Source organism: Corynebacterium sp. HMSC14B06 (assembly GCF_001807075.1).
In the GTDB taxonomy this organism is placed as follows: domain Bacteria; phylum Actinomycetota; class Actinomycetes; order Mycobacteriales; family Mycobacteriaceae; genus Corynebacterium; species Corynebacterium jeikeium_D.
The window spans coordinates 58,656-101,044 of sequence record NZ_KV787371.1; the positions used below are offsets into that span (position 1 = coordinate 58,656).

At 60.6% G+C, this 42,389-nt stretch carries 34 protein-coding genes and 3 tRNA genes (1 of these 37 only partly in view); 9 read left to right on the top strand and 28 right to left on the bottom strand.

Annotated elements, in window-relative coordinates; all coding sequences use genetic code 11:
- The 11 genes from HMPREF3130_RS05510 to HMPREF3130_RS05560 form a co-directional block, all read right to left on the bottom strand.
- On the bottom strand, positions 1–134 hold the beginning of the coding sequence (locus HMPREF3130_RS05510) for a class E sortase (RefSeq protein ID WP_016422315.1). Its footprint begins 580 nt before the window's first position; the window shows 134 of its 714 coding nt (coding positions 1–134); its start codon is at positions 132–134; the stop codon falls past the left edge of the window.
- A gap of 175 nt (positions 135–309) precedes the next feature.
- On the bottom strand, positions 310–1,659 hold the full coding sequence (proB, locus tag HMPREF3130_RS05515; protein WP_049190854.1) for a glutamate 5-kinase: 1,350 nt from the start codon (positions 1,657–1,659) through the stop codon (positions 310–312).
- A 98-nt stretch (positions 1,660–1,757) separates the two neighbouring features.
- Entirely contained in the window at positions 1,758–3,272 is a 1,515-nt protein-coding gene (obgE, locus tag HMPREF3130_RS05520) for a GTPase ObgE (protein ID WP_070429496.1), read from the bottom strand.
- Between the two features lie 257 nt (positions 3,273–3,529).
- Entirely contained in the window at positions 3,530–3,787 is a 258-nt protein-coding gene (gene rpmA, locus HMPREF3130_RS05525; protein WP_016422312.1) for a 50S ribosomal protein L27, read from the bottom strand.
- 40 nt (positions 3,788–3,827) lie between these two features.
- Complete coding sequence (rplU, locus tag HMPREF3130_RS05530; protein WP_005511541.1) at positions 3,828–4,136, bottom strand: 50S ribosomal protein L21; 309 nt, start codon at positions 4,134–4,136, stop codon at positions 3,828–3,830.
- Positions 4,137–4,519: 383 nt separating this feature from the next.
- On the bottom strand, positions 4,520–8,581 hold the full coding sequence (locus HMPREF3130_RS05535) for a translation initiation factor IF-2 N-terminal domain-containing protein (RefSeq protein WP_070429497.1): 4,062 nt from the start codon (positions 8,579–8,581) through the stop codon (positions 4,520–4,522).
- A gap of 571 nt (positions 8,582–9,152) precedes the next feature.
- The gene (gene ndk / locus HMPREF3130_RS05540) at positions 9,153–9,563 is read right to left on the bottom strand and encodes a nucleoside-diphosphate kinase (RefSeq protein WP_038629458.1); all 411 of its coding nucleotides are present in this window, start codon (positions 9,561–9,563) and stop codon (positions 9,153–9,155) included.
- 84 nt (positions 9,564–9,647) lie between these two features.
- Complete coding sequence (locus tag HMPREF3130_RS05545; RefSeq protein ID WP_049190860.1) at positions 9,648–10,163, bottom strand: DUF4233 domain-containing protein; 516 nt, start codon at positions 10,161–10,163, stop codon at positions 9,648–9,650.
- Entirely contained in the window at positions 10,160–11,680 is a 1,521-nt protein-coding gene (locus tag HMPREF3130_RS05550; RefSeq protein WP_224783795.1) for a bifunctional tetrahydrofolate synthase/dihydrofolate synthase, read from the bottom strand. Before HMPREF3130_RS05550 ends, HMPREF3130_RS05545 begins: the two co-directional genes overlap by 4 nt.
- Positions 11,681–11,889: 209 nt before the next feature.
- Positions 11,890–14,625, bottom strand: coding sequence for a valine--tRNA ligase (locus tag HMPREF3130_RS05555; protein WP_049170997.1), 2,736 nt, complete (start codon positions 14,623–14,625; stop codon positions 11,890–11,892).
- A gap of 213 nt (positions 14,626–14,838) precedes the next feature.
- Positions 14,839–15,822: a malate dehydrogenase gene (locus tag HMPREF3130_RS05560; RefSeq protein WP_016422306.1), complete on the bottom strand. Its 984-nt coding sequence runs from the start codon at positions 15,820–15,822 to the stop codon at positions 14,839–14,841.
- A 230-nt stretch (positions 15,823–16,052) separates the two neighbouring features.
- Between HMPREF3130_RS05560 and HMPREF3130_RS05565 the strand changes: the two genes are divergently transcribed.
- Positions 16,053–16,838, top strand: coding sequence for a TetR/AcrR family transcriptional regulator (locus tag HMPREF3130_RS05565; protein ID WP_049190863.1), 786 nt, complete (start codon positions 16,053–16,055; stop codon positions 16,836–16,838).
- A gap of 62 nt (positions 16,839–16,900) precedes the next feature.
- Here HMPREF3130_RS05565 and clpX read toward each other — a convergent pair whose 3' ends face one another.
- The 5 genes from clpX to HMPREF3130_RS05590 form a co-directional block, all read right to left on the bottom strand.
- Positions 16,901–18,163, bottom strand: coding sequence for an ATP-dependent Clp protease ATP-binding subunit ClpX (clpX, locus tag HMPREF3130_RS05570; RefSeq protein ID WP_049190865.1), 1,263 nt, complete (start codon positions 18,161–18,163; stop codon positions 16,901–16,903).
- A gap of 172 nt (positions 18,164–18,335) precedes the next feature.
- On the bottom strand, positions 18,336–18,965 hold the full coding sequence (locus tag HMPREF3130_RS05575; protein WP_005511517.1) for an ATP-dependent Clp protease proteolytic subunit: 630 nt from the start codon (positions 18,963–18,965) through the stop codon (positions 18,336–18,338).
- 40 nt (positions 18,966–19,005) lie between these two features.
- Positions 19,006–19,578, bottom strand: a complete 573-nt coding sequence (locus tag HMPREF3130_RS05580) for an ATP-dependent Clp protease proteolytic subunit (protein ID WP_016422302.1) — start codon at positions 19,576–19,578, stop codon at positions 19,006–19,008.
- Between the two features lie 141 nt (positions 19,579–19,719).
- Positions 19,720–21,183, bottom strand: a complete 1,464-nt coding sequence (tig, locus tag HMPREF3130_RS05585; protein ID WP_141737782.1) for a trigger factor — start codon at positions 21,181–21,183, stop codon at positions 19,720–19,722.
- Positions 21,156–21,232, bottom strand: a tRNA-Pro gene (locus HMPREF3130_RS05590). Before HMPREF3130_RS05590 ends, tig begins: the two co-directional genes overlap by 28 nt.
- A gap of 563 nt (positions 21,233–21,795) precedes the next feature.
- On the opposite strand from HMPREF3130_RS05590, the gene HMPREF3130_RS05595 reads away from it, so the two are divergent.
- Together HMPREF3130_RS05595 and HMPREF3130_RS05600 are read left to right on the top strand one after the other, a co-directional pair.
- Positions 21,796–21,870, top strand: a tRNA-Gly gene (locus HMPREF3130_RS05595).
- A gap of 186 nt (positions 21,871–22,056) precedes the next feature.
- Positions 22,057–22,269: a hypothetical protein gene (locus HMPREF3130_RS05600; RefSeq protein ID WP_048735147.1), complete on the top strand. Its 213-nt coding sequence runs from the start codon at positions 22,057–22,059 to the stop codon at positions 22,267–22,269.
- A gap of 38 nt (positions 22,270–22,307) precedes the next feature.
- Here the strand turns inward: HMPREF3130_RS05600 and HMPREF3130_RS05605 are convergent, their stop codons facing one another.
- The 3 genes from HMPREF3130_RS05605 to HMPREF3130_RS05615 form a co-directional block, all read right to left on the bottom strand.
- The gene (locus tag HMPREF3130_RS05605; protein ID WP_126107929.1) at positions 22,308–23,828 is read right to left on the bottom strand and encodes an alpha/beta fold hydrolase; all 1,521 of its coding nucleotides are present in this window, start codon (positions 23,826–23,828) and stop codon (positions 22,308–22,310) included.
- 260 nt (positions 23,829–24,088) lie between these two features.
- Positions 24,089–25,396, bottom strand: a complete 1,308-nt coding sequence (locus tag HMPREF3130_RS05610) for an MFS transporter (RefSeq protein WP_016422298.1) — start codon at positions 25,394–25,396, stop codon at positions 24,089–24,091.
- A complete protein-coding gene (locus HMPREF3130_RS05615; protein ID WP_049170990.1) occupies positions 25,393–26,916 on the bottom strand; it encodes a glycoside hydrolase family 1 protein in 1,524 nt (507 codons plus the stop codon). The genes HMPREF3130_RS05610 and HMPREF3130_RS05615 overlap by 4 nt, the downstream gene beginning before the upstream one ends.
- A gap of 375 nt (positions 26,917–27,291) precedes the next feature.
- Between HMPREF3130_RS05615 and HMPREF3130_RS05620 the strand changes: the two genes are divergently transcribed.
- Both HMPREF3130_RS05620 and HMPREF3130_RS05625 read left to right on the top strand, forming a co-directional pair.
- Complete coding sequence (locus HMPREF3130_RS05620) at positions 27,292–27,525, top strand: hypothetical protein (protein WP_048734899.1); 234 nt, start codon at positions 27,292–27,294, stop codon at positions 27,523–27,525.
- Between the two features lie 146 nt (positions 27,526–27,671).
- Positions 27,672–28,541 (top strand): hypothetical protein, encoded by an 870-nt coding sequence (locus HMPREF3130_RS05625; RefSeq protein ID WP_070429499.1) that lies wholly within the window; start codon positions 27,672–27,674, stop codon positions 28,539–28,541.
- A gap of 16 nt (positions 28,542–28,557) precedes the next feature.
- On the opposite strand, the gene HMPREF3130_RS05630 is transcribed toward HMPREF3130_RS05625, so the two are convergent.
- Both HMPREF3130_RS05630 and HMPREF3130_RS05635 read right to left on the bottom strand, forming a co-directional pair.
- Complete coding sequence (locus tag HMPREF3130_RS05630) at positions 28,558–29,175, bottom strand: DJ-1/PfpI family protein (RefSeq protein WP_016422294.1); 618 nt, start codon at positions 29,173–29,175, stop codon at positions 28,558–28,560.
- 107 nt (positions 29,176–29,282) lie between these two features.
- Positions 29,283–29,756, bottom strand: coding sequence for a ribose-5-phosphate isomerase (locus HMPREF3130_RS05635; RefSeq protein ID WP_005511109.1), 474 nt, complete (start codon positions 29,754–29,756; stop codon positions 29,283–29,285).
- Positions 29,757–29,984: 228 nt separating this feature from the next.
- Here HMPREF3130_RS05635 and HMPREF3130_RS05640 point away from each other — a divergent pair, with 228 nt between their 5' ends.
- Positions 29,985–31,181: a TIGR04053 family radical SAM/SPASM domain-containing protein gene (locus tag HMPREF3130_RS05640; RefSeq protein WP_070429500.1), complete on the top strand. Its 1,197-nt coding sequence runs from the start codon at positions 29,985–29,987 to the stop codon at positions 31,179–31,181.
- A 36-nt stretch (positions 31,182–31,217) separates the two neighbouring features.
- Here HMPREF3130_RS05640 and HMPREF3130_RS05645 read toward each other — a convergent pair whose 3' ends face one another.
- Positions 31,218–31,862 carry a mycothiol-dependent nitroreductase Rv2466c family protein gene (locus HMPREF3130_RS05645; protein ID WP_049193750.1) on the bottom strand — a complete coding sequence of 215 codons (645 nt, stop codon included), beginning with the start codon at positions 31,860–31,862 and terminating at the stop codon, positions 31,218–31,220.
- Positions 31,863–32,010: 148 nt separating this feature from the next.
- On the bottom strand, positions 32,011–32,541 hold the full coding sequence (locus HMPREF3130_RS05650) for an SMI1/KNR4 family protein (RefSeq protein ID WP_224783792.1): 531 nt from the start codon (positions 32,539–32,541) through the stop codon (positions 32,011–32,013).
- Positions 32,542–32,717: 176 nt separating this feature from the next.
- Between HMPREF3130_RS05650 and pepN the strand changes: the two genes are divergently transcribed.
- Positions 32,718–35,420, top strand: coding sequence for an aminopeptidase N (gene pepN / locus HMPREF3130_RS05655; RefSeq protein ID WP_049193748.1), 2,703 nt, complete (start codon positions 32,718–32,720; stop codon positions 35,418–35,420).
- 67 nt (positions 35,421–35,487) lie between these two features.
- Entirely contained in the window at positions 35,488–35,886 is a 399-nt protein-coding gene (locus HMPREF3130_RS05660; RefSeq protein ID WP_049189869.1) for a globin, read from the top strand.
- Between the two features lie 18 nt (positions 35,887–35,904).
- Here the strand turns inward: HMPREF3130_RS05660 and HMPREF3130_RS05665 are convergent, their stop codons facing one another.
- The 5 genes from HMPREF3130_RS05665 to HMPREF3130_RS05685 all read right to left on the bottom strand — a co-directional run bounded on the left by HMPREF3130_RS05665 (position 35,905) and on the right by HMPREF3130_RS05685 (position 42,190).
- On the bottom strand, positions 35,905–36,708 hold the full coding sequence (locus tag HMPREF3130_RS05665; RefSeq protein ID WP_049189871.1) for a DUF8185 domain-containing protein: 804 nt from the start codon (positions 36,706–36,708) through the stop codon (positions 35,905–35,907).
- A gap of 6 nt (positions 36,709–36,714) precedes the next feature.
- A complete protein-coding gene (locus HMPREF3130_RS05670; protein ID WP_016422286.1) occupies positions 36,715–37,158 on the bottom strand; it encodes an acyl-CoA thioesterase in 444 nt (147 codons plus the stop codon).
- 135 nt (positions 37,159–37,293) lie between these two features.
- Positions 37,294–38,964 carry an energy-dependent translational throttle protein EttA gene (ettA, locus tag HMPREF3130_RS05675; RefSeq protein ID WP_016422285.1) on the bottom strand — a complete coding sequence of 557 codons (1,671 nt, stop codon included), beginning with the start codon at positions 38,962–38,964 and terminating at the stop codon, positions 37,294–37,296.
- A 285-nt stretch (positions 38,965–39,249) separates the two neighbouring features.
- The gene (locus HMPREF3130_RS05680; RefSeq protein ID WP_049170979.1) at positions 39,250–39,810 is read right to left on the bottom strand and encodes a single-stranded DNA-binding protein; all 561 of its coding nucleotides are present in this window, start codon (positions 39,808–39,810) and stop codon (positions 39,250–39,252) included.
- 232 nt (positions 39,811–40,042) lie between these two features.
- Complete coding sequence (locus tag HMPREF3130_RS05685; RefSeq protein WP_049170976.1) at positions 40,043–42,190, bottom strand: bifunctional copper resistance protein CopD/cytochrome c oxidase assembly protein; 2,148 nt, start codon at positions 42,188–42,190, stop codon at positions 40,043–40,045.
- Positions 42,191–42,276: 86 nt separating this feature from the next.
- On the opposite strand from HMPREF3130_RS05685, the gene HMPREF3130_RS05690 reads away from it, so the two are divergent.
- Positions 42,277–42,349 (top strand) — tRNA-Arg (locus HMPREF3130_RS05690).
- The last annotated feature ends 40 nt before the right edge of the window (positions 42,350–42,389 follow it).

A 42,389-nucleotide genomic window follows, 5' to 3' on the forward strand; every position in this document is an offset into this window, starting at 1 on the left:
TCATCACGAGCCTGCTGCTGAGCTTTCCCGGTTTCAAGACCAGACCAGTACAGCAGATAAAAGGCGAAGAGCGCCACCATCACTCCAGCGGTCAAGAGCAACTCGCCGATGACGCCAATAATTTTCGATAACACACTTAGGATTATGCCCGAAAGTTCCTCATCCAGGCAGTCCGCGCTCAGGCGCTCCTCCCCCCAGCCAGTCCGCACTCAGCTAGTCCCCACTCAGCCGGTCTTTGCCGAGGCACCTCTGTCCGGGCGCGCCCAGGTGCGCGTCTTTAAGCGCTGCAGCTCTCAGCGCAACGCTCTCCTAAGCGCGGGAGGCGAAATCCGACAGGTAGTCGGCATGGACGACAGGCTTCTGCATGTCATTCGGCAATTCCTCGGTGTGGTAGCCGATCATGCCCAGCAGTTCTTCAGAGTCATAGTTGACCTCGCCGCGTCCGATGACCTCACCGCTCGGGCCAATCAGGTCGACGATGTCACCAGCGGAGAACTCACCGTCAACCGAGGTGATACCGACCGGGAGCAGCGACTTGCGCATGCGGGTCACAGCGTCGACCGCGCCGGCATCCAGGCGAAGCAGGCCCGAGCTATCCGCTGCGTAGAGCATCCAGAACTTCCAGGCGCTCAGGCGGTTGTCCTTCGCGGCGAAAGCGGTTCCCACGTCTGCCTGGTCAAGTGCTCGCTCAATGTTGGACGCAGAAGTCAGCAGCACCGGCACCCCAGCACGCGAAGCCAGGCGTGCGGCAGACACCTTCGAGGCCATTCCACCGGTGCCCAGTGCCCCACCGTCACCGGCGATAACACCACGTAGGTCGTTACCGCTGCGCACCTCTGGCACAAAGGTCGCACCTGGATCGGCCGGGTTGCGGTCGTAGAGGCCGTCGACGTCGGAAAGCAGAATCAGTGCATCGCAGTACGCCAGGTGACTGACCAGGGCGGCCAGGCGGTCGTTGTCGCCGAAGCGGAACTCCGAGGTCGCGACCGTGTCATTTTCGTTGACAATTGGCACCGCGCCCAGCTGGCGCAGGCGGTCGATAGTGCGCTGGGCGTTGCGGGCACGCGAACGCACACCTGCATCGTCCGAGGTCAAAAGCACCTGCGCAGAAGTGCGACCATAGCGCAGGAAGGAGCGTCCCCACTCCTGTGCCAGGCGCACCTGCCCTACAGCTGCAGCCGCCTGCTTGGTCGCCAAATCAGTGGGACGCGAAGTCAGCCCCAGTGGCCCCATTCCGGATGCCACCGCGCCGGAGGACACGACAATGACATCGCTAAAGCCCATACGCTTTTCCAGGGCATCGGCAATGAAGTCGATGCGTTCGGGATCGGTACGACCGTCAGATCCGGTCAGCGAGGAAGAACCAATCTTCACCACGACGCGCTTCGCGGTCCGAATTGCCTCACGAGTCTCGGAATCGAAACCGCCTTTGGTTCCCGGAGATAAATTCTCAGTCGCCTTTTCAATCTCAGCGACGGTGGACTCAGGATTGTCGTGAAGTAGCTCGTCGACCTCCTCACGGGAAATCGGCGCGTCCGATCCAGACTTCGGCGCGGTAGCTACCGGGGCATCTAATGCATCTGCTCCAGTGACGTCAACATCGTTGGCAACGGTGTCGGAAGGGATAACTGACTCACTCATTTCACTAATGGAAAACATGACGGTCTAATGTAATTCTGACTATATAATTGTTTAAACAATCAATGGCAAAATGCAAGTTTGAAGTCTTCGCTTGCCGACGACGCTGTCGCCCGCGACTATGAGTACCGGTCGCGAATAGCCTCTTCGCCATCCCCGAAATCGTACTCGTCAATCAGACCACGGCGGGCCTGCGATGCACGCTTACGCTGCTCAGCGCTAGTGCGCTCGTTGACGTAGAGACGATCGTCGGTACCACGGCCACTCGGCACGAAGTCATCGGTGCCCGCGACCTGCTGCGGGTACCACTCGAAGGTGAGATAGGAAATCGTCACCGGGCAGCCAACCGTTGCCCCAGCCTTTGCCAGGGCATCTTCTACACCAAGCTTGGCCAGGCGGTCAGCCAAGTAGCCGACTGCCTCGTCGTTTTCGAAGTCCGTCTGGTTAATCCAGCGTTCCGGCTTACGGCCACGCACAATGAACCCATCTGGGGTATTCGGATCGCGCTCGATGGTGAAGTCCGCGCCTTCGCGCTTCTTGCCGCGCACACCTTCCGGACGGATGACCGCACGGGGCTCCTGCTCTGTTGGCAACGGATGCGCCTTGCGGTAGGCGGCAATCTGATCCTTCAGGCCGTAGGTCAGCTCCTTGAGTCCCTCGTGCGTCACCGTAGAGATCTCATAAATCGGCCAGCCGAACTTCTCCAACTCCTCGCGCTGCATGTCAATCATCTCGCGAGCATCGGGCAGGTCAATCTTGTTCAGCACGATGACGCGCGGACGCTCTGCGAGATCCCCAAGCCCCACGTCGGCCTTCAGCACCGACTGGTAGTTGGCGAGTTCCGTCTCCAACGCCTTGATGTCAGAGACCGGATCGCGGTCGCCCTCCAGAGCAGCAGCGTCAACCACATGCACGAGCACAGCGCAGCGCTCAATGTGACGCAGGAAATCCAACCCAAGACCACGGCCTTCAGAAGCCCCCGGGATAAGACCCGGCACATCTGCGATGGTGAAGGACTCGTAGCCAACGTTGACTACACCCAGGTTCGGCTGCAGCGTGGTAAATGGATAGTCACCAATCTTCGGCTTAGCAGCGCTCAAGGTGCTAACCAGTGAGGACTTTCCGGCTGACGGGAAGCCCACCAGTCCAACGTCTGCCATGGATTTGAGCTCCAAGACAAGATCCTTGGCCTCACCCGGCTCACCGAGAAGAGCAAAGCCCGGCGCACGGCGGTTCTTGTTCGCCAGCGCTGCGTTACCCAAGCCACCGTAACCGCCTTCAGCAGCGATGAAGCGGGCCCCCTTACCGGTCATGTCCGCCAGCACTTCCCCATCCTCGGTCATCACAACCGTGCCCTCCGGCACTCCGAGAACCAAATCCTCACCACGAGCACCGTTGCGGTGGTCACCCGCGCCGGGCTTACCGTTGGCAGCCTTGATGTGGGGATGGAAGTGGAAGTCCATCAGAGTGTGAATCTGCGGGTCGACGACCAGCACAATGTCTCCACCGTGGCCGCCGTTGCCGCCATCGGGACCGCCGAGTGGCTTGAACTTTTCACGCAGCACCGAGTTACAGCCGTGACCACCGTCGCCGGCCTGCAAATGCAGTACGACACGATCTACAAAACGAGACATAAAATCACACACACTTCCGAGCGGAGAGCCATCATCTAGTGCCTGGAGTAATGCCCTAATTTAAGCGAGCCGGTGGGCAGAAGTCTAGGCGGTAACAAAACGCTGCCTCGCAACCTAACAGCGCGAAACAGTACATAAACAACAAAAGAGCCGATTACCTTTCGCAGTGGGAAAGGAATCGGCTCTTCAGCAAGGCAGTTAAACCTGCCTCAAATTCAACGTTGCAGTAATCCTATGTGGACAACCGAGGGTTGTTCCTAGGAGTTATTCTCAACGATGCTGACAATGCGGCGGTTACGGCGGGTACCGAACTCGACTGCGCCTGCCTTCAGAGCGAAGAGAGTGTCGTCGCCGCCACGGCCAACGTTCTCACCCGGGTGGAACGAGGTACCGCGCTGACGAACGAGAATCTCGCCTGCCTTAACCTGCTGGCCGCCGAAGCGCTTCACGCCGAGGCGCTTAGCTTCGGAGTCGCGGCCGTTGCTGGTGCTGGATGCACCCTTCTTAGTAGCCATGATTTTCTCCTAGGGAAAAGCTAAATGGAATTTCGGCGGTTTACTTGGAGACGCCGGTGATCTTCAGAACAGTGAGCGGCTGACGGTGGCCGTAGCGGCGCTTGTAGCCAGTCTTGTTCTTGTAGTGCATGCCGCGGATCTTCGGGCCCTTAGCGGCCTCAACGATCTCTGCGTTAACGGTAACGTTGGCAAGCTTGTCGGCATCCGCAATGACATCTGCGCCATCGACGAGCAGAACCGGGGTGAGAGCCACGGACGAACCCGGCTCACCCTCGATCTTCTCGACCTTGACGAGGTCACCTTCGGCAACCTTGTACTGCTTGCCGCCGGTCTTGACGATCGCGTACATAGGAGGGCTACCCCTTTATCTGAGAAACTCGACTCAAGGAATCTTTGTAATTCCTTGACTGGACAATGGAATTGCGATTAGTTGCGTGTGCAGAACACTTCAGGGACATACCCGAAAGCCAAATCCGAGTAGATTTCCCCGCTCTGGCCGTTTCCTTACCACCAGCGCCTCAAGCACCAGTGGGCATGACCAGATACGCCTACTAATCAGCGACTGGTCAAGAGTAGCGAAAAATCCCCCTAAATTACAAACTGCCCGAGTAAGACCCTGTCCCCCATCGGTTTTCACGGTCTTCCCGGGCAGTTTCCGAAGCCACTTTCCACTCCCTGCTTTAGGGAACGGAAAATAGTCTCCTATCTGGCCTTATTCCAGATTTCCGCTACCTAGTTCTGGCCACTTCGGCGCACCGCACGACGCACGCGGCGACGACGATTGGCCGGTTTCGTCTCCGGCGCCGCAGCACCGCGATTAGCCTGCTTCTGCTCTGGCTTAGTAGCGCGGTTTGAAGCGCCCTGTCGCTGCTTCGGCGCAGTCGCTTCGGCATCGCTTTGCGACGAGACCCTGCGCACCGCCCGACGGCGATTACGGCGAGCTCCCGTACCCTGGACTGCTACGACCTCAACCCGTGACTTGCCCGAGCGGCGTCCACCGCCACTGCGGTTGGCGCTGCGGTTGCTGTCATCGCGGTTGTCTTTCGCACGATCTCCACCCTTGCTGCCTTCAGCGTCCGCCTTTGGCTTAGTGGACTCGAAGTCCTCGCGACGCGGTGCGCGATCCGAGCGGGAGTTACCGCGCGTCGGACGACGACGGCGTGGAGAACGCTCGAACGCCTCCTTCGCCTCCTCATAGGTCTGGGACTCCTCGGCCACAGCCTTACCGGTCTTGTTAGCGTTGCCGCTCTTGCCATCCTTGGCTGGCTCCCTCACATCTGTGGTGGAAGCTGCCTGAGACTCAGCCTGAGGCGCAGTGGTTTCATCCACAGCAGTACGACGCACAGCGCGACGACGGCGACGTCGAGCGCTAGCGCTGCTGGAGCGTTCAGCCTCGCCACGGCCTCCACCGGAGCCACCGTTATCGGTGCGCTCGGCACGCTCAGCACGGGTCGGGCGCTCCGAACGCTTGCGACGATCACCATATTCTTCGTCGCGGTCATCAGCGTCGCGTGCAGCCGAATCAACGGCAACATGCTCCGCTACCCTGCGACGCGTAGCCCGACGGCGGCGGCGCTGCCCCTCCTGCGGCATGTAACGGTCATCCGACGGCTCCTCTGGGTCCTTCTCACGGGCTTCCGCAACAGCTGCGGCAGCCAGAGCAGCCAGGTCATCGGAGTTCTCCGATTGCTCAGTACGCTCGCGGCGCTCCTGACGGCCACGGCCGTTCTGTCGCTGCTCATCGTTTCGGCCCTGGCTCTTACGAACCCGGCGACGACGCGGCGGCTTCGGCTCATCGTTCTCAGAAGAGACAATGACAGCTTCGACAGCAGCTGCGACACGCTTGTCGGCTGCGTCCTTATCGCGCTGGTTGGTCTCCGCGTCGTCGTCACGCGTTGCCTTGGAAGAGCCTGCCTGGTCGCCCTGATCGCGGTGCATGGCCAGCGCGGCCGGGTGGTTGGCCGGATTGTGCTCCGAGCGCGACTTGTTGCGGCGCTTGGACTTGCCCTGCTCGTCGTTGCGACGGCCATTCTTGTGGCCACGGCCCTGATTGTCCTGCTCGACCGGATCGATGTGGATAATCAGACCGCGGCCATTGCAGCAGCTACACGGCGTGGAGAAGGTCTCCAGCAGGCCTGTGCCCAGACGCTTGCGCGTCATCTGGACGAGGCCGAGCGATGTGACCTCGGAGACCTCGTGACGCGAGCGGTCGCGGCCGAGAGCCTCCTTCAGACGGCGCAGCACCAAATCCTGGTTTTCCGGCAGCACCATGTCGATGAAGTCGACGACAATCATGCCGCCCAGATCCCGCAGACGCATCTGGCGGACGATTTCCTCAGCGGCCTCCAGGTTGTTGCGAGTGACCGTCTCTTCCAGGTTTCCGCCAGCGCCGGTGAACTTACCGGTGTTGACGTCGATGACCGTCATGGCCTCAGTGCGGTCGATGACCAGCGTGCCGCCCGAGGGCAGCCAGACCTTGCGGTCGAGTGCCTTGGCCAGCTGCTCATCGATGCGGAAGTGCTCGAAGACATCGGCGCCACCGTGCTCCTTGGCGAAGTAGCGCTGCAGTCGCGGCTCCAGCTCCGGCGCGAGGTCGCCGATGTAGTCCGTCACTGTGTTCCACGGGCGATCGCCCTCCACCACGAGACGCGAGAAGTCCTCGTTGAAGACGTCGCGGACGACCTTGACCAGCATGTCTGGCTCTTCGTACAGCGCAATCGGCTTTGCTCCACGCTTCGCCTTCGCTGCCTCGGAGGCTTCCCAGATCTCCTGCCACTGCGACTCCAAGCGCTTGATGTCGGCCTCGATGGCCTCCTTGGACACACCCTCGGCTGCGGTACGGATAATCGTGCCCGAGCCCTCCGGCGTAACCTCGCTCAGAATCGACTTCAGGCGCTTGCGCTCCGGCTCCGGCAGCTTGCGGGAAATACCCGCGCTCCGGCCGCCCGGCACGTACACCAGGAATCGACCAGCCATCGAAATGTGGGTGGTCAGACGCGCACCCTTGTGACCAATCGGGTCCTTGGACACCTGGACCAAAATCTGGTCGCCGGCCTTCAGCGCATGTTCAATCTTGCGCGAACGCGACTTCGTGCCCAGCAGCTTCCAGTTCAGGTCACCTACGTAAATGACACCGTTGCGGTCGGTTCCGATATCGATGAACGCCGCTTCCATGCTGGGCAGGACGTTCTGCACGCGACCGAGGTAGATATTGCCGATCTGCGTGGTCTGCGTGTCAGAGGTAACGAAGTGCTCGACCAGCAGGTCATCTTCCAGCACACCCACCTCAGTGACAATGCCCGCGTGGTCATGGCGCTTGCGCTCACGCACCACCATCGTGCGCTCCACCGACTCACGACGAGCCAGGAATTCCGCCTCCGAGATTACATGGCGCTTGCGCGATTCCTCACGACGCTCGATACGGCGACGTCGCTGCGCCTCCAGGCGAGTCGATCCCTTAATCGCCTGCGGTTCCTCGAACTCTTCGCGGGTTTCCTCTTCCTCGCGCTCTGTGTTTTCGGTGGTCTTCTCCGCCTGTTGCGCGTCATCATTACGACGCCCACGTCCACGACGGCGACGACGCGGGCGCGGTTGACGCTCCGTTTCGCTTGACGACGAGCCGTCCTGCCCCTCCCCCGCGTTGTCATCGGTGCCCTGGTTGGAGGCACCGCTGTCAGCTGAAGCTACATCCTCGGTGGCCGAATCCTTGGCCGAGGGCGGAACAGCCTGCGGAGCCAGGAAGATAGGCGCAAACGCGGTCTGCTCTTCCGCAACCGGCGGCTCCGGAACTACCGGCGGCTCGATGTCCTGCAGGGCTTCGCTCTGAGTTGCCTGCGTATCCTGCGGCTCTTGCGTTTTCTGCGGCTCTTGCGCTTCCTGAATTTCCTCTGCTGCTGGAGCGCTGGTCGTGCGGACCGCACGGCGAACTCGGCGACCACGACGTGTGGTCACTGCAGCGCTCTTTGCAGCAGGTGCTTCGGCGGAAGCTTCCTCAGCGGAGGTTTTCTCAGCGGTCTCGGCTACGGTGTCGGAAGCCTTTTTGTCGGCAGCCTTCTTATCGGACGCCTTCTTCGACGACGACTGAACGACAGCCTCAACAGCTTCCTCGACGACCGAGTTCGAGTCCTTCGGCTCGTCCTTCGCTGCGGTTTCTTCCGGAGCGCCAGCGGTCTTCTTCACAGCCCGCTTACGTGTTGCCCGCTTCTTAGTCGTGCTCTTCTTCTCTGCGCTCTGCTTCTCTTCAGCCTGCTTCTCTGCGCTCTGCTTTGCCGAGGATTTTCTAGCCGAGGCCTTCTTGGTGTCCTTCTTCTCGGTCACTTCCTCGGCAGGCGCTGCGTCCGACTCCGCTTCGCTCTTGGCTGCCTTCGGCGCAGCCTTCTTTGTGGCCTTCTTCGCAGCCGACTTCTTGCCGCTCTTCTTCGCAGCTGGCTTCTTCTCGGACTTAGCTGCAGTTTGCTCGTCCGACTTCTCATCTGCCGCGTTCGGCTTACCTGCCGACTGTTTTTCCTTCGCGGCTGGCTTTTCGCCGGTTGGCTTGGTCGCAGCGGATCCGTCGTCAAGCGAGGCATCCTCTGGATGATCACCGATGAAATTCAGCACTGCGTCGAGCTGATTTTGATTAATGGTGGACGCAGCGGACTTTACGACGATCCCCGCGTGCCCCAGTGCTTCGATGGTTTCCTTCGAGGTCAACCCCAAGCTCTTGGCCAGGTGGTGGACTCGGGTTTTCAGAGCCGCTGACTCACGATCAAATTCGCGTGCCTTAGCGACAACATCCTGGCTGAAATTTGCCACTGTATTTGTTTCTCCTTGACACCCCACCACGCAAAACCCGACAACAGGAAGCACACTCTTTGTCATTCCATGTGCGCCTACATCCGTTGTGGCCTTGGAAACCAGGCGGAGCAACGATGTTGCGACAGCCACTTCATTTGCGCCAAATGCGCAGATAGAGGGCCGAAAACGATGAACAATTATGAAAGTCTTATTGGCAGGCCTACCGGCTGACTCGGGGATTCAGCGATCACATGCGGCATATTTCATCCGCCGGAGCGAACTCCCGGGCACTACTGCTGCTGTCCATTGTCGCACATATCGAGCAGGTGGCGCGCACCGACATTGGTGGCGGCGGGCCAATCCGAGTTACTGACTGCGTTTATGACAGAAATGGCCTGAAAAATTGCCGGAAAGTGTCATAAACTCCTACAGTTTCACATTTGCAGCCCGTGCCCGCATTCACACGTGCAGCCCGCTGAAGGGCCGCCCCACGGTCGTCGACAAGCAAAAAGCGCCGAACCGGCAAACAATTGCTTGCTCAGTTCGGCGCCAGTTCAACGCTCACGGGTCAATGCTGAACCGTCAACGTTTAGAGGTTCGGGAACCAAATACCAATCTCGCGCTCAGCGGACTCCGGAGAATCGGAACCGTGAACAACGTTGTTAGCAACCTCAAGTGCGAAGTCACCGCGGATGGAGCCCGGAGTTGCGGCCTCAACCGGGTTGGTGCCGCCAGCGAGCTGACGCCACGCAGCGATTGCGTTCGGGCCCTCGATAACACCAGCGACCAGCGGTGCAGAGGTGATGAAATCAACCAGCTCACCAAAGAACGGCTTATCGACGTGCTCTGCGTAGTGCTCCTTCGCAGTTGCCTCGTCAGCAACACGGAGGTCAAGCGCGACCAGCTTCAGGCCCTTGCGCTCGATGCGGGAGATAACTTCGCCGACCAGACCGCGGGAAACGCCGTCCGGCTTGATCAGAATAAGAGTACGTTCAGTCATGGTGAGCATCATACTATGACAAACCCCGCTGCACCGGAGTGGTGGTGCAGCGGGGTGAAAGTCGCGACTACGAGCGCGGGAGACTTACGAGTGCTGGGTGGTCAACAGACCGCGCTCCATACGCTGGAGGAGGTTCTTCCGCAGATGCAGAATGTAGGCCCACACCAGGGCGAAGAAAATACCCACCACGCCCATAGACACGTGCGTGAAGATAGCCAGCACACCAAAGACCTGCAGCACAATGTTCGCCTTCAGTGCCCAAGGCTGCTTCTGCAGGAAGGCCATCGCAATCAGAGCCAAGCCCAGGATGGTGATGTACGTAACCGAGAAGGTCTGGTTAATCTGACCGTCGGGAATGCGCGTGACCACAGTCAGACCAAGCAGCACCGAGATAGCCTGCATGATCAGCGTGCCGGACATAACACCGCGCAGACCCTTCAGCGGGTCCTTAGCCGGATCGTGTCCCGCACCGAGCGGACCATACTTGCCACCCTCACTCAGGTCACGCCCCTCGCGGTAGGCGCGCAGGGCCTCGCGGTCGGCAGCGGTGTAATCCTCCGCGCCATTGCCCTGTGGCTGGCTCGCCTGAGATTCGCTCATTGCGGGTCCTTTCCAAATAGTGTCCGGGCCTCGCCCGCGGTAACAACAGATCCAGTGACAATCACACCGGAACCAGAGACAATACCGTCACCGGTGTCGGTTTCCTCAGCCAGCGCGACAGCTAGCTCAACGGCGGACGGCAGAGTTGGCACGCGATGCACGCGCTCCTCGCCGAAAATCTCCTCCGCAAGGTCAGCCAGGTCGTCGTAGTGCAGCGCACGCGGCGAGGTGTTCTGGGTGATTACCACTTCTTCGAAGTACGGCTCCAGCTCCACCAGCAGCCCACGAGCGTCCTTCTCCCCCAACACCGACAGCACACCAATGACACGGCGGAAGTCGAACTCAGCGGAGAGCGCCGTGCGTAGCGCACGGGCACCGTGAGGATTGTGGGCGGCATCGATAAACACCGTCGGGGTCGAACGCACGCGCTCCAGGCGGCCGGGCGATGCGACCGTCGCAAAGCCTTCGCGAACCGCATCAATGTTGAGCGGACGCCCCGGACCTGCGCCGAAGAACGCCTCCACCGCAGCCAGTGCTGTGGCTGCGTTACGCGCCTGATGCGGACCGTGCAGCGGCAGATGGATGTCGTCATACTCGCCGGCCAGGCCCTTGAGCGTCAGGTTCTGCCCGCCGACCGCCAGCTGATGACTGACGACGCCGTACTCAACTCCAGCGCGGGCGACGGAGGCGTCCATTTCCACGGCACGTCGCAAAACGACGTCCATTGCTTCCGGCTCTTGCTCGCCGACAATGGCGACATTGTCCGGTGGCGTGAGCAAGTCGTCCTTGTTCCACCGCGACTTGATGATGCCGGCCTTCTCAGAAGCGATTTCAGCCAGGGTATCGCCGAGGTACTCCGTGTGATCGAGACCGATTGGGCAGATGACTGCCACGTCGGCCTCCACCACGTTGGTCGCATCCCATGTGCCACCCATGCCGACTTCCACCACGGCGACATCGACAGGAGCGTCGGTGAAGGCAGCGTAGGCCATGGCCGTGAGGACCTCGAACTTACTCATCTGCGGGCCGCCCTTTTCGGCGGACTTGGCGTCAACCATTTCCACGTAGGGCTGAATCTCGCGCCAGATGCGCACGTAATCGCGTGGATGAATGGGCTGGCCATCGATGGCGATGCGCTCGGTAACCAGCTGCAGATGCGGACTGGTGGTGCGGCCGGTGCGACGACCGAGAGCGCGCACCAGCGACTCAATCATGCGCACAGTGGAAGTCTTGCCATTCGTGCCGGCAACGTGAATGACCGGAGTGGCACGCTCAGGATGGCCAAGGATGTCCATCAGCATCTCGATTCGCTCGAGCGACGGGTCAATCTTGGTCTCCGGCCAGCGCTGATCCAGCTCGGCTTCCACCTCTGCGAGCTCGCGCAGCTCCTCGGCGGTGGCCTCCAGCGGAGCCGGCTCATTGACTGGGCGATCCACATCCACCGGCAGGCTCAGGCCTTCCTCGGACACGGAGACCTCACCGAGGCGCATGTCATCGGGCATGCGGTCATCAGCCATCACACCGGCGATTTCGCGAGGTTCGAGGTCCTCGACGATCTGGGAGTCAGCCGGATCGAATTCGAACTCAGGCGCTGCAGTGGACTCCTCTCGCAGCGCAGACTCTTCCTGCGTCACCGAATCGTCGCCGCCACCAAGATTCAAACGAATCTCCCCTGCAATCTCATCGTGTGATTCAGCACCCCGAGGTTCGATATCCCGTGGTTCGGTCATGCCTGCGGAAGTCCCTCCAAACGAGCCTTAATGCGGTCAATTTCCTCCAGTGCGAACTGGTGGCGAGTCTTGATCTTCTCCACGACCTGCTCCGGAGCCTTGGACAAGAAGGCCTCGTTGCCGAGCTTCTTTTCGGTGCCGGCCAGTTCCTTCTCGGCCTTGGCCAGGTCTTTTTCCAGGCGCTTGCGTTCAGCGGCCACGTCGACGGTGCCGGAGGTATCCAGCTCGATCAGGACCGTGGCCTGAGACAGGCGCACCTCAATGGAAGCGGTAGCGGTGAAGCCGTCCTCCGGTGCCTCAGCACGAGCCAGCGAACGAATCATCTCTTCCTGAGCAGTCAGATCAGCATCCGCCAGGTTCATGCGTGCCGGCACGCGCTGCGACGGCTTCACACCCTGGTCATTGCGGAAACGACGCAGCTCGGTGACCAACTTCTGGGCATCGGCAATACGACGTGCGGCAACCTCATCAACAGCAGCGCCGTCGGTGGTCATGGTTGCATCCGGCCAGGCGGAAATAACCAGAGAGTCCTCGAAGCCCTCCGCGCCGTCGGTAAGCGCCTTCCACAGCGTCTCCGTGACGAACGGCATGGACGGGTGTAGCAGACGCAGTAGCGTATCCAGCACGCGGCCTAGAACCAGACGAGTGGAGGCGGCTCGGGCGGCCTGCTCCTCGGTCATGGTCTCGCCGTCATTCAGGCGTGGGAAGTCAACCTTGGTCATCTCCAGGTACCAGTCACAGACCTCGTCCCATGCGAAGTGGTAGAGGGCCTCGTTGGCCTTGGAGAACTCGTACTTATCCAGCGCAGAGTCGACTTCGGCGCGGACCTGTTCCAGGCGGTCCAAGATCCAGCGGTCGGTGTCGGTGAGCTGGTCACGGTCCGGCAGCTCGCCCACGTGGGCACCGTTCATCAGTGCAAAGCGGGTGGCGTTGAACAGCTTGGTAGCGAAGTTACGGGAGCTCTGTGCGGCGTCGTTACCGACCGGCAGGTCAGAGCCCGGGTTAGCGCCACGAGCCAGCGTGAAGCGAAGTGCGTCCGCACCGTAATCACGCACCCAGTCCAGCGGGTCAATGCCGTTGCCGAGAGACTTCGACATCTTGCGACCCTGCTCATCGCGGACCAGACCGTGCAGGAAGACATCCTTGAACGGCACCTGCGGACGACCGTCGCGACCCTTGCCCAGCGGTGAATCAGGCAGGGTGGCAGCAAAGGTCGAGAACATCATCATGCGCGCGACCCAGAAGAACAGAATGTCGTAGCCGGTGACCAGCACGGATGTCGGGTAGAACTTCTCCAGCTCTGGGGTGGCGTCCGGCCAACCCATCGTGGAAAACGGCCACAGCGCAGAGGAGAACCAGGTATCCAGCACATCCGGATCCTGCGTCCAGCCGTCGCCCGTCGGGACCTCATCATCCGGGCCGACACAGACGACCTCGCCATTCGGGCCGTACCAGATCGGGATGCGGTGGCCCCACCACAGCTGACGGGAAATACACCAGTCGTGCATGTCATCGACCCAGTCGAACCAGCGCGGCTCCTGCGAAGCCGGGTGAATAACCGTGTCGCCCTCGCGAACAGCATCGCCGGACATCTTGGCCAGCTCATCGACCTTAACGAACCACTGCAAGCTCAGCAGCGGCTCAATCGGCTCACCCGAGCGCTCCGAGTGACCAACCGAGTGAACATACGGGCGAATCTCCTTGACAATGCGTCCCTGCTCACGCAGCGCCTCCGTCAGCGCAGTACGGGCCTCTGCACGATCCATGCCGTCGAAACGCGTGCCAGTGTTGAAGATACGGCCAGTGGTGTCGATGACCTCCGGCATATCCAGGTCGTGGCGCTGGCCCATAGCGAAGTCATTCGGATCGTGCGCCGGCGTGATCTTCACCGCGCCGGTACCGAACTCGCGGTCCACGTAGTCATCGGCGATGACCTGAATCTTCAGGTCCTCGCGGAACGGGTGGTCCAGAACCTTGCCCACCAGGTGCGTGTAGCGCTCATCCTCCGGGTGCACGGCAATTGCCACGTCACCCAGCATCGTCTCCACACGAGTCGTCGCCACAACAATGGAGTCCTCCCCATCGCCGTAGCGGAAAGACACGAGCTCGCCTTCAGCGTCCTCGTACTTGACCTCAATATCCGAGATTGCAGTCTGCAGCACTGGCGACCAGTTGACCATGCGCTTGGCGCGGTAAATCAGGCCGCGGTCAAACAGTTCCTTAAAAATCGTCTGAACCGCACGGGACAGGCCCTCGTCCAGAGTGAAGCGCTCACGTGACCAATCCAGGGAGTCACCAATCTGGCGCATCTGGTTGCCGATACGTCCGCCGTAATCGTGCTTCCACTCCCAGACCTTCTCCACGAATTCCTCGCGGCCGTAATCGAAGCGGTCCTTACCTTCGGACTCCTTCAGCATCGCCTCGACCTTGGTCTGCGTTGCGATACCCGCGTGGTCCATACCCGGCAGCCACAGCACCTCGTAGCCCTGCATGCGCTTACGGCGCACCAGCGCATCCATCAAAGTGTGGTCCAGTGCGTGGCCCATGTGCAGCTGACCCGTCACATTCGGCGGGGGCAGCACAATAGAGTAAGCCGGCTTGGAGCTAGACGGATCAGCCTCGAAATAGCCAGCGTCTACCCAGCCCTGGTACAGGTCCGACTCCACGTCAGCCGGGTTCCACGACTTGGGCAACTTATCTGCTCTGTTTAGGTCCACGTTGTTCTCAGTCACGCGTCACATCTTAGCGCCTTGCCCGGATTTGGTTTTCCAGGGGCTTTACGACGGCCCTTGCGCCCCACCCATATCTGCCATCAGCGACTTATACACCGCCTAATTCAAGCCTTTCTCCCGCTCCGAGCCAAACCGCGATTACCGCGCAAAATAAAAACGCTCTCTTGTGAAATCATCACAAGAGAGCGCCTCTAAACGGCCGTTGAACAGCTCTTAGACCAGCAGGTCCTTAACAGCCTCGCGCTCTTCGCGCAGTGCCTTGACGTTGCGCTCGATGCCAGCGCGCTGAACCTCGGAGAGATCCAGGCCCTCAACGCGAACCCACTCGCCGTCCTTGGCGTAGCACGGAACACCAGCGACCAGGCCCTCGTCGATGCCGTAGGAGCCATCGGACGGAAGGGCGACAGAGACCCACTCGCCCTCTGGGGTACCCGTGACCCAGTCACGCATGTGGTCAACTGCGGCTGCGGCAGCGGAAGCTGCGGAGGAGGAACCACGGACCTCGATGATTTCTGCGCCACGCTTGGCGACACGCGGAATGAAGTCCTGCTCGACCCACGCAGCGTCCACCTTGTCGGAGACCTTCTCGCCTGCAATGGTGGCGTAGGTGATGTCCGGGAACTGGTCTGCGGAGTGGTTACCCCAGACAATCATGTTCTTGATCTCAGTGGTCGGAACACCAATCTTTTCCGACAGCTGAGACAGGGAACGGTTGTGGTCCAGGCGCATCATGGCGGTGAAGCGCTCTGCCGGGATGTCCTTAGCGTGGGATGCGGCAATCATGGTGTTGGTGTTGGCCGGGTTGCCGACAACCAGAACCTTGATGTCGTCTGCTGCGTGATCATTCAGTGCAGCACCCTGCGGGCCGAAGATCTTGCCGTTGGCGCCCAGCAGTGCGGAGCGCTCCTCGCCCTTGCCGCGCGGCTTTGCACCGACCAGGAAGGCGGCGTTGGCACCGTCGAATGCCTTTGCCGGATCATCGGTGATGTTGATGCCAGTCAGAAGCGGGAAGGCGGAGTCAAACAGCTCCATGGCGACGCCTTCGGTGGCGTGCAGCGCCGGAGTGATCTCCAGCAGGTTCAACTCAACCGGGGTCTCAGGGCCGAAAACCGAACCGCTGGCAATGCGGAAGAGCAGGGAGTAAGCGATCTGTCCGGCGGCGCCGGTAACTGCAACCTTTACGGGAGTCTTGTTCACTTCAGGCCTTTCTCGAGAGAGAATCAATTCGCTGCCCACTCTAATGCGACTACAGAATTGGCGCAGACGGGGGCGATGCGCTCAGGCCATTTCTGAAAAACGGATAGCATTAGGCATGACTTACGGTCGTGTACTCATTTCACTAGAAAGAAGTCCGCGACTGACCAATTTCACCCCCGTTAGATAGCCAAAACCCCTTAGTCTCTCTCTAGTCCAAGCAAAGGATTTTCATGAAGTCTCCAGGCTCCTCTGATGCAATCCCCCATGCAGTCTTGGTGGCAGCACTTCAAGAATTCACCGCAAAGGGGTATGCAGATGCCCGTTTGGATGCCATTGCTGCCGCCTCTGGTGTCTCCAAGCGCATGCTTCACTACCACTGTGGTGACAAGTTGGGACTCTACAGGGCGACGTGGGCACATGTGCTGGAGACCGTAAGGCCTGACGACGACGACCTGCGCCCGCACTCCAATGTGCCGGTGGAAGCCCTGCAGCATGTGGTCGGTGTTATCTATGACTACTTCTCGGCGAACCCGCTCGCCGTGCGGTTCATCATCCAGGAAAACCTACATCCGGTCCTGCCGCTAGAAGGCGTGACTGGGCTTGGTGGTCAGAGCCCAATTGTTTTGGAGTTTGACCGCATCTTGTTGCTCGGCCGCGATTACGGTGCATTCCGCACTGACATTTCCGCACTTGATCTTTATATTCTCGTGCTCTCACTGGCCACCTTCCCCACCCTGCACCAACGGACTTTTGAAAACCTCTACGGCATTGAAATGCAGTCGACGGTGCTGTCGGACAAGCTGCGTGAGTTCGCACAGGACACCGTGACCAGCCTGTTGACATCCTCGCCTCGCAACGAACCGGGAAGCTCGTACACTTCCTTGCTGGCCTCCCATGGCGCGAACTCGTCCGCGCTTGGCGCAGAGGTCTATGGCGATCAGCCCAACCCAGAGACTCAGGACTTGGCTGCTGATGATGCCCCGGATTACCGCGACATCTACGGCATGGACGACTAGGGCTCCCCACAGACATCAAAACCCGGTTAGAGCAGGCGCTCTAACCGGGTTTTCAGCTACCTTTACGCAGTCTTCTTGTCCGCGCTGCGTTCAACGAGTTCTGGCGCTGCACCGTCCGTGATGCATTCCTTGTGGACAATGACCTCCGCAACGTCGTCACGCTCTGGTACGTCGAACATCACGGGAACCAAGATTTCTTCCATGATGCCGCGCAGACCACGGGCGCCGGTATTGCGGCTAATCGCCTTGGCAGCAATGGCGCGCAGTGCCTCGTCGTCGATGGTGAGGCGCACACCATCCATGTCGAACAGGTGCTGGTATTGGCGGACCAGGGAGTTCTTGGGCTCGGTGAGTACGCGAACCAGCGCGTCCTCATCGAGGTTGGTGACCGATGCGATAACGGGCAGGCGGCCAATGAACTCGGGAATCAGGCCGAATCGAACGAGGTCCTCCGGCAGCACGTCGCGGAATGGATCCTTCATGTCCTCGTCGTTAGCCGAGGTGACATCTGCTCCGAAGCCCAGGCCCTTCTTGCCGACTCGCTCCTGAACGACCTTTTCCAGACCGGCAAACGCACCGGCGACGATGAACAGGACGTTGGAAGTGTCGAACTGAATGAACTCCTGGTTCGGCAGCTTGCGCCCACCCTGCGGGGGCACGGCGGCTACGGTTCCCTCGAGAATCTTCAGCAGCGCCTGCTGCACACCTTCACCGGAGACATCGCGAGTGATGGAAGTGTTCTCGGACTTGCGCGAAATCTTGTCAATCTCATCGACGTAAATGATGCCGCGCTGTGCCTTCTCGACGTCGAAATCAGTCGCCTGCAGCAGCTTCAGCAGGATGTTCTCCACGTCCTCACCGACATAGCCGGCCTCGGTCAGGCTGGTGGCGTCAGCAATCGCGAACGGCACATCCAGCTTGCGAGCCAGTGTCTGCGCGAGGTACGTCTTGCCGCAGCCAGTCGGCCCCAGCAAGAGGATGTTCGACTTCTGCAGCTCGACGTCGTTGTCCGACTTGGTCTCCGCAGCACGAAGGCGCTTGTAGTGGTTGTAGACCGCTACCGCTAGGGTGCGCTTAGCCATGTCCTGGCCGATGACGTACTCATCGAGGAAGTCTCGAATTTCCATCGGCCGCGGCAGGCGGTCGTCGTTGCCAGTTGCCTCGCCGCCGGTGTTGAGCTCCTCTTCGATGATCTCGTTGCAGAGCTCGATGCACTCATTACAGATGTACACACCAGGTCCGGCAATCAGCTTCTTGACCTGCTTCTGACTCTTTCCACAGAAAGAGCACTTCAGCAAATCCGCACTTTCTTGCATACGCGCCATGAGGCTCCCGCCGCCGCCTTTCCGCTTCGTTGCCAATAATTGCTTCAGACCAGCCTACCGTGAGTGTGCGCAATTACCGGCTTCCACGCCAGGGCGAGGCGAATTTCACGCAATCTCGCTTAGCGCTTTACGACGGCCAGTGCGCAGCACTCCAGAGAGACTATGTCCCCTTTTAAGCGTTGTGCTTGCGGTACTCGAAGACCTGGTCGATGATGCCGTACTCGACGGCCTCTTCGGCGGTCAGGATCTTGTCACGATCGGTGTCCTTGCGGATCTGCTCTGCAGTGCGACCGGAGTGGCGAGCCAGAGTCTCCTCCATCAGCTTGCGCATGCGCTCGATCTCGTTCGCCTGAATCTCCAGGTCGGAAACCTGGCCCTGGATACCCTGGGTGGCCGGCTGGTGAATGAGCACGCGCGCATTCGGCAGAGCTGCACGCTTACCCGGTGCACCCGCAGCGAGCAGGACGGCTGCCGCGGAAGCAGCCTGGCCCAGGCACACCGTCTGCACGTCGGGACGCACGTACTGCATCGTGTCGTAGATGGCCATCAGCGACGTGAAGGAGCCACCTGGGGAGTTGATGTACATCGTGATGTCACGATCCGGGTCCAGCCCCTCGAGCACCAGCAGCTGCGCCATGATGTCGTTAGCGGCGGTGTCGTCGACCTGGGAGCCGAGGAAGATAATGCGCTCTTCGAAGAGCTTGTTGTATGGGTTGGATTCCTTAGCACCAAAGCTGGAGTGCTCCACGAAAGAAGGAAGCACGTAGCGCGACTGCGGCATCTGCATATTGTTCATCTCCATGTTGATTAAATCGCCTCTAATTATTCGCTACTGTCCGCTTTTAGCGTGCGGTGTCCTTGAGGGCGGTTACGACGTGGTCAACCAGGCCGTATTCCTTAGCCTCAGCCGCGGTGAACCAGCGGTCGCGGTCTGAGTCTTCCTCAATGCGCTCGACCGGCTGACCGGTGTGCTGCGCAATCAGGCGAGCCATCTCCTTCTTGGTGGCAGCGAACTGCTCAGCCTGAATGGTGATGTCGGATGCGGTTCCGCCGATACCTGCAGATGGCTGGTGCATCATAATGCGGGCGTGCGGCAGCGCGTAACGCTTGCCCTTAGCACCTGCGGCGAGCAGGAACTGGCCCATGGAAGCTGCCAAGCCCATGCCGTAGGTAGCCACGTCGCACGGAACGAACTGCATGGTGTCGTAAATGGCCATGCCGGCGGTGACGGAGCCACCCGGGGAGTTGATGTACAGCGAGATATCCGCCTCTGGGTCCTCAGCTGCCAGGAGCAGCATCTGACCGCAGAGCTTGTTGGCAATCTCGTCGTCGACCTGCTCACCCAGCCAAATAATGCGCTCCTTGAGCAGCTTGTCGAAAACCGTGTTCGTCGACATCTGGGCGTTATCGCTCATCGGTGTACTCCTTTTTCGTACGTGTGCGAGTTTTGTCGTTCATTAGAGGGTAACGAAAAGGGCCGCCCCTTTGTTTCGGGAACGGCCCTTGTTCGCTATAAGCGTTGCGTCATGTCGAACGCGCCGCGCTAATTGCGGGGCTTACTCAGCGGAGGTGTCCTCAGCCTTGTCGGACTCAGCCTTCTCAGCCTCCGGCTCGACCTCACCGAAGTACTCGTTCAGGTCGATTTCGTTGCCCTCGGTGTCCTTGGCGGAAGCCTTCAGGATCGAGGTAGCCAGAGCCTTGCCGCGGCGAACGTCTGCGAACAGGTTGCCGAGCTGGCCGGACTGCTGAATCTGCTGGATGAACTGGTTCGGGTCCATGCCGTAAGACTGAGCAGTGAACAGGATGTGGTCGGTGAGTTCCTGCTGAGAAACATCCGGCTGGATCTCTTCAGCCAGTGCGTCCAGGAACAGCTGGGTGCGGACAGCTTCCTCAGCGGACTTCTTGGAGTCCTCGTCGAACTGCTCACGGGTGGTGCCCTGTGCCTCCAGCATGGAGTTCAGAACCTTCTCGTCGCCGCCGAACTGACCCAGCAGCTGCTGCAGCTGGCCCTCGACCTGCTCCTTGACAACACCCTCCGGCAGAGCGATGGTGGTCTGCTCCATAGCGGCAGCCAGAACCTTGTCGCGAACCTGCTGAGCCTGCTCACCCTTCTTGGTGTTCTCAACCTGGCGAGCCAAATCTTCCTTCAGCTCGTCGATGGTGTCGAACTCGGAAGCCATCTGAGCGAAGTCGTCGTCAGCTTCCGGCAGCTCGCGGACCTTGACGGACTGAACGGTAACGGTGACCTGAGCGTCCTCGCCCTCGTGCTCGCCAGCAACCAGCTTGGTGGTGAACTCCTTGGACTCGCCCTGGGACAGGCCGACAACAGCGTCATCCAGGCCGTCAATCAGGTCATCGGAGCCGACCTGGTAGGACAGGCCCTCGGTGGAGGCCTCTTCCAGCTCTTCGCCGTCGATGGTGGCGGACAGGTCGATGGAGACGAAGTCGTCCTTTTCGACTGCACGCTCGACGCCGGTCAGGGTGCCGAAACGAGCGAGCAGGTTCTGCAGCTCAGCCTCAACAGCTTCGTCGTCGGCGACCAGCGGATCAACCTCAACTGCGATGTCCTCGAACTTCGGCAGCTCAATCTCCGGACGGACGTCGACCTCAGCGGTGAACTCAACGAGCTCGCCGTCTTCCAGCTTGGTGATGTCAACCTCAGGCTGACCGATAACCTTCAGCTCCTCCTCGCGAACGACCTCGTCGTAGCGGGACGGAACCATGTCGTTGAGCACCTGCTCCAGGATTGGGCCGCGGCCGAAGCGGGCCTCAATCAGCTTTGCCGGTGCCTTGCCCTTACGGAAGCCCGGAATCTGGACCTGCTGAGCCAGTGCCTTGTAGGCATTGTCGAACTCTGGCTTCAGCTCGTCAAACGGGACCTCGACGGTAATCTTCACTCGGGTCTCATTGAGCTTCTCAACGGAAGACTTCACTGGTGCACTCTCCTGCAACTCGATGATTAATTCATAGACCACGGGAGTGCCCGTGATACTGGTCGGGGTAGCGGGATTTGAACCCACGGCCTTCCGCTCCCAAAGCGGACGCGCTACCAAGCTGCGCCATACCCCGTATGCGTCATTCGAAACCTAGCAGAAACCCCTTTGGAGCATCTGCACCGGGGCCCTCATAGGCGCGAAATCGCGTTTCCACAACGGACCCGTATAGATTTACCTGACGATTAATGAAATCACAAAACCACGCGTTCAACCAGGCTAATGCTCTGTCTGAAAACGCTTTACGACGCCATCGAGAGCCAACCTGCCAACTACTACCGGTTTCATGAAAACCATGCATATCACAGGGCGTTTGCATCACCTCGGCACTGCTTTTGGCGGCCTCGTTTACTGCAAACACTCCATTCGTCGGCCGACTCCCCAAAGAAGCCGCCTAAAACGACTGCCCCTTTGTTGAGTCGTGTGACAGTGTAATCAACGGCTATACGCCTGTTTCATATACCCCATATTGCTTTAGTTTCATTTTCTGTTTTTCCCGGCCACAGCCACTTTTCTTTAAATCCTTCGAGAAAAACCTGGCATCGATTTTTGTATGTGCGCTTTAACGAGTTAATATGCCTTGTACCAAGACACGGTCTGGTTGAGGCGAGTGCGCATCTAAACCGGATTTCTGTCTATGGGGATGTCGTATAGTGGCTAATACCTCAGCCTTCCAAGCTGAAGACGCGGGTTCGATTCCCGTCATCCCCTCCATGTGAAAGCACCCTCCGGCCAGCGTCGGAGGGTGTTCTTCTTTTTGACGGGATCCGTCCCGAAATCCGTCACAGGCATGTCACGACCGCGTGCGCGCGTCACGGTTTCATACAGCGTCGGTAACAAGTCGGTGGCACTGTCATGTCGGGTCTTTTGCCGTCGTCACGCACAACTAGTCCCGGCGGCATGAATCCTCGCATCATCGACAAGGACACCGGCGTCGAGCTGTGGACCGTCGCCGAATGCGCGGAGTTCACCGGTACCGCGCGCGGCACGTTCACCAGCTATGCGGGCCGTGGCAAAGCGCCGGTGCCGGCGGCGAAGCTCCACGGGCTGAACCCGCGGAACTCCGACGACGTGCGCGAGTGGCAGAAAGGCCACGAGGCGAAGGGCAAGTAGCCGGCCCAATCTCGGACCGGTCAGCCCGGCATGACCGGTCAGCCCAAGTAGTGGGCGGCGACGACGTTGGCGATCTCGTCGGCGTCGTTGTGGGCGACGAGCACGCCGTGGCCGTGGCCCGGCAGCTCGATGAGCTCGCCGCCCATGACCGCCTGCATCGCGCGGCCGCCCGTGCCGGTCACCGCCGCATCGCGGTCGTAGTGGAGCAGCAGCGGCTTCGACTCGAGGGCGTCGCCGCTGAGTTCCACGGCAGCGCCCTGCCCCGGCCAGCCGAGGCATAGCTGCCCCGACGACAGCGCATCGGCGTTGAGGCGGAAGATGTCGCCGCCGGTGAACTGGTCGAGGTACGTGCGGGGAATGCGGGACGGGTCGGCGGCGGTGACGTTGTCGTTGCAGATGATCGCCCGCTCGATGGTTCCCATCGCCTCGGTCTGCGCCATCATGTCTTCCGGGGTCACGCCCTCGGGTAGTTCGGGGGTCTCCACCTCGCCGGTGACCACGGCGTCGGCGATGTCGGGCCACATGCTCTCCGAGTACGTCGCCGCGAAGGTCTGCTGCAGCAGCACCGACTGATTGCCGGCGCCGGGGCGCATCAGGTTCGCCGCGAAGGAATGGCTGCGCCACGCGACGGGCAGAACGCCGTCGGCCAGCTGCATGAACGCCTCCGGGTCGTCGGCGAAGGCGGCGGGCACGTCGCCCACCTGCGTCGGCGGCGGGTAGACCTGACCCGGCGCGCCAACCTCCTCGTTGATGCGCTGCGACCAGCGCGCGTACACCTGCAGGGCGGTGGTGCCCAGGCCGTACTCGTCGTCACGGTCGGCGATCCACTGGAACATCGCGTTGAGAGCCTCGCGGCGCCACGGCTCGCGCGAGTCTCCGAGCCGAAAGTAACGGTCGGCAGGATCGACCGAGGAATCCAGCACCATCCGGCCCGTCTTGTCCGGGAACAGGGTCGCGTACGTGCTCATCAGATCCGTGCCGTAGGACAGGCCGTAGAGGTGCATGACGTCCTGGCCGAGCACGTCGCGGACATGGTTGAGATCGCGAGCGGTGTTCTCCGTGGTGATGGTCGCCGCGTATCCCGGTTCATTGGCTTCGCAGGAGGCGTACATCGCGCCGACCTGCCCGGAGAGCAGACCCGTCATCGGGATGTCCGCCACGTTGCAGTTCAGCGGGGTGCCCCAGGCCAGGCCGCGCGGCTCGACGGCGATGAGGTCGAAGTGCTCCCGGACGGCGGTCGGCATCCTCACGGCCTCGTCGGAGAACATTCCCAACGCGTCGCCGCCGGGGCCGCCCGGATTGCCTGCGATGACGCCACGGCGCTCCCCCGTCGCCGGAACCCGGCTGACAGTGAGGGAAATCGTCGCGCCCTCCGGGTCGGAATAATCACGTGGCACGTCGATGTCCGCGCACACGGTGCCCGGCGCGGTCATCGCCGCGGTCGGGCACGCGCCCCAGTCCAACCCGCCGAGATCGGCCGGACCGGCGGAGCCGCCGGCCGACGCCTGCGGCACCGACAGCAACGTGCCCGCCAGCGCGAGCGCCGTGACCGGGGCCAACGCCCTGCGGACGAAGGACGTCCGGGACGACGGGGCCGCTGAGACTCGGCTCGCGGACCGGGCCTCGGCACCGGTCTCCACAGAGGAGACGGCGGGGGACGCTGCGCCGAATGCGGCGGGGGACAACTTCTTCGTGGGGCGCACGGGGATAAACACCTTTCATCGACTGCAACGAACGGTATCAAACCGTAACGCCGACCGCACGCCGTTCAAGGCACGAAGATTAAGGCACCGGCCGCACGCTGTTCAACGCACGGAGATCAGGGCACGGACCGCACCCGGTACACCAGCACCGCACCGACGGCGGTGAGCGCGCCCGCGAAAACGTACAGGCCGGGGTACCCGCCGAGGTTCGCCAACGCGAAGGCGGCGAGCACCGGGGCGGCCATGTTCGGGCCGGCGACGGCGAGGTTCATGACGCCCACGTCACGCCCGCGCTCATCGGCCTTGGGCAGCACCTGGTTGATCAGGGCCTGATCGACGGCCATGAACACGCCCCACGACAGACCCAACAGCACCGCCGCGCCGACGACCATGGCGAAGCTCCCGGCGAACGCCATGATCGCGCAGGCCCCGGCGACGCCCATCGACGACAACGCCACGAACACCCGGCGCTTGCCCATCTTGTCGGACACTTTGCCCGACAGGATCGCGGTGACGATGACGCACAGGGCATACGCGCCGGTGAGGACGAGTACGCCGGCATCCGGATCGGGGTGGCCGATGTGATCGCGCAGGTAATAGAACAGGTAGAACAACGCGACCGAGTTGCCCGTGGTCACCAGGAACCGGGCGATGAACACCCACGTGAAGTCGCGGTAGAGCCCTCCGGGCACCTCGGCGACGGCGGGCACCACGGCGTCAGCGTCCCCGCCGGCGTCGTCAAGCACCGGAGATGCGGCCGCCTGCGACCGCACCCGGGACACGTCGCGGAAGCCCGGCAGGAACTGGCCGATGAGCACCAGCAGCAGCGCCGCGGTGACGATGTACGCCAGCCCCAGGTCGAACACCGTGGCCACGACGGTGCCCAGCACCACGCCGAGGGTGTACGTCAGCCCCAGCACACCCGAGACCACGCCGTACTGATTGTCCGGCACCGTATCCGGCGCCACCGCCTGGGCCGCGTTGATTGACGCCGCGATGGCCAGCTGGAACACCGCCCACCCGATGGTCAACGCCATGAAGCCCGGCGCGGCGCCCAGGAACACCAGCGACCCGGCCGCCGCCAGCCCGCCGAAGAGGATCCACGGGGCGCGGCGGCCCCAGCGCGTGTCCGTGCGGTCCGACAACCACCCGGCCAGCGGATGCCCGATGATGGAGAAGAACCCGCCGACCGCCATGAGGAGCGCGAACTTCTCCTCCTTCTCCCCCGGATGCCAGATGAGGATCTGCTGCGCCAACAACAGCTGCGTCGGCGCTGCCCACGAGATGTTCTGCCCCAGGTACAGCAGGCCGTACCGCACGATCCAGCCGGTGGTCACCGGCGTGCGCTGGGCGGGGTCGGCGGTGAAACGCCCGACGTCGGAGATGGCGCGTTCGGAGGAGCCGGCGTGTTCGGAGGAGCTCATCCCTGCACCCCATCCGGCTCCGGCGGCTGCGCCCGCACGTTGGGGTCGGTGTGTTCGTCCGCGACGGGGTAACGACGGCCTGCGGTGTAGCGCCGGTGCAGCTCCGGGGTGATCCGCCCGGTGCGGGCCAGCTCGGCCAGCAGGTGGCCCGACGGCTTCATCGTCCGTTCCTGCGTCTCGTAGTCCAGGTGGACGATGCCGAATCGCGGCTCTTCGCCGTCGGCCCATTCCCAGTTGTCCACGAAGCACCAGTGGTACCAGCGCTCGATGGGCACGTCCGACTCGGCGATGGCCCGCAGGTGCTCCAGGATGAACCGCGGCCGGAACGACTCCAGCCTGCGGTCGGCAGCCCCGGCGTCCGGGTTGGCGTAGTCCCCGGCCGGATTCGGCTTTTCGACGCCCGCGTCCACGCCACCGACCGACAGCTCCAGATCGCCGAGATCGCAGGTGCCGTTTTCGGTGATCCAGACCGGTCCGCCGAAACGCTCGTTCAGGTCGCGGGCGCATTCGACCAGGCCCTCGGGGTGGATTTCCCACCCGAGGTCGTTGACCGGAGCCCCGACGAAGGTGCCGTCGTCGAACTTGTCGACGGCCGTGCGCGAGTAGTAGTTCAGGCCCAGGAAGTCGTGGTGGCGGCCCGACGGCAACCCGCGGCCGACCTTCGCCCCGCCCAGCAGCGGATGGAACTTCCCCGCCAGATGCGCGTCGGCGACGATGTCCTGGAACAGATGCCGATTGATCCGCGCCAGGCCGCGGTGGATGGGGTTGCGCGGATTGCGCGGCGCGAACGCCCGTGCGTGGTGGGCGATGCCGACCTTCGCCCGATCCCCCTGGATGCCGTGGATGACCTCGTAACCGCGGATGTGGGACACCGCCATGTTGCGCAGCACGGCCATCGTGTCGCCCCACGAGCGGTTGCCCGGCGGGCCCGAGCGGAACATGTGCGCCTGGGTGGCGTACACGTTCGGCTCGTTGACGGTGATCCACTCGTCGACGAGGTCGTCGAGCGCCCGCACGGTCGTCTCCGCATAGCGCAGGAAAGCCGCCGGCGATTCATCGGAGGTGAAGCCGCCGCGCCGAGCGAACCAGAGCGGATTGACGAAGTGATGGAGCGTCACCAGCGGACGAATCCCCTTGTCCCGCAGGTCGGCAATCTCCTCACGGTAGCGATCCAGCACCGCATGGTCGAACTCCCCCGGCCGCGGTTCGATACGCGCCCACTCCACGCCGATGCGAGCGATGGGCAGACCCAGCGACGCCATGAGCTCGTTGTCCTCCCGCCACCGGTTCCAGTGGTCGGTGGCGCGCAGCGGGGTCGAACCATCGGCGATGTTGCCGGGCTCGCGGGCCCAATCGAACCAGTCGTTGTTCTCGTCACCGCCCTCGATCTGCCCGGCGGCCGACGCCGTGCCGATCAGCAGACCCCGCAGATCGACGTCGTGATGCAACGGCTTCGCGAGCGGCGACGTGCGCGGCTGAGGATGGAGAGTTCGGTCATTGGCAGGCACATTGGTTGACATGCCGACATCCTATGTCACACATCACGCCTAGTTTTTGGTTTTCAAACAAAATATTATGGGTTTCGCGCGTCGACGGGGTCGTCGTAAAGCAACCGAGTAGAGCAACCGGATCGTTCGCGAAAAATCCGCTCCCCCTGGAACGAATCGGAGCCCCGGCCCGTTGTTGACGATGTCCCCCCCCAAAAAAAATCAAAAATCACGTTAGGAACCCCACTTGCCAGCCTTCTAAGCTGAAGACGCGGGTTCGATTCCCGTCATCCCCTCCACGCAACCGGGCGCATTGCTCCCGGTTTTTACTTTCTGAGCCGACGTCCGGGGACCAGAAATTCTTCTGACCTCTGTTCAGGATCCAGTGCTACGGGTACTCTGGGCACCATGAAGCCCACCATTATCGATGCCGATACTGGACACGAACTATGGACCGCGGTCGAATGCGCTGCTTTTTCCGGCACCGCACGTGGCACTTTCACCAGCTACGCTGGCCGCAAGAAGGCTCCTGAACCCGTCGCGAAGCTTCATGGGTTGACCCTGTGGGATTCCGAAGAAGTTCGCGCATGGCACGCCAATCGGAAGAGCCGCACCAAGAGCACCGACTCCGCCGAATCATAGATACCTACCCATACCCAATCATTTCCTGGTTCCCGAGCTACATCTGTCGGACAGATATGTAAGCTCGGGAACTTTTTTCGCTCTACATGCGTTATCTCAAGTAATTACAAGCAGTACCCGCAATTTCCTTTTTGGAGGCCTAGCCCATGGGGGCTTTAATCCTGATCGCGATCACCGTCGGCGGCGCAATTATCATCGCGTCGATGGCTCAAAACCGCTCTAACAGGGCCTTTGATGCTCGCCAGAACAATCAATTGGAAGACGCCGTCGCAGACGCCCGCCGATGGATTGAGCGACTGGGCTCACAGGTATTGAACCTGGCTGGCACCGATTCGGCTTCCACGCAGGCTCTTGCTGACGCATCCGAGCGCTACAATGCCGCTTCCTCGCAGATTTCTACTGCGCGCACCCCGGCACAGGCGCGAATGGCCCGCGAATCGGCGCTGGAGGGCCTGCACTACATCAATGCGGCTCGCGAAATTATGGGCCTGCCGGCGGGGCCGACACTGCCACCGCTGGAGGGGCAGAAGGCCGCTGGTTCTGTGACCGAAACTCGCACCATTGAGCACGAAGGCCACTCGGTTACCGCCTCTCCATACGCCACCCCGGAAACTCCGAACTACTACCCCGGTGGTCGTGTCGCTGGCCGTCCGGTTCCGGCCGGTTGGTACTCCGAGCCATGGTGGAAGTCCGCGCTCCGCACCGGTGTCTGGACCGCAGGCTCGATGCTGCTGTTCTCTACCCTCTTCCACGGTATGGCCGGTGTTGCCTACGGCGCTGATGAGTTCGCCAGCGGCATGGGCACCGGCGCTGACGACTTCGGCGGCACCGAGGACTTTGGAGCCGAAGACTTCGGTGGCGACGATTTCGGTGGAGATGACCTTGGCGGCGACTTCGGTGGCGGCGGTGCAGATGCCGGTGACGCAGGCGACGGCGGAGGCTTCTTCGACGGCCTCTTCGGTGGCGGCGACGGCGGCGGATTTTTCGACGGCGGATTCGACGGTTTCGATATTTAGAAAAAGCCCGGCGCCGCTATTTCGCTAAATCCGCAAAAGGATCGACAGTGCCGTCTGTCTGAGGCCGATACTCAATTTTTCTGGCGGCGAATCGACCAGCTTCCTTGCCAAGGATGCTGCTAATTAAAGCAACAGCCATATCCATACCTGCTGCGACTCCTGATGAGCTCCAGCGATCTCCGTCTTCAACCCATCGAGCCGCTTTCACCCACGTCACTTCGTTTCCGAACGAGGTAGCCCAATCAAAAGCCAACTTATTACTAGTTGCCCGCTTTCCTTCAAGAAGCCCAGCCGCAGCAAGCAGTGCGGAACCTGTGCAAACCGATGCCACTAACCGCGCCCGGGATCCGAGGTTGTTGAGCCAGTCCAAAAACTCTGCATCGTCAACTAGTGTTCTACTCCCGGCTCCACCAGGAACTAGAAGAATATCGACCGTTTCGAGGTCAGTGGCACAACGTGTGGCGATAACCTGCGCCCCCTGAGCGCTGGTTATCGGACCAGCAATGTTGGCGACATATTCGACCTCAATCTCTGGGACATGGCCAAAAAGGCCAACCGGTCCAAATACGTCCAAGAGCTCGAACCCGGGGAATAGCACAACAGTTACTCGGCGATGCGCTTCTTGATTTGTCATACGACAATTCCTACTCCGTCTACACATGAAAAAAGGTCTGGTCCCAGAGTTTTCTGGAACCAGACCCCTTTTTTATTCCTATCAACAGATAGCGAACAGCAATCCCTTTAAGCTTCTGGCAGCTCCGGGGCAACGCCAGTCTTTTCGTACTCTGCCAGAATGTCGATGCGGCGCTGGTGACGCTCCTCCTCGCTCCACGGCTGGGAGACGAAAGCATCGACGATAGCCAGGGCCTCTTCCTCAGAGTGCATACGACCGCCGAGGCCGATCAGCTGAGCATTGTTGTGCTCGCGGGCGAGCTTTGCGGTCTCCACCGACCAAGCCAGCGCACAACGAGCGCCCTTGACCTTGTTAGCAGCAATCTGCTCGCCGTTGCCGGAACCGCCGAGCACGATGCCCAGGCTGCCCGGATCAGCGACGGTACGGGAAGCCGCCTCAATGCAGAATGCTGGGTAATCATCTGCAGGGTCGTAGGTGTGAGCGCCGCAATCAACGACGTCGTGGCCAGCCTTCTCCAGGTGGGCCTTAATCAGGTTCTTCATCTCAAAACCGGCGTGGTCTGCACCAAGGTAAATACGCATGGCAGCAAGTTTAGCGGTTCCCACGGATTCCACGGCGCCTGCACCCGTTTTAGGTATTGCTTGACGACGTCTCCTGCGCAGCCGAATAGGGTGAAAAGTGACTGTATTTGCGTTTCAGCACGCCTTCGAAACCGGAAATTGGGTGCTTTTACCGTGTCTCCTGCGCCGCAAGCTCACTTCCAAGTCGATCCTGAAGCCCATGGCTCCCATGGGAATCATCACGCACCGGTGGTGCGAACGGTTCGGCATGACATCAACAAGAAACCATTTATTGTCATTTGGGAGGTCACGCGGGCTTGTGGCTTAGTCTGCAAGCACTGCCGTGCAGATGCGCAGCACGAGCCGCATCCTCACCAGCTTTCGACCACCGAGGGCAAGATGCTGCTGGAGACCTTGGCGTCGTATAGCAAGCCGAAGCCGCTTGTAGTGCTCACCGGCGGTGATCCTTTTGAGCGTGATGACCTGGAAGAATTGGTGCGATTCGGCACGGAGCAGGGCCTGAATATGTCGCTATCTCCATCGGTGACGCCGCGGCTCACGCCAGAGCGGATTCAGTCACTGCGTGAGGCCGGTGGCAAGGCGATGTCCATGTCGCTCGATGGCGCGACTGCCCAGACCCATGACAAGTTCCGTGGATTTTCGGGCACTTTTGAAAAGACGCTCGAAATGGCTCCGCACATCAACGAGGCCGGTTACCGGCTGCAGATTAACTCGACCCTGACCAAGGGAAATATTCATGAGGCGCCAGCGCTGCTGAAGACCGTCATGGAGATGCAGGCCAAGATGTGGTACGTCTTTTTCCTCGTTCCCACTGGTCGCGGTGCGGATTTGGGCGCATTGTCACCGGAGGAACGCGAGGATGTTCTGCACTGGTTGTCTGATGTGTCCAACCGAATTGCCATTAAGACGACGGAGGCGCCGCAGTATCGGCGCGTCGTCATGCAGCAGGAGGAAGCGAAGGAAAAGGGGCTGCCACCCTATGAGGGCGGCGAGCTCTACCGTTACTTGACCGAGGAAACGACAAAGCTGCTCGGTGCTGTGCCGGAAAAGCCACGTCGCCCGCGCTCCCCCATGGCCGTCAATTCCGGGTCAGGTTTTGCCTTCATTGACCACATCGGCGACGTCTACCCCAATGGCTTCCTGCCGCTTCACTGCGGAAATGTGAAGGCCACGCCATTCCAGGAAATCTATTCGAACTCGCCGGCGTTCAAGGCCCTTCGCGATCCGGACAATTGGCATGGAAAGTGCAGCGTCTGTGAATACCACAGCGTATGCGGTGGGTCCCGGTCGACCGCGTACGCGTTGACCGGGGATTACACGGCATCCGATCCAACCTGCGTCTACATTCCGCCGCGGTGGGCTGCGATGAGCGAAGAAGAACGGCAGGCCTCTACCGGGCAGAATGCTGGAGCCGGAGCGGGTTAGCTCTCCTAACTGCGCGCCCCAGCTGCTACTGCTTTCTTAGTCGAAGCGCGGGCTCTCAGTCCGGGAGCGCTTAATCTCGAAGAAGTACGGGTAGCTGGCAAGGGCGACCGAGCCGTCGAAGATCTTGCCCGCTTCTTCGCCGCGTGGGATACGGGTAAGCACTGGACCGAAGAAGGCAACGTCGTTAAGCTTGACCACCGGAGTGCCGACGTCGTTGCCGACCTCCTTCATGGCCTCTGCGTGGTTTTCACGCATGAGCTCATCGAACTCAGTGGTCAAGGCCTGGGCCAGTCGCTCTTCCGGCAGTCCAACCTCTGCGAGGGCTTCCTTAATCAGCTCGTCGAATGCGTGCTCCGGCTCGTCGACATGCGCGTGGCGATCGATGCGGTTTTCGTTGTGGACCTTCGTGCCCAGCGCGGTGTAGAGCTTGTCGACGGCCTCCTGGCCATCCTGGGAGAACACGGCGTTGAACAGGCGTGCCGGGGTCCAGTTGCACTGCATCATGAACTTGTAATCTTCCGGCAGTTCATCGCGGCCTTCATTGAGCACCGACAGGCTCATCGGCTTCCACTCGATCTCGATGTCGCGGACCTTTTCGACTTCCTTAATCCAGCGCGACGTCACCCAGCAAAACGGGCAGGAAACGTCGAAGTAAAAAGTGACCTTGTCTCGATTGCTCATGTGAAAGTCCTCCTAAAGCATTGATTGACTTATCAACGACTATAGGGCGGATTTTTTCGGCTCGCATTCATGAATTCGGATGGGTCCGAAGTTCTACCGGACCTGGTGTTAACTGGCTCCCCCATCGGGCGCCGTCTAAATCGCCTACCTAACCGTTCCAGGGCAAGCCCGTAGCCTCCAGGGAATCAGCGGCAGCCTCCAGGTAGGCAGGCCAGTCGGCGTAGTCCAGGAACTCCGAGCCCACCTCGTGGTCCATGGAGACCATCTTCCCCGAGCGCATGTCCAGACAGTAGTTGTTTCCGCCGAAGTCCATGACCAGTGGAATCCATGCCTCGTGATACCACTTGCCATCCGAGTCGGCGCTGTCCATGCTTTCGGCTTCAAAGTCATCGAACTCGCCGTCGGCCTGCAGCTGAGTCCACAGCTTGTAGTCATTCAGAATCGACTTAGGCGGTGCAATCCAGCCACCGTCCCACGGCTCACCGTCCACAGACGCGTGCCGCAGCCACGAAGCTCGCACGTAGTCTGGCAGCTTTACTCCGAGGTCAGCCTCAAGCTGATCCAGTTCCGCTTCTGTCGCCGGGGCCTCCAAAGCATCGTCGCCAAGCTTTGCTTCAATGCGATCCCACGCCGCGTTGACCCGTTCAACCTTGCTTGCATCATCACTGAGTTCGTACATGAAACGAAGTGTATTCACGTTCGGCTTTGCTCGCATGCCAAAGAAGCCAAAATCTCGCTCAATCGACCGCCAATCGACCGCCCGAATCGACACGCAATGAGCGAGGAAGTCGAGGTCACCCCGCCCACCACGCTACTGCCCGATTCCCAATCCGGGGTCGTGGTTACACTTGTCGCATGACTTCCACGAACCTAACCAGGACCGAGGCCGCCGACCGTGCGGCCATGCTCGAGGTGTCCCACTACGACATCTCCCTCGACCTTACGACCGCACCGGTCGGTGGGCAGCACAGCGCACCAACATTCGCTTCCAAGACCACAATTTCTCTGAAAGCGAAGCGCGCTGGTTCCACCTTTATTGACCTGCGTGATGCGGTTGTCAAGAGTGTGACCATCGACGGCGTCGATGCCACGGAGGCCGCTCGCTATGACAGCGAGACCGGCATTAACGTAGACCTGACCGAAGGTGACCACACCGTCGTTATCGATGCGGACTGTCGTTACACCAATAACGGCCAGGGCATTCACCGCTTCCAGGATCCCGCCGATGGCGAAACCTACCTGTACTCGCAGTTTGAAACTGCCGATGCCAAGCGCGTGTTCGCCTGCTTTGACCAGCCGGATTTGAAGGCGACGTACTCCATCCACGTCGTGGCGCCGAAGGGCTGGAAGGTTATTTCCAACTCGGTAGCCAAGACCGGCACCACCACCGATGTCCACGGCAATGAGGCCGACACCTTCGACTTCTCAGTGGATGTTCCGCTGTCGACGTACCTCGTCGCAGTCTGTGCGGGCCCGTGGCACGAGGTCACTGACTCGTGGACCGGCACTGTCGCACCGCACCCGGAAACCCCTGCCGAGCACCAGCCGGACGGCGAGCTGACCATTCCGCTAGGAATCTACTGCCGCCAGTCCATCGCCGAGTACCTCGATGCCGACACTCTGTTCAAGGAGACCAAGGAAGGCTTCGACTTCTACGCCAAGCACTTCGGCGAGCCCTACCCGTTCGGCAAGTACGACCAGATCTTCTGCCCGGAATACAACATGGGTGCGATGGAAAACGCCGGCTGCGTGACCATCCGCGACGAGTACGTCTTTCGTTCCAAGCCCACCCATTACCTCTACGAGCGCCGCAACGACACCATCCTGCACGAGATGGCTCACATGTGGTTCGGCGATTTGGTCACCATGCAGTGGTGGGATGATCTCTGGCTCAACGAGTCCTTCGCTACCTGGTCGGCTGCCGCCGCACAGGTTGAGGTTTCCGATTACAGCCACGCCTGGACCACCTTCGCCAACGTAGAGAAGGCCTGGGCCTACAAGCAGGATCAGCTGCCGTCGACGCACCCGATTGCCGCCGATGCCAGCGACATTGACACCGTCGAGCAGAACTTCGACGGCATCACCTACGCCAAGGGCGCGTCCACCCTCAAGCAGCTGGCCGCCTACGTTGGTCAGGACGCCTTCCTCGCCGGTGCTCGTCTTCACTTTTCCCGCCACCGCTTTGGCAACGCCACCTTCGCGGATCTGTTGGAGGCGCTCTCCGAGGCCTCCGGTCGCGATCTGTCTGGCTGGGCCGATCAGTGGCTGACCACCACCGGCATCACCACCCTGGCGCCAGAGTTCCATCAAGAGGACGGCAAGTACACCTCCTTCGCAGTCACGCAGGAAGGCGCCGAGCCGGGTGCCGGTGAACTCCGTGATCACCGAATCGCAGTGGGCATCTACAACCTGCGCGGCACCGGCGCGGACGCTGTACTTGAGCGCACCAAGCGCGTGGAAATCGACGTCCGCGGTGCCCGCACCGATGTCCCAGATCTGGTCGACACACCAGTTGGCGACGTCGTGCTGGTTAACGACGACGACCTCACCTACAGCATGATTCGCCTGGACGAAGGCTCGCTTGCCACCGTCATCGACAACATCGGCGCTTTCACCGATTCGATGGCGCGCACACTGTGCTGGTCCGCCACCTGGCAGATGGTTCGCGCAGGCCAGATGCGCGCTCGCGACTTCGTCAACCTGGTGCTTCGCGGCATCCCGGGCGAGGATAAGCTCTCCGTCTTGGAGCGCGTCATCGCTCAGGCGGTCAGCGCCGTCAACGTCTACGCCGATCCTCAGTGGGCCGAGTCCACCGGCCGCGATCTGCTGGCTCAGGGTCTGTTGGACTACGCGAAGAAGGAAACCGACGCCGACCGCGCCCTGGTTTTCGTTAACGCTCTGGCTACCGTGGGCTCGTCGAATAGCGACGTCGCCGACGCACTGCGCGCCATCTACGCCGGCGACGCCGACAAGGCTGGCTTCCCCGCTGTCACTGTCGACACCGACATGCAGTGGCGCGCCTTGAAGGCTCTGGTTTCCGCTGGTCTCGAAGGCGAGGAGGCCATCGCAGAGCTTGAAAAGACCGACAATTCAGCACTCGGCGCACAGGCCGCCATCGCCTGCCGCGCCTCCGTGCCGACGCTCGCCAACAAGTCCCGCGTCTGGGCTGAGGCGACTGTCTCCGGCGACGACGCCCCATCGAACCTTGTCATTCGCCACCTGCTGGCCGGCTTCAACGCGCCGGGCTCGGGTGCAGTGCTCGCGCAGGCGCTTGACGACGACTCCCGCGCCACCATCAACGCGGAGCAGTCGGCAACCTCACTGTCGGAGCACTTCTTCGCTGTTGCCAACAGCTGGTGGAAGCAGTTCTCATCCGAGACGGCACAGACGCTGCTCGAGGGCTTCTACCCCACCTGGGAGATCAGTGATGAGGCAATTGCAGCCGCTCAACGTCTGCTCGACAGCGACGAGACTGCATCGCCGGTCAAGCGCATCATCTCTGAGCAGCAGTTCCTGGTGAAGCTCGCTCTTCGCGCCCGCGAGTTCGACGCGAAGTAACAAGTGATTTCGGCCGGCACTTTGGCCGTTATCGTTTTCGTGGCATCAAGTCGATAGACTTGGTGCCATGACAACTTCTCAGACGCTCTTTGACTCCGTCGGCGGCGAGGATGTCTTCAATCGCATCGTCCATGGTTTTTACACGCGCATGCGTTCCGATGACCTCATCGGCCCGATGTACCCCAGCGATGACTGGGAGGGCGCCGAGGATCGACTCCGCATGTTCCTCGTCCAGTACTGGGGCGGGCCGCGTTCGTACAGCGAACAGCGTGGTCATCCGCGCCTGCGCATGCGCCACATGCCGTTTTCCATCGGCGAAGCCGAACGCGACCGCTGGCTGGAGATCATGAGTGCCTCACTCGCAGACATTTCCGATGACGAGCTCCCCCGCCCCCAGCGCGAAGCCATGTGGAACCACATGGTGCAGGTTGCTGACATGCTCATCAACCGCTTCGACGCGCAGTAGGAATTAGGCCCTGCGCCGCTAGTTCAGCAGCGGCAGCACGCCAAAGGACTCGAGCGTAAAGATCGAGCCAAACCGCCCATCCAGCCGGTGCCACCGTCCCTTTGTGGACACGCGCACCGGCTCTTTTTCATCCGGTTGCTCCGGGATAAAGCCCATCGTGCACAGCGCAAACACGTCCCGCATGGTCACGTCCACCACGCTTTTCGACGTCTCCTGCGACTGCCCTTCCCCTGTATCAACAGTGGCTTCACCGGTACCGCCGCTGACAGTGAGAACCTTTTGGTCCAGCAGAGACGGTGGCATGCCCATCGGGCCGGAAGATTCGACGGCGACCGCGCGCCCCTGCTTCTCGAGAGTCCGGAAGGCAGTGGCTGGAACATAGTCGACAACCTGCCATCCTTCCGGCACTGGCAGGAATCCCGGCCAGGAGGACGCCGACTGCGCATGCACGCGGTATGGCATCGCGGTGAGCGAAGCTTCTTTCTCCTCTCCGTCCTCAGCAGTTTTTGCCTGCGCAAAGGCACGCACTGCGATGTCTTTAATCTCCGCGGCGGTGACGATGATGTCGTCGGGAAGCGCGTGCAGCGCAATCGTGCGCATGGCGAGCGGGCCGATTGGGGTCTTCACCCATACCTGCGACATTGCGGGCGCAGCGTTAGGCGCGGACGAGGAACTGATACCAGCGGCGGCGGTCTTACGTACTCGGATGCGTAGCAACGTGCTCTCGTCGAGGGCGTAGGCCTTATGGGCCAGGACGCCCAGGTTCTTCAGGGCATCGGGAGTGCCGAAGGTCAGCTCGGCAGCGGGATGAGAAGTGGTCACGGCGAATTACTTGTCCTGGTCTTCCTTGTTGTCTTCGATTGCGGGAGCTGCAAAACGCTCCAGTTCACGGCGGGCAGACGGGGAGAGCTCGACTGCCTTCGCAGTCTTGAGATCAAACATCACCATCACGGTTTCGAGCACAGCAACGATGTGATCATGCTGGTCGGAGATTGTCTGGCGAAGTGTGAAAGAGGTGCGACCGAAGTTGATGATCTCGGTCTCAACCACAACTTCCTGGGTGTCCGGCAAAATAGCGCGGACGTAGTCAATCTCCAGGCGACGCACCACTGCCGCAGGCATCCCTGCCCCGCCGCCGAGACCGCGCATCACAAAGTCCAGACGAGCCTGCTGGGCGTATTCCAGGAAAGCGGTGTTGTTGGCGTGGCCATACTGATCGAAATCAGACCAGCGGATAGCGACGTTGGTACGAAATGGTGCTGATTCAGTCATACCCAGAACTATAGGCGTTTTCTGGAGCTACGAGCCTGCGAATACGCGAAAGCCCGGGACCTGTGCACTGGTGCGAGCCAGTCCACAAGGTTCCGGACTTTGCCGTTGGCAAAAATCAGATTCGCGCGAAACAGATTATCGGGTCAGGCGACGGTGCGTGACGCGCGACGGGCGTGCAGCCTCCTCGCCGTAACGCTCAATCTTGTTCTTCTCGTAGCCCTCGAAGTTGCCCTCGAACCAGAACCACTTGCCCTCTTCGAAGTTGCCTTCCCATGCGAGGATGTGGGTACAGGTGCGGTCCAGGAACCAACGGTCGTGGGAAATGACCACGGCACAGCCCGGGAAGTTCTGCAGTGCGTTTTCCAGCGAAGACAGGGTTTCGACGTCAAGGTCGTTAGTCGGCTCATCCAGGAGGATCAGGTTACCGCCCTGCTTCAGGGTCAGCGCGAGGTTCAGACGGTTGCGCTCACCACCGGAGAGAACCTTCGACGGCTTCTGCTGGTCCGCACCCTTGAAACCGAATGCAGACAGGTACGCACGAGACGGCATCTCGTTCTGGCCGACCACGATGTAGTCGAGACCATCAGAGACAACCTCCCAGACGGTCTTTTCCGGATCGATGTTTTCACGACCCTGGTCAACGTAGCTGAGCTGAACAGTCTGACCGACCTTGACCTCACCGGAATCCGGCTGCTCCAGACCCACGATGGTCTTGAACAGGGTGGACTTACCCACACCGTTCGGGCCAATCACACCGACGATGCCGTTACGCGGCAGGGTGAACGACAGGTCCTTAATCAGGACGCGGCCATCAAAGCCCTTCTCCAGGTCCTTGACCTCAACAACCTGGTTACCCAGGCGCGGCGGGGTCGGAATCTGAATTTCTTCGAAGTCGAGCTTCTTGTACTGCTCGGCTTCCTCCACCATCTGCTCGTAGCGCTCCAGACGGGCCTTGTTCTTGGCCTGGCGAGCCTTCTGCCCCGAGCGGACCCACGCCAGCTCATCCTTCAGGCGCTTCTGCAGCTTGGCGTCCTTCTTACCTGCAACCTCAAGGCGCTCAGCCTTCTTCTCCAGGTAAGTCGAGTAATTGCCCTCGTACGGGTAGAGCTTGCCGCGGTCGACCTCACAAATCCAGCCAGCGACGTGATCCAGGAAGTAACGGTCGTGAGTCACGGCCAGGACAGCGCCCGGGTACTTAGCCAGGTGCTGCTCGAGCCACAGCACAGACTCGGCGTCCAGGTGGTTAGTCGGCTCGTCGAGAAGCAGCAGGTCCGGCTCGGAGAGCAGCAGCTTTGCCAGTGCTACACGACGACGCTCACCACCGGAGAGGTGAGTAACCGGCTCGTCCGCCGGCGGGCAGCGAAGCGCATCCATTGCCTGCTCAATCTTGGAATCCAGCTCCCAAGCATCAGCGGCGTCGAGCTCCTCCTGGAGCTTGCCCATTTCTTCCATGAGCTCGTCGGTGTAATTGGTGGCCATCTCCTCGGCGATGGCTTCAAAACGAGCCTTCTTCTCGAAGATGTCGCCGAGGCCCTCCTCGACGTTGCCGCGAACGGTCTTCTCCTCATTCAGCGGAGGCTCCTGCAGCAGGATGCCGACAGTGGCGCCCGGCTCCAGGAAAGCTTCACCGTTACTCGGCTGATCAAGGCCAGCCATAATCTTCAGAATCGACGACTTACCTGCGCCGTTCGGACCGACCACGCCGATCTTTGCGCCCGGGTAAAACGCCATGGTGACGTTGTCGAGAATAACCTTATCGCCGTGCGCCTTGCGCACGTTTTTCATCTGGTAGATGAACTCACCCATGGTGGAATTTCGTCCCCTCGTAGAAAGGAAATAAGCAATCCCTGTAGAGGTTACGCATAGGAACCAAAAGGCACAATCTACATGGGCGTACCCGCAATCCTTTCCCACCAAAATCTCTGCCAGGCTCCTAGCAAAACTAGCTGCGAGATAACGCTGCCGAATCGTATGCGATCCCTCCCCTTTCTCAGCAGCGTCACCTCACGTGCAGTAATTACCCCTCCCCTCTTTCCGCTCTTTCAGCGGCTCCCCCTCATTCCGCTCTACAACGATGTACTGGCTCCTGGGTTAGAACGGCGCACTGACTCCTGCATCAGCCATTTCTCGCTGCTCCGAACTAGCTGCACCTGTGTTCCCCGCCTCACCAGCGCCGCCCGTACTAGCAGTGAAGGTGCGCACGGCCCCGGCCTGAGACGCAACTGTCTCAGTAACCGAAGCTTCCGAATCCCCAGTCGATGACTCACCAAGACCAGTCGGCGACTCATGCGGCTTCTCAGTCATAGTCTTCACCGTTGCCAGGTGACGGCGCAGATTCGGACCTACCGCCTTAGCAATGATCTTCTGGCGCTGATGCTTCGTACCATCATCGCCCTCCCAGCGATCCGTACGAACGTGACCGTGGACAATGACGGCTTGGCCCTTCCACACCGTGTTATTCACGTTCTCGGCGAGCTTGCCCCAACATTCAACATCAAAATATGACGTCTCCGACTGCTCCCAACCATTCTCCCCCTTCCATGACTTGCTGGATGCCACAGAAAACTTGCAGACCTTTGCCCCAGAATTGGTATTTCGATTTTCCACATGATGGACCACATTGCCCACCACGGTAATAACTGCCTCAGACATCGGGCTCCTCCCCCAAAGAAAGCGTTTACCTACTGCGGCCGAATAATTCGAAGGTGTCTCATTCGTGCCGTGCCAATTACTTTTCCGGCTTCGAGAAACAAATGAAAGAGGTACATAAAAAGCCTGTGGATAAGTTTGTCGAAAAGACAACTATCCACAGGCTACGTATGAAGTTGAGGGGCGAAGTCGCGGCAATCCTCGTCGTCAAGCATGCAAAATCAGCTTAACGACGCTACCTTCCGCGCCTCTTCGAGGCATCAATCGGATTATCCATGTGCACCGGATGCTGCGCGTCAACCTCCGAGGTGTAGTAATCGCGCTCATCCTCGCCGCCAACACCGACCTGCTGGCTCATGCGAGCGAGCATTTCGTTGTAAGCGGCCAACTCCTCATCATTGTTGCGGTCCGCGACGCGGTCGTAGCGGGCTGCATCCTTTTCATCGGAACGCCGCCACTGTACAAACAGCGCAACGGTGACGATGTAGAGCGGAACCTCACCGGCAGCCCACGCGACGGCACCACCAACGTTCTGATCTTCCAGGAGATTCACTGCCCAAGGGAGATCCAGGCTGGCGTAGTAGGTCTCGGCAAGCACCTGCTGCGACTGCATCAGCGAAATACCGAACCAAGCGTGGAACGGCAACGACCCCATCAGCGTGACCAGCTTGACCGACGGCTCAATCTGCTGTGGTGCAGCATCGACACCGATAATGACCCAGTAGAAGATGTAACCGGAGATCAAGAAGTGGATGTTCATGAACACGTGGCCCGCGTGCTCATCAGCCAGGAAGTCGTAAATCGGTGTCATGTAGAGCAGGTAAAAGCCCGCGACGAACTGCACCGTTGCCACAACCGGGTGCGTGAGGAAACGCGACACCGGGTTGTTGATGAAGACCACCAGCCACTCACGAATACCAGGCAGACCATCGCGGCCGGCCGGCTTCAGCGCACGCAGCGCGAGCGTAACTGGGCCGCCCAGGACCAGCATGACCGGAATGCCCATGGAGTAAAGCATGTGGGCGATCATGTGAACCGAGAACAGAGCCGGCATGTACACGCCCAGCGCGCTGCACGAAGTAAACAGCAGCGTGGCACAGCCGGCGAGCCACCACAGGGTGTTGGACAGCGGCCAGGTACCGCCGCGCTTCTTCAGCAAGTAGAGCCAGTACAAGTAAATCCACGCGGCAATGATGGCGGCAGAGCCGAAGAAGATGTCAAAGCGCCACTGCGTGAACATGGCCTCCCAACCGAATGGGATCTCCAGGTTGTAACCTAGCTTGACCTGCATCTGCGTAATCGACGGCAGGCCCTCACCGCCGGCCTGCTCAGAGAAATTCGGTGGCGGCGGAGTACGGCCCAGAGCTACGGCAACGCCGATTGTCAGCGCCATGATGATGACCTCGACAATGGCCAGACGCCAGAATGGACGATTCGACTGAGCGCGCTCAATCTCCGGAATGGTGATCTTGCGGTGCACATAGCCGCATAGGCCCAGCAAGATAGTGAGAACGGCCTTGACCAGCACCATGATGCCGTAGTTGTTGCTGACCAGGTCAGACCAGTCAATGTTGATGGCTGCGTTAATGAAGCCGGAGGCAGACATGGCGATGAAAGCCACCAACGCCACGAAAGAATAGCGCTTCACTACCTCTGGCATCCATTCACCGCGACGACGCGCGTGGCCAACCAGCGCCATCAAACCGCCGACCCAAAACACAGTGAAGGTCAAGTGCCAGATGTAGGAGTTAGTGCCGTAGTCATGGGCACCACCGGAGGCATTGTGGCTTACAACCGCCAGCGGCATCATCGACACCAAGCTGATGGCGAAGAACACCGGCTGCCAAATCCACTTACGAGTCAGCGATGAACCAAGCGCCACAATGCCCGCAAAAATAGCTACCCACAGCCACGCCAAGCCCTCCTTGGTCTGCTCCAACGACACAGCCCAGTTACTCAGCTGAATCGTCGTCGACAGCGGCTGGCCCGACACATCGGAGAGCACCAGCGGAATCTCCATCAGCGCCATGAGGCCCCAGCCGAGCATGGCCCACATACCCGTGCGGGATGCCGTGTAGCCGTCGAGGCCCAAAGTGCCGTCGGCACGCTGCTTCGTACCGAAAGCGGCGAGCATAAACGAACCGACACCGAGGCAGGCGAGCAGCTCACCGGCCGCCTTCGCGAACGGGAACCCGAAGGTGGTGATTGTGCCGGGATCGGGAATACCCAACGTGGCGCGCGAATCCATGTTGAACGCCATCGAGAGCAAACCAGCTAGAACGCCGCCGATAAGTACAAAAACAACGTACCAACCAGCAGATTTACGGACTTTCTTATCCTTGCTAACAGGCGGAGAGGTCTCGGCCTTGGTCGTGGCAGTCATAGCCCTAAGCTTAGCGACCAAAGTCCCTAGAACAGAACCGGTTGTGATTGGCTACATTAGAGACGCTACAATGCTTTTCTTAGCTAGCCTCCATAGCTCAGTGGACAGAGCAGTCGGCTTCTACCCGATTGGTCGAGGGTTCGAATCCTTCTGGGGGCGCAAAAATAGGGTTAAGTAGCAAAAAGTGTGTCCGCTCGGC

What these genes read in the sequence shown, in the direction of transcription:
- obgE (WP_070429496.1), bottom strand. Translation starts at nt 3,272, where the DNA reads ATGTCTCGTTTTGTAGATCGTGTCGTACTGCATTTGCAGGCCGGCGAC.
- pepN (WP_049193748.1), top strand. Translation starts at nt 32,718, where the DNA reads ATGACTTCCACGAACCTAACCAGGACCGAGGCCGCCGACCGTGCGGCC.
- HMPREF3130_RS05565 (WP_049190863.1), top strand. Translation starts at nt 16,053, where the DNA reads ATGAAGTCTCCAGGCTCCTCTGATGCAATCCCCCATGCAGTCTTGGTG.
- rpmA (WP_016422312.1), bottom strand. Translation starts at nt 3,787, where the DNA reads ATGGCTACTAAGAAGGGTGCATCCAGCACCAGCAACGGCCGCGACTCC.
- HMPREF3130_RS05650 (WP_224783792.1), bottom strand. Translation starts at nt 32,541, where the DNA reads ATGTACGAACTCAGTGATGATGCAAGCAAGGTTGAACGGGTCAACGCG.
- ndk (WP_038629458.1), bottom strand. Translation starts at nt 9,563, where the DNA reads ATGACTGAACGTACTCTTATTCTGATCAAGCCGGACGGCGTTTCCCGC.
- clpX (WP_049190865.1), bottom strand. Translation starts at nt 18,163, where the DNA reads ATGGCGCGTATGCAAGAAAGTGCGGATTTGCTGAAGTGCTCTTTCTGT.
- HMPREF3130_RS05635 (WP_005511109.1), bottom strand. Translation starts at nt 29,756, where the DNA reads ATGCGTATTTACCTTGGTGCAGACCACGCCGGTTTTGAGATGAAGAAC.
- HMPREF3130_RS05600 (WP_048735147.1), top strand. Translation starts at nt 22,057, where the DNA reads ATGAATCCTCGCATCATCGACAAGGACACCGGCGTCGAGCTGTGGACC.
- HMPREF3130_RS05645 (WP_049193750.1), bottom strand. Translation starts at nt 31,862, where the DNA reads ATGAGCAATCGAGACAAGGTCACTTTTTACTTCGACGTTTCCTGCCCG.
- ettA (WP_016422285.1), bottom strand. Translation starts at nt 38,964, where the DNA reads ATGGGTGAGTTCATCTACCAGATGAAAAACGTGCGCAAGGCGCACGGC.
- HMPREF3130_RS05615 (WP_049170990.1), bottom strand. Translation starts at nt 26,916, where the DNA reads ATGTCAACCAATGTGCCTGCCAATGACCGAACTCTCCATCCTCAGCCG.
- HMPREF3130_RS05630 (WP_016422294.1), bottom strand. Translation starts at nt 29,175, where the DNA reads ATGACAAATCAAGAAGCGCATCGCCGAGTAACTGTTGTGCTATTCCCC.
- HMPREF3130_RS05610 (WP_016422298.1), bottom strand. Translation starts at nt 25,396, where the DNA reads ATGAGCTCCTCCGAACACGCCGGCTCCTCCGAACGCGCCATCTCCGAC.
- HMPREF3130_RS05680 (WP_049170979.1), bottom strand. Translation starts at nt 39,810, where the DNA reads ATGTCTGAGGCAGTTATTACCGTGGTGGGCAATGTGGTCCATCATGTG.
- HMPREF3130_RS05550 (WP_224783795.1), bottom strand. Translation starts at nt 11,680, where the DNA reads ATGGCTGATGACCGCATGCCCGATGACATGCGCCTCGGTGAGGTCTCC.
- HMPREF3130_RS05620 (WP_048734899.1), top strand. Translation starts at nt 27,292, where the DNA reads ATGAAGCCCACCATTATCGATGCCGATACTGGACACGAACTATGGACC.
- HMPREF3130_RS05660 (WP_049189869.1), top strand. Translation starts at nt 35,488, where the DNA reads ATGACAACTTCTCAGACGCTCTTTGACTCCGTCGGCGGCGAGGATGTC.
- HMPREF3130_RS05625 (WP_070429499.1), top strand. Translation starts at nt 27,672, where the DNA reads ATGGGGGCTTTAATCCTGATCGCGATCACCGTCGGCGGCGCAATTATC.
- HMPREF3130_RS05575 (WP_005511517.1), bottom strand. Translation starts at nt 18,965, where the DNA reads ATGGAGATGAACAATATGCAGATGCCGCAGTCGCGCTACGTGCTTCCT.
- rplU (WP_005511541.1), bottom strand. Translation starts at nt 4,136, where the DNA reads ATGTACGCGATCGTCAAGACCGGCGGCAAGCAGTACAAGGTTGCCGAA.
- HMPREF3130_RS05545 (WP_049190860.1), bottom strand. Translation starts at nt 10,163, where the DNA reads ATGAGCGAATCTCAGGCGAGCCAGCCACAGGGCAATGGCGCGGAGGAT.
- HMPREF3130_RS05685 (WP_049170976.1), bottom strand. Translation starts at nt 42,190, where the DNA reads ATGACTGCCACGACCAAGGCCGAGACCTCTCCGCCTGTTAGCAAGGAT.
- proB (WP_049190854.1), bottom strand. Translation starts at nt 1,659, where the DNA reads ATGTTTTCCATTAGTGAAATGAGTGAGTCAGTTATCCCTTCCGACACC.
- HMPREF3130_RS05670 (WP_016422286.1), bottom strand. Translation starts at nt 37,158, where the DNA reads ATGACTGAATCAGCACCATTTCGTACCAACGTCGCTATCCGCTGGTCT.
- HMPREF3130_RS05580 (WP_016422302.1), bottom strand. Translation starts at nt 19,578, where the DNA reads ATGAGCGATAACGCCCAGATGTCGACGAACACGGTTTTCGACAAGCTG.